This is a genomic window from Rhodococcus sp. USK10 (assembly GCF_019378875.1).
Taxonomy (GTDB): Bacteria; Actinomycetota; Actinomycetes; order Mycobacteriales; family Mycobacteriaceae; genus Rhodococcus_F; species Rhodococcus_F pseudokoreensis.
In genome coordinates this window covers 6552737-6610407 of record NZ_CP076048.1, presented here as the reverse complement: position 1 = coordinate 6610407, position 57671 = coordinate 6552737, and the positions used below count along the sequence as shown (strand labels likewise).

Annotated in this window: 44 protein-coding genes (2 of these 44 running past the window's edge); 26 read left to right on the top strand and 18 right to left on the bottom strand. The window is 66.9% G+C overall.

Translation table 11 applies throughout. The features are described from left to right. From I1A62_RS37340 to I1A62_RS37305, 8 genes are all read left to right on the top strand, one after another. Positions 1 to 1369 carry the 3' portion of a family 43 glycosylhydrolase gene (locus I1A62_RS37340; protein ID WP_219457284.1) on the top strand. Its footprint begins 71 nt before the window's first position, so the window shows 1369 of its 1440 coding nt (coding positions 72–1440); its start codon lies beyond the left edge, outside the window; it ends in the stop codon at positions 1367 to 1369. A gap of 173 nt (positions 1370 to 1542) precedes the next feature. After that, entirely contained in the window at positions 1543 to 2967 is a 1425-nt protein-coding gene (locus tag I1A62_RS37335; RefSeq protein ID WP_219457282.1) for an FAD-binding oxidoreductase, read from the top strand. Further along, the gene (locus I1A62_RS37330) at positions 2964 to 3338 is read left to right on the top strand and encodes a cupin domain-containing protein (protein ID WP_219457280.1); all 375 of its coding nucleotides are present in this window, start codon (positions 2964 to 2966) and stop codon (positions 3336 to 3338) included. The genes I1A62_RS37335 and I1A62_RS37330 overlap by 4 nt, the downstream gene beginning before the upstream one ends. Positions 3339 to 3414: 76 nt before the next feature. Next, positions 3415 to 4938 (top strand): APC family permease, encoded by a 1524-nt coding sequence (locus I1A62_RS37325; protein ID WP_219457278.1) that lies wholly within the window; start codon positions 3415 to 3417, stop codon positions 4936 to 4938. A 114-nt stretch (positions 4939 to 5052) separates the two neighbouring features. After that, positions 5053 to 5514 (top strand): Lrp/AsnC family transcriptional regulator, encoded by a 462-nt coding sequence (locus I1A62_RS37320; protein WP_124391986.1) that lies wholly within the window; start codon positions 5053 to 5055, stop codon positions 5512 to 5514. Then, complete coding sequence (locus I1A62_RS37315) at positions 5511 to 6896, top strand: aspartate aminotransferase family protein (RefSeq protein WP_219457277.1); 1386 nt, start codon at positions 5511 to 5513, stop codon at positions 6894 to 6896. The genes I1A62_RS37320 and I1A62_RS37315 overlap by 4 nt, the downstream gene beginning before the upstream one ends. After that, on the top strand, positions 6893 to 8386 hold the full coding sequence (locus I1A62_RS37310; protein ID WP_219457274.1) for a gamma-aminobutyraldehyde dehydrogenase: 1494 nt from the start codon (positions 6893 to 6895) through the stop codon (positions 8384 to 8386). Before I1A62_RS37315 ends, I1A62_RS37310 begins: the two co-directional genes overlap by 4 nt. A 124-nt stretch (positions 8387 to 8510) precedes the next feature. Further along, positions 8511 to 9701 (top strand): TerC family protein, encoded by a 1191-nt coding sequence (locus I1A62_RS37305; protein ID WP_219461639.1) that lies wholly within the window; start codon positions 8511 to 8513, stop codon positions 9699 to 9701. A gap of 97 nt (positions 9702 to 9798) precedes the next feature. On the opposite strand, the gene I1A62_RS37300 is transcribed toward I1A62_RS37305, so the two are convergent. Beyond that, the gene (locus tag I1A62_RS37300; protein WP_025432050.1) at positions 9799 to 10242 is read right to left on the bottom strand and encodes an SPW repeat protein; all 444 of its coding nucleotides are present in this window, start codon (positions 10240 to 10242) and stop codon (positions 9799 to 9801) included. A gap of 176 nt (positions 10243 to 10418) precedes the next feature. Here I1A62_RS37300 and I1A62_RS37295 point away from each other — a divergent pair, with 176 nt between their 5' ends. Beyond that, positions 10419 to 10577, top strand: coding sequence for a hypothetical protein (locus I1A62_RS37295; protein WP_219457273.1), 159 nt, complete (start codon positions 10419 to 10421; stop codon positions 10575 to 10577). A gap of 43 nt (positions 10578 to 10620) precedes the next feature. Then, positions 10621 to 10932, top strand: coding sequence for a hypothetical protein (locus I1A62_RS37290; RefSeq protein WP_219457271.1), 312 nt, complete (start codon positions 10621 to 10623; stop codon positions 10930 to 10932). 23 nt (positions 10933 to 10955) lie between these two features. On the opposite strand, the gene I1A62_RS37285 is transcribed toward I1A62_RS37290, so the two are convergent. Then, positions 10956 to 21758, bottom strand: coding sequence for an amino acid adenylation domain-containing protein (locus tag I1A62_RS37285; RefSeq protein WP_219457270.1), 10803 nt, complete (start codon positions 21756 to 21758; stop codon positions 10956 to 10958). 406 nt (positions 21759 to 22164) lie between these two features. Between I1A62_RS37285 and I1A62_RS37280 the strand changes: the two genes are divergently transcribed. Further along, the gene (locus I1A62_RS37280; RefSeq protein WP_219457268.1) at positions 22165 to 23997 is read left to right on the top strand and encodes a DUF4012 domain-containing protein; all 1833 of its coding nucleotides are present in this window, start codon (positions 22165 to 22167) and stop codon (positions 23995 to 23997) included. Positions 23998 to 24006: 9 nt separating this feature from the next. On the opposite strand, the gene I1A62_RS37275 is transcribed toward I1A62_RS37280, so the two are convergent. The 8 genes from I1A62_RS37275 to I1A62_RS37240 form a co-directional block, all read right to left on the bottom strand. Next, on the bottom strand, positions 24007 to 25272 hold the full coding sequence (locus tag I1A62_RS37275; RefSeq protein WP_219457266.1) for a lipopolysaccharide biosynthesis protein: 1266 nt from the start codon (positions 25270 to 25272) through the stop codon (positions 24007 to 24009). Between the two features lies 1 nt (position 25273). After that, positions 25274 to 26431 (bottom strand): polysaccharide pyruvyl transferase family protein, encoded by a 1158-nt coding sequence (locus I1A62_RS37270; RefSeq protein ID WP_219457264.1) that lies wholly within the window; start codon positions 26429 to 26431, stop codon positions 25274 to 25276. Positions 26432 to 26503: 72 nt separating this feature from the next. Further along, positions 26504 to 27598 (bottom strand): DUF1972 domain-containing protein, encoded by a 1095-nt coding sequence (locus tag I1A62_RS37265; RefSeq protein ID WP_219457263.1) that lies wholly within the window; start codon positions 27596 to 27598, stop codon positions 26504 to 26506. Continuing rightward, the gene (locus I1A62_RS37260; protein WP_219457261.1) at positions 27595 to 29004 is read right to left on the bottom strand and encodes an O-antigen ligase; all 1410 of its coding nucleotides are present in this window, start codon (positions 29002 to 29004) and stop codon (positions 27595 to 27597) included. Before I1A62_RS37260 ends, I1A62_RS37265 begins: the two co-directional genes overlap by 4 nt. After that, complete coding sequence (locus I1A62_RS37255) at positions 29001 to 30014, bottom strand: glycosyltransferase family 2 protein (protein ID WP_257890629.1); 1014 nt, start codon at positions 30012 to 30014, stop codon at positions 29001 to 29003. Before I1A62_RS37255 ends, I1A62_RS37260 begins: the two co-directional genes overlap by 4 nt. Continuing rightward, entirely contained in the window at positions 30011 to 31096 is a 1086-nt protein-coding gene (locus tag I1A62_RS37250; protein ID WP_257890628.1) for a glycosyltransferase family 4 protein, read from the bottom strand. Before I1A62_RS37250 ends, I1A62_RS37255 begins: the two co-directional genes overlap by 4 nt. Positions 31097 to 31118: 22 nt before the next feature. Beyond that, positions 31119 to 32633, bottom strand: coding sequence for a sugar transferase (locus tag I1A62_RS37245; RefSeq protein WP_219457257.1), 1515 nt, complete (start codon positions 32631 to 32633; stop codon positions 31119 to 31121). A 565-nt stretch (positions 32634 to 33198) separates the two neighbouring features. After that, positions 33199 to 33543 (bottom strand): hypothetical protein, encoded by a 345-nt coding sequence (locus I1A62_RS37240; RefSeq protein ID WP_072937505.1) that lies wholly within the window; start codon positions 33541 to 33543, stop codon positions 33199 to 33201. 190 nt (positions 33544 to 33733) lie between these two features. Here I1A62_RS37240 and I1A62_RS37235 point away from each other — a divergent pair, with 190 nt between their 5' ends. Further along, on the top strand, positions 33734 to 34480 hold the full coding sequence (locus tag I1A62_RS37235) for an alpha/beta fold hydrolase (protein WP_219457255.1): 747 nt from the start codon (positions 33734 to 33736) through the stop codon (positions 34478 to 34480). Positions 34481 to 34502: 22 nt separating this feature from the next. On the opposite strand, the gene I1A62_RS37230 is transcribed toward I1A62_RS37235, so the two are convergent. Together I1A62_RS37230 and I1A62_RS37225 are read right to left on the bottom strand one after the other, a co-directional pair. Continuing rightward, on the bottom strand, positions 34503 to 35636 hold the full coding sequence (locus I1A62_RS37230) for a glycosyltransferase (RefSeq protein WP_219457253.1): 1134 nt from the start codon (positions 35634 to 35636) through the stop codon (positions 34503 to 34505). A 61-nt stretch (positions 35637 to 35697) separates the two neighbouring features. Next, positions 35698 to 36234 (bottom strand): ester cyclase, encoded by a 537-nt coding sequence (locus tag I1A62_RS37225; RefSeq protein ID WP_257890627.1) that lies wholly within the window; start codon positions 36232 to 36234, stop codon positions 35698 to 35700. Positions 36235 to 36379: 145 nt separating this feature from the next. Between I1A62_RS37225 and I1A62_RS37220 the strand changes: the two genes are divergently transcribed. The 6 genes from I1A62_RS37220 (at position 36380) to I1A62_RS37195 (ending at position 46161) form a co-directional block, all read left to right on the top strand. Then, the gene (locus tag I1A62_RS37220) at positions 36380 to 37105 is read left to right on the top strand and encodes an HAD family phosphatase (protein WP_124391964.1); all 726 of its coding nucleotides are present in this window, start codon (positions 36380 to 36382) and stop codon (positions 37103 to 37105) included. Positions 37106 to 37107: 2 nt separating this feature from the next. Then, entirely contained in the window at positions 37108 to 39447 is a 2340-nt protein-coding gene (locus I1A62_RS37215; protein ID WP_219457251.1) for a glycoside hydrolase family 65 protein, read from the top strand. 119 nt (positions 39448 to 39566) lie between these two features. Continuing rightward, complete coding sequence (locus I1A62_RS37210; RefSeq protein ID WP_219457250.1) at positions 39567 to 41561, top strand: hypothetical protein; 1995 nt, start codon at positions 39567 to 39569, stop codon at positions 41559 to 41561. A 9-nt stretch (positions 41562 to 41570) separates the two neighbouring features. Next, the gene (locus tag I1A62_RS37205) at positions 41571 to 43031 is read left to right on the top strand and encodes a hypothetical protein (RefSeq protein WP_219457249.1); all 1461 of its coding nucleotides are present in this window, start codon (positions 41571 to 41573) and stop codon (positions 43029 to 43031) included. After that, positions 43028 to 44527 carry a glycosyltransferase gene (locus I1A62_RS37200; protein ID WP_219461633.1) on the top strand — a complete coding sequence of 500 codons (1500 nt, stop codon included), beginning with the start codon at positions 43028 to 43030 and terminating at the stop codon, positions 44525 to 44527. The genes I1A62_RS37205 and I1A62_RS37200 overlap by 4 nt, the downstream gene beginning before the upstream one ends. Next, a complete protein-coding gene (locus tag I1A62_RS37195) occupies positions 44524 to 46161 on the top strand; it encodes a glycosyltransferase family 39 protein (protein WP_124391959.1) in 1638 nt (545 codons plus the stop codon). The genes I1A62_RS37200 and I1A62_RS37195 overlap by 4 nt, the downstream gene beginning before the upstream one ends. Before the next feature lie 3 nt (positions 46162 to 46164). On the opposite strand, the gene I1A62_RS37190 is transcribed toward I1A62_RS37195, so the two are convergent. Then, positions 46165 to 47250: a beta-mannosidase gene (locus I1A62_RS37190; RefSeq protein ID WP_219457247.1), complete on the bottom strand. Its 1086-nt coding sequence runs from the start codon at positions 47248 to 47250 to the stop codon at positions 46165 to 46167. A gap of 109 nt (positions 47251 to 47359) precedes the next feature. On the opposite strand from I1A62_RS37190, the gene I1A62_RS37185 reads away from it, so the two are divergent. Further along, entirely contained in the window at positions 47360 to 48193 is an 834-nt protein-coding gene (locus I1A62_RS37185; RefSeq protein ID WP_219461630.1) for a sulfurtransferase, read from the top strand. Between the two features lie 7 nt (positions 48194 to 48200). Here I1A62_RS37185 and I1A62_RS37180 read toward each other — a convergent pair whose 3' ends face one another. Next, on the bottom strand, positions 48201 to 49202 hold the full coding sequence (locus tag I1A62_RS37180; RefSeq protein WP_219457245.1) for a cation diffusion facilitator family transporter: 1002 nt from the start codon (positions 49200 to 49202) through the stop codon (positions 48201 to 48203). Next, entirely contained in the window at positions 49199 to 49606 is a 408-nt protein-coding gene (locus I1A62_RS37175; RefSeq protein WP_124391956.1) for a metalloregulator ArsR/SmtB family transcription factor, read from the bottom strand. The genes I1A62_RS37180 and I1A62_RS37175 overlap by 4 nt, the downstream gene beginning before the upstream one ends. 117 nt (positions 49607 to 49723) lie before the next feature. Here I1A62_RS37175 and I1A62_RS37170 point away from each other — a divergent pair, with 117 nt between their 5' ends. From I1A62_RS37170 to I1A62_RS37160, 3 genes are read left to right on the top strand one after another with little or no spacing between them, the layout of a single operon-like run. Then, positions 49724 to 50224, top strand: coding sequence for a MarR family winged helix-turn-helix transcriptional regulator (locus I1A62_RS37170; protein ID WP_218271925.1), 501 nt, complete (start codon positions 49724 to 49726; stop codon positions 50222 to 50224). Next, entirely contained in the window at positions 50221 to 52164 is a 1944-nt protein-coding gene (locus tag I1A62_RS37165) for an MFS transporter (RefSeq protein ID WP_219457243.1), read from the top strand. The genes I1A62_RS37170 and I1A62_RS37165 overlap by 4 nt, the downstream gene beginning before the upstream one ends. Before the next feature lie 5 nt (positions 52165 to 52169). Next, positions 52170 to 52625: a GtrA family protein gene (locus tag I1A62_RS37160; protein WP_219457242.1), complete on the top strand. Its 456-nt coding sequence runs from the start codon at positions 52170 to 52172 to the stop codon at positions 52623 to 52625. Between the two features lie 45 nt (positions 52626 to 52670). On the opposite strand, the gene I1A62_RS37155 is transcribed toward I1A62_RS37160, so the two are convergent. Next, positions 52671 to 54098, bottom strand: coding sequence for an alkaline phosphatase PhoX (locus I1A62_RS37155; protein WP_219457240.1), 1428 nt, complete (start codon positions 54096 to 54098; stop codon positions 52671 to 52673). Between the two features lie 209 nt (positions 54099 to 54307). On the opposite strand from I1A62_RS37155, the gene I1A62_RS37150 reads away from it, so the two are divergent. From I1A62_RS37150 to I1A62_RS37140, 3 genes are all read left to right on the top strand, one after another. After that, positions 54308 to 54625: a helix-turn-helix transcriptional regulator gene (locus tag I1A62_RS37150; protein WP_087559690.1), complete on the top strand. Its 318-nt coding sequence runs from the start codon at positions 54308 to 54310 to the stop codon at positions 54623 to 54625. Then, entirely contained in the window at positions 54622 to 55122 is a 501-nt protein-coding gene (locus tag I1A62_RS37145) for an SRPBCC family protein (RefSeq protein ID WP_124390441.1), read from the top strand. Before I1A62_RS37150 ends, I1A62_RS37145 begins: the two co-directional genes overlap by 4 nt. Positions 55123 to 55183: 61 nt before the next feature. Next, positions 55184 to 56167 (top strand): sigma-70 family RNA polymerase sigma factor, encoded by a 984-nt coding sequence (locus tag I1A62_RS37140; RefSeq protein ID WP_219457238.1) that lies wholly within the window; start codon positions 55184 to 55186, stop codon positions 56165 to 56167. Positions 56168 to 56170: 3 nt separating this feature from the next. On the opposite strand, the gene I1A62_RS37135 is transcribed toward I1A62_RS37140, so the two are convergent. Both I1A62_RS37135 and I1A62_RS46695 read right to left on the bottom strand, forming a co-directional pair. After that, entirely contained in the window at positions 56171 to 56575 is a 405-nt protein-coding gene (locus I1A62_RS37135) for a VOC family protein (RefSeq protein ID WP_124390439.1), read from the bottom strand. A gap of 36 nt (positions 56576 to 56611) precedes the next feature. Further along, positions 56612 to 56866 (bottom strand): gamma-glutamyl-gamma-aminobutyrate hydrolase family protein, encoded by a 255-nt coding sequence (locus tag I1A62_RS46695; protein ID WP_257890988.1) that lies wholly within the window; start codon positions 56864 to 56866, stop codon positions 56612 to 56614. Positions 56867 to 57370: 504 nt separating this feature from the next. Between I1A62_RS46695 and I1A62_RS37125 the strand changes: the two genes are divergently transcribed. Next, positions 57371 to 57671: the start of a wax ester/triacylglycerol synthase family O-acyltransferase gene (locus I1A62_RS37125; protein WP_219457237.1), read on the top strand. The gene runs 1091 nt beyond the window's last position; the window shows 301 of its 1392 coding nt (coding positions 1–301); the start codon lies at positions 57371 to 57373; its stop codon lies beyond the right edge, outside the window.

The following is a 57671-nucleotide window of genomic DNA, read 5'->3' as shown; positions in this document are numbered from 1 at the left end:
GGCCCTGACGCTGCTCGTCCTCACGCTTGCGCCTGCCCCTTCGGCAACGGCCGAAGCGATCGTGCAACCTGTGGCCGCCGACCCGAGCGTCGTCCGCGCCTCCGACGGCATGTTCTACATGTACACAACCGCCGACGACTGGGGCGACGGCCAGGGCATGCACAACATGTCGATCTTCAAGTCCGCCGACCTCATGGACTGGATGTACCTCGGCGACGTCTTCCCCGACCGGCCTGCGTGGCATCCGGACGGCAAGCTGGCCTGGGCACCGAACGTCCTCGAATCCGACGGCCGCTACAGCCTCTACTACTCGCTCTACGACGACGCGAATCCCTGCATCGGTCTCGCCACCGCGGATCGGCCCACCGGACCGTGGAACGACCTCGGCCGGCCCGTCTTCTGCGCCCACGACGTCGGCGTCGGCGGCACCATCGACCCGTTCGTGTGGGACGACGGAACGACGAAGACGATGTTCGTCGGCAATTTCCAGGGCGTCCACGCGATCCCGCTCAGCGCGGACGGGACCGCGGCGGCCGGCGAACCGGTGCGCGTCGCCGACGAACGCTTCGAAGGCCCCTACGTCGAATTCCACGATGGCTACTACTACCTGTTCCTCTCGGCAGGCAACTGCTGCAACGGCGCCGACACCGCCTACCGCGTCCTCGTCGGCCGGTCCGAATCGCTCACCGGACCGTACCTCGACCGGAAGGGGCAGGACCTCGACGACGGTGGCGGCGCCCTCATCCTCGCCGGCAGCGAACCGTGGGCCGGGCCGGGCCACAACACGGTGGTCTCCGACGACGCGGGCGCGGATTGGATCGTGTACCACGCCATTCCGCGCGACAACCGGGATCTGCCCAGCGGGGCCCGGCGTCGCGAGGGGATGATCGACCGGATCGTGTGGGCGAACGGCTGGCCCGAGGTCGGTGACGGTTCACCCGCGTCGACCGGGCCCGCGAACCCCGACACGGATCTGCCGGTGCGGGTCACGTTGCGCGCCGACTCCGACACGACGCTGCCCGGGGACGGCGGGACCGTCGACGCCACCATGCTCGTCGAGGCACCCGAGGATCGCCCCTACGCGGGCCAGGTGTGGGTGAGCGCCGTATCGCCCGACAACCGGACCAGCGATCCGTTCTTCGGGCCGATCGACGTCGACCTGCAACCCGGCGAGGTCCTCGAGGAGGCCGTCACGTACACGGTCCCTAGTGATGCTGTCGCGGGAACGTACTACGCCTACGCCTTCGCGGGCAGCTACCCCGACGAGACCGTCGAATTCGGCACGATCCACGCAGTCAAGACCGGCGACGAGGCGAGGATCAGCCCGGTCCGCTCGGTGTCGCTGCACCTCGGCAAGCTCGCGCGCTGACAGGTTCCAGCCGATCCGAACAACCGATTCGGTTCCCAAAACTGACATACACAACGAAATCGGTAACAAATTTCGTCGCTGGCTATTGAAATAGTGGCGCCACCGAGTCAGGATGGGGCACGGTGACGTGCCTCACACGTCACCTTCGGTCAGTCCATCGACAAAGGTGCTACATGCAGCAGACAGTGTTCGAGAAGCAACAACCGAACGCCACGGTCGTCGACCATGCGCTCCGGCGCACCCGGTTGGCACCGTTCTGGATCGAGGACGTCGCCGACACCCCCACCTACCCGTCCGCCACGGCCGACGCCGCATACGACCTGGTGGTCGTCGGCGGCGGCTACACCGGACTGTGGAGCGCCCTCCTCGCCAAGCAACGCCACCCCGAGTTGTCCGTCGCCCTCGTGGAGGGCGAGACGATCGGGTGGGCCGCATCCGGCCGCAACGGCGGATTCGTCGAGGCCAGCCTCACCCACGGCAGCGAGAACGGCCGCCGACGCTGGCCGGAGGAGATCGACACCCTCGAATCGCTCGGCCTCGAGAACCTCGACGCCATCGAGAAGACGGTCCACACCCTCGGCCTGGACTGCGATTTCGAACGGAACGGCGCCATCTCGGTCGCCATCGCCGACCACCAGGCCGAGGAAGCGCTCGGCACCCCGCCGAGCGCCACGACCGTGGTGCTGGACGGGCCCGCGATGCGCGCTCAGGTGAACTCGCCGACGTATCTGGCCGGGGTGTGGGACAAGACGTCCACCGCGCTGGTGCATCCGGCCAAGCTCGCCACCGAACTCGGCCGGGTCTGCGCGGAGCACGGCGTCGAAATCCACGAACACACCAAGGTTCTCGACCTCGTCCGCTCCCGCTCGTCGTCCAAGGTCGGCGTCCGGACGGCCCGCGCGACCCTGTCGGCGGACCGAGTGATCCTGGCAACCAACGCCTTTCCGTCGCTGCTGAAGCGGTACCGACTGCACACGGTTCCGGTGTACGACTACGTCCTCATGACCGAACCGCTGTCCGACGCCCAGCTCGCGGACGTGGGATGGTCTGCCCGGCAGGGCATCTCCGACATGTCCAACCAGTTCCACTACTACCGGCTCACCCGGGACAACAGGATCCTCTGGGGCGGCTACGACGCCATCTACCACTTCGGGCGCGGCCTGAACCACGATCTCGAAGACCGCCCCGAGTCCCACATGAGGCTCGCGCGGCACTTCTTCACCACGTTCCCCCAGCTCGAGGGCCTCGAGTTCACGCACCGGTGGGGCGGCGTCATCGACACGTCGACGCGCTTCTGCTCGTTCTTCGGGTCCGCGGCCAAGGGGCGGATCGCCTACGCGGCCGGGTTCACCGGTCTCGGCGTCGGCGCCTCCCGCTTCGCGGCGAACGTCATGCTCGACAAGGTCGCCGGCGAGAAGACGGCCCTGACCGAATTGGCCCTGGTGAAGGACATGCCGCTCCCCTTCCCGCCGGAGCCGCTGGCGGCCGCGGGCATCAACGCCACCCGCTGGTCGCTCGATCGCGCCGACCACAACGAAGGCCGACGGAACGTCTTCCTCAAGGCCCTCGACGCCGTCGGCCTGGGATTCGATTCGTGACCGCCGTCCACACCGACGAGTCCTGGCATTCCGGACCCCACACGGAGGCCCGGACCGCCGATCTCACGTACCACCGCCTGCCCGCCGACCAGGTCGTCCGCGAGGGAGCGCCGATGGTCGGCGAACGAGTGCTCGGCGACTTCGCCGGCGTCACCGTCGGCATCTGGGAAATCGAGCCCAGCGTCTCGTGCGACGTCGAAATCGACGAGGTGTTCGTGGTGCTCAGCGGCGACGCGACCGTGCAGTTCGAGGACGCCACCCCCGATCTCGACCTCGGTCCCGGAAGTGTCGTTCACGTGCGGGCCGGTCAGAAGACCCGGTGGATCGTGCGCGACACACTGCGGAAAGTATTCCTCGCGCCGGCCACGTAGCCACGAAAACTGCTGCACCCCTTCATCACACCTGCCCGGGCACTACGCCCCACAGCCACACCTCGAGGGAGTTTGAATGAGCATTGCCGAACCTCCACCCTTGAAGACCCAGACCCCCGATCCGCTCGGCCCCGCGAAGGGGCTCAACAGCGGGGCACTGGGATTGATCGGCAACACGGTGATCGGGCTGTCCTCCGTCGCACCGGCCTACAGCCTCGCCGCGACGCTGGGATATGTCGTGCTCGCGGTCGGCGAGAAGGCGCCGTCGATGTTCCTCGTCGCCTTCATTCCGATGCTGCTCACGGCGTTCGCCTACCGCGAGCTGAACCGGGACACCCCGGACTGCGGGACCTCGTTCACCTGGGGCACCAAGGCGTTCGGTCCGTGGGTCGGCTGGATGGCGGGGTGGGGGCTCGCCGTGTCCGCGATCATCGTCCTCGCCAACACCGCGGAGATCGCGGCGATCTACCTGTTCGAGGTGCTCGGGTTGCACGCGGCGGCCGAGTCGCTCGCCGCGAAGGTGCTGTTGGGATGCTTCTTCATCGCGGCCATGACGTACGTCAGTTTCCGCGGCATCCTCATCAGCGAACGGCTGCAGAACGTCCTGATCGCCGTCCAGTTCGCCGTCCTCATCGGCGTCAGCGTCCTCGCGCTGTCGAAGGTGTTCGGCGGCACCGCAGGCCCGCAGGCGGTCACCCCGCAACTCGACTGGATCATCCCGACCGGTGTCTCGATGTCGAGTGCCGCGCAGGCGATCATCCTGTGCATCTTCATCTACTGGGGGTGGGACGCCTGCCTCGCCGTGGGTGAGGAGACGAAGGATTCCGAGCGGACACCGGGCCGGGCCGCGGTGCTGACGACGGTGATTCTCGTGGCCACGTATGTGCTGGTCGGATACGCCGTCCAGTCGTTCGCCGGGTTCGGCGACACCGGGATCGGACTGAACAACCCCGAGAACGTCGACGACGTACTGACCACCCTGGGCGGGCCGGTCGCGGGACCGGTGGCCGCGTCGTTGCTGCTGCTGACGGTGTCGATCTCCGCGCTCTCCTCCACCCAGACCACCATCCTGCCGACGGCGCGCGGAACGCTGTCGATGGCGGTCTACGAGGCGCTGCCGAAACGGTTCGCGTCCGTGCACCCCCGATACATGACGCCCGGCTTCGGAACCCTCGTCATGGGGGCGGCGGCGCTGCTGTTCTACCTGGTGCTGTCGTTCGCCAGTTCCAACGCGCTGCAGGATTCGGTGGCCTCGCTCGGGCTCGCGGTGGCCTTCTACTACGGCATCACCGCGTACGCCTGCGTCTGGTACTTCCGGCGGACCCTGTTCGACTCGACCCGGAATCTGTTCATGCGCGGCATCTTCCCGCTGCTCGGCGCCCTCTGCATGACGTGGGCCTTCGTGCAGAGCGCCGTCGACATGCTGCGTCCCGACTACGGATTCACCGCGTTCGGCCCGTTCGGTGGCGTGTTCGTTCTCGGCGTCGGCATGCTGGTAGTCGGAATCCCTCTGATGTTGCTGTGTTTCGCCACCGGCTCCAAGAACTTCTTCCGCGGACGCACCCTCACCGCCGACACGGAAGTGAAGGTGCCCGAGTGACGAGCACCGACGCCACCGGGAAGAGGCGATAGTTCCGACAATGTCCGAGCCAAGTGTTTTCGACACAGTGACCATCGATTGTCTTCGACACAGTGAGCAAGGGAGGATTCGACCATGTCTGAGCAGCCCGCGTCTCTCGATCCCGTGTCCAAGCAGATCATCGAGCAACTTCAAGAGGATGGACGACGGTCGTACGCGGCCATCGGCAAGGTCGTCGGATTGTCGGAAGCGGCTGTACGCCAACGCGTGCAGAAGCTGATCGACACCGGCGTCACCCAGATCGTCGCGGTCACCGACCCCGTGCAGGTGGGATTCTCCCGCCAGGCCATGGTCGGGATCCGCTGCTCGGGTGACGTCACCGAGATCGCCGCCCGGCTCGCCGACGTCGACGCCATCGACTACGTCGTGCTGACTGCTGGCGCCTACGACATTCTGGCCGAGATCGTGTGCGAGAACGACGACCACCTCCTGACCGTGCTCAACAAAGAGATTCGCACCATTCCCGGCGTGCTCGGCACCGAGACGATGGTGTACCTGAAACTTGTCAAACAGCAATATGATTGGGGAACCCGATGACTACGGAAACCACCTCTTCGCGCACGTCAGCGCAGCTCGAAGCGTCCGCTCGCCGCCATCTGTGGGGGCATTTCTCCCGGCACGGGGAGAACGTCACCCCGCCGATCATCACCCGCGGCGACGGCGCCCGGATCTTCGACTCCACCGGGAAGAGTTACCTCGACGGGCTGTCCGGGCTGTTCGTCGTCCAGGCCGGGCACGGCCGGGCCGAGCTCGCCGAGGCCGCCGCCAAACAGGCCGAACAACTCGCGTTCTTCCCGCTCTGGTCCTACGCCACCGAACCCGCCATCGAACTCGCCGAACGCCTCGCCGGCTACGCCCCGGGCGATCTGAACCGGGTGTTCTTCACCACCGGCGGCGGCGAGGCCGTCGAAAGCGCCTGGAAACTGGCCAAACAGTACTTCAAGAAGGTCGGCAAACCCGGCAAACACAAGGTCATCTCCCGCTCCATCGCCTACCACGGCACCCCCCAAGGGGCCCTGGCGATCACCGGCATCCCCGCGCTGAAGGCCCCGTTCGAACCGCTCACCCCCGGCGCGTTCCGGGTCCCCAACACCAACATCTACCGCGCCCCCGACCCCCTCGGCTCCGACCCGAAGGCGTTCGGGATCTGGGCCGCCGACCGGATCGCCGAGGCCATCGAATTCGAGGGCCCCGACACCGTCGCCGCCGTCTTCCTCGAACCGGTGCAAAACGCCGGCGGCTGCTTCCCGCCGCCACCCGGCTACTTCGAACGGGTCCGGCAGATCTGCGACGACTACGACGTGCTGCTCGTCTCGGACGAGGTGATCTGCGCGTTCGGGAGGATCGGGTCGATGTTCGCGTGCGAGGACTTCGGGTACGTCCCCGACATCATCACCTGCGCCAAGGGCCTGACGTCGGGGTACTCGCCGATCGGGGCGATGATCGCCTCCGACCGGTTGTTTGCACCGTTCGCGGACGGGACGTCGATGTTCGCGCACGGCTACACCTTCGGCGGGCACCCGGTCTCCGCGGCGGTGGCGCTGGCGAACCTGGACCTCTTCGAACGCGAAGGCCTCAACGCGCACGTCGCCGAGCAGGCCCCGGCGTTTAGGGCCACCCTCGACAAACTCACCGATCTGCCGATGGTCGGGGACGTGCGCGGCGAGGGCTTCTTCTACGGCATCGAACTGGTCAAGGACAAGACCACGAAGGAATCCTTCAGCGACGAGGAGGCCGAACGGATCCTGCACGGATTCCTCTCCACCGCCCTGTTCGACGCCGGCCTGTACTGCCGCGCCGACGACCGCGGAGACCCGGTCATCCAACTCGCACCCCCGTTGATCTGCGGACAAACCGAATTCGACGAGATCGAAAACATCCTCCGCGGCGTCCTCACCGAAGCTTGGAATCTGCTGTGAGCCACCAGGACCTTCCCGGGCTGTACGTCGGCGGCCGCTACCGGGACGGCGCAGCGTCCGAACGGTACGAGGTGCTCGATCCGGCCACCGGTGAGGTGGTTTCGTCGCGCACCGAGGCGTCGGTGGACGACGTCGACGACGCGGTCGCCACCGCGAAGGCTGCCTACCAGGAGTGGTCGACGACGAGTCCGGGCGAGCGTTCCGCCGTCCTGACGCGGTGGGCCGCCGAACTCACGGACATGTCCGACGATCTCGCGTCCACCGAAACCCGGCAGACGGGCAAGCCGATCAAGTTGTCGACCGAGTTCGACGTCCCCGGGTCGATCGACAACGTGTCGTTCTTCGCCGGCGCGGCCCGCAATCTGGAGGGAAAGGCGTCGGGTGAGTACTCGCCCGACCACACGTCCAGCATCCGCCGGGAACCGGTCGGGGTGATCGGGTCGATCTCGCCGTGGAACTATCCGCTGCAGATGGCGGCGTGGAAGATCCTGCCCGCCGTCGCCGCCGGCAACACCATCGTGCTCAAGCCGGCGGAGATCACTCCCCTGACGTCGCTGCTGTTCGCCGAGGCGGCGACCCGCGCCGGGATGCCGGACGGCGTCGTCAACGTGATCACCGGCCGCGGCGCGACCACCGGTGCGGCGCTGGTGTCGCACCGGGACGTGAGCATGGTCAGTTTCACCGGATCGACGCCCGTGGGACGGCAGATCGCGGCCGCCGCTGCCGGCAAGCGTCTGCACCTGGAACTGGGCGGGAAGGCCCCGTTCGTCGTGTTCGACGACGCCGACCTCGACGCCGCGATCAACGGCGCTGTCGCCGGTGCGCTCATCAACTCGGGCCAGGACTGCACCGCGGCCACCCGCGCCTACGTGCAGCGTCCGCTGTTCGACGACTTCGTCGCCGGCGTCGCCTCACTCATGGACACCGTCCGCCTCGGCGACCCGTCCGATCCCGGCACCGACATGGGTCCGTTGGTGTCGCGGAAACAGCAGCAGCACGTCGCCGGTTTCGTCGACCGCGCCCGCGACACCGGGGCGAAGATCGTTCGCGGCGGTGCCGTCCCCGGCGGCGACCTCGCGTCCGGCTTCTACTACGAGCCGACGCTCGTCGTGGGCGCCGACCAGTCGAGTGAGATCGTGCAGCGCGAGATCTTCGGCCCCGTGCTCGTCGTCCTGCCGTTCGACAACGATGCGGACGGCATCGCGCTGGCCAACGACACCGACTTCGGGCTGGCGGCGTCGGCGTGGACGCGGGACCTGTACCGGGCGCAAACCGCCTCCCGTGACATCGCGGCGGGCTGCGTGTGGATCAACGACCACATCCCGATCATCAGCGAAATGCCCCACGGCGGGTACAAGGCGTCCGGTTACGGCAAGGACATGTCGACGTACTCGCTCGACGAATACACGAACGTCAAGCACGTCATGTTCGACATCACCGGAACCGCCAGGAAGGACTGGCACCGGACGGTGTTCGGCGACCGACACTGAGCCCGGTCACCGGGGCGGCAGCCTGTCTGCCGTCCCGGCGACCGCGCCGGTTCTGCCAAGTCGCGCCGTGCGCGGGACTACGCTGACGAACAGAGCGTTCCGCTTCGACGGAGAGGCAGACATGGTGCATGTAACTCCCTTCGCCTGGATTCTGACGATCGTGGTGATCGTCGCGCTGCTGGCGTTCGACTACTTCTTCCACGTCCGCCACGCGCACATCCCGACGCTGAAGGAAGCGGCGATCTGGTCGTCGATCTACGTCGGACTCGCGCTCCTCTTCGGTGTCGCCGTCCTGATCTTCGGCGGCGTCGACATGGGCACGGAATACTTCGCCGGTTACGTCACGGAGAAGGCACTGTCCGTCGACAACCTCTTCGTCTTCCTCATCATCATCTCCAGCTTCCGGGTGCCGCGCGAAGACCAGCAGAAGGTGCTGCTGTTCGGCATCGTGTTCTCGATCTTCGCCCGGACGGGGTTCATCTTCCTCGGCGCCGCGCTCATCAACTCGTTCGCGTGGGTGTTCTACTTCTTCGGCCTCATCCTGCTGATCACCGCAGGCAACCTGCTGCGGCCCGAGACCGAGGAGTCGCACTCGGCCGACAACTTCATCATCCGCATAGCGAAGAAATTCATCCACACCACCGAGCAGTACGACGGCGACAAGCTGTTCACCGTCGAGAACGGCAAGCGGATGATGACGCCGATGCTGCTGGTGATGGTGGCGATCGGCGGCACCGACCTCCTGTTCGCCCTCGACTCCATCCCCGCGATCTTCGGCCTCACCCAGAACGTCTTCGTCGTCTTCACCGCCACCGTGTTCTCGCTGATGGGCCTGCGGCAGCTGTACTTCCTGCTCGACGGTCTGCTCGACCGCCTCATCTACCTGTCGTACGGACTCGCCGCGATCCTCGCGTTCATCGGCGTCAAGCTGATCCTGCACGCACTGCACGAGAACAACCTGCCGTTCGTCAACAGCGGCGAACCGGTCGACGTCATCGAGATCAGCACGTTCGTGTCCCTGGGCGTCATCATCGGCATCCTCGTCATCACCGTCATCGCGTCGCTCGCCAGTAAGAAGGGCAGGGCGCAGTCCACCATCGCCGGCGCCCGGCGGCACGCCGTCAACTACCTCGACCTCGACTACACCGCCGACCTCGCCGAGCGCGAACGCATGTACGACAGATTGATCAACGAGGAAGAACAACTCAAGAAGCTCGACCCGAAATTCAAGAAGATGGTCCGCGAGGAAACCGCACTCCTGGACCTCATCAAACGCGCCCACGGAGAGCACGACGCGTTCCTCAAACAGAACTAGCTGAACCCGGAAACAGCCGAACGCAGTCGAAGCGCCCACCGGATCCGGCGGGCGCTTCTTCGGCTCGTGCCCCATCCCCATGCGGGCACGTGCGTGTCTACCTCCTCCTCATCCTCATGCCGCCGTCCGCCATACCCATGGCGGTGATACCGAGACCCAGCAGACACACGACGATGCCGCAGACCACGTTCGACCAGATCATTCCCGCCGTGGTGGTTACTCCGACGACCAGCCACGGGCTGACGATCATCCACAGTCCGAGCAACGGCGCGACGAATGCCATGCCGTGCGTGCGTGAGTAGGCCGACGTGAAACCGACGGCGAGCAGTGCCACCGCAACACCCGACAGCAGGTTGCACATCGCCAGGCCAGACTGGCTTGCGAACCCGACAATCCACGGCGACGCCGCCATGTAGAGGCCTGCCATGAACATCAGGCCCTCGGTGACCTGTGTCATCGGCTGTTCCGAGACTCGGTCGTAGCGAGCCCGCAACTCGGCGATATCAGGGTGTCTCTCGATCGACATACCTGGTGTCGTCATCACCCACCTCCTTGAAAAAGAGAACCAATCCCTACCCAGGGGGTGCCCCGAACTCGCTACGGCAAACCGGCGATGACCAGGTAATTTTTGCGAATTTCCGCTACCGACCAGTCCCCACGGACGGCGGCGCATCCGACGCCCTTGGGCACGCGTCCAGGGGCAGGCATACTCGAAGTGTGTGGTGGATTGCCTGGGTCCTGCTCGCGTGGATAGCACTGTCGGTGCCGCTCGCGATCCTCGTCGGGAAAGCGATACGGCAGAAAGAGCTGCACGAACTGCCCGCCAAAGAGGACGCGACAAGCAAAAACGACCCTCCCGACCGCACGGTTGCGTGACCGCGCCGGGCGCACACCCGGCGCAGCTTGGAAGAATAGCGGGATGGCGCTGCCCTTCTATCCACTCGTGTTCATGAACTTCCTCTTCGCGGCGACCACCCTGTGCCTTGCACGCCCCTCCCACCTGACCGCCGGCGCCACCGTCGTCGCCGCCGTGGTCTGGATCTTCGGCAACGGTCCCCTCGAGGGCCAGGTGCTGTGGGAATTCGACGCCACCCACGGCCTCACGGTGTCCGACCTGCTGTCCGTGGCGGCGCTCGCGATCGCGGTATGGACGTTTGCCACCACCGGCGACCGACAGTGGGCTCGGCGAACAATGCGGCGCCGCCGGAAGCTACTTCGTTCCCGGTACTGAGCGGCTGCCTGCGCCGGGCGAAGCTATCTGCGCCTCAGCGACGATCCGACCACCCGCAACACGCGAGGTGATGTCATGTGCCAGTGCGCGCTGTCGACGACACGGTTCCGGACGGCGCCCGTCACGTGGGGTGCCCAACTCGTGGCCGCCACCGATCCCGTCGGGTCGTCGCGACCCGCGGTGAAGAACGCGACGTCGCCGCGAAAGACTCCCGGGGTGTGGTGGTCCAGCAACGCGCAGGTGTGCGCCGCACTCTCGATAAGCACCTCGATCTGGTCGCGGCCGAGAACGGCCATGGACCCACCCGCGGTGGCCAGCAGGTCCAGCGCCGATTCGGGTGCCATCTCCGCGACGGACGCCGGCACGTCACCGCCCGACCCGATCGCCGCCAGCAGGTCGCCCACGCTCACGGGAGCCTGGGTGTGCGTCGCGTGCGGTTGCTGCGCGTAGCTGTCGAGCATCACGAGGGTCGCCACCTCGTCTCCCGCCGCCTGGAGTTGCACCGCGACTGCATGCGCGAGGACGCCGCCGAGCGACCAGCCCAGCAGTTCGTACGGACCGTCGGTCTGGATCCGGCGGATCTCCTGCACGTACCTCGCGGCGAGGTCGTCGATCGACGTCGGCGGCGTGTCCTCGCCCGCGATCGCCGGTGACTGCAGGCCGTAGATCGGCCGATCGTGATCGATCCTGGACGTCAGACCGGTGTAGCACCAGGCGAGTCCCACGATCGGGTGGATGCAGAACAGAGGGCGTCCCTCCCCCGCAGTCCTGATGGGGAAGACGACGTCGAGCGCCCCGTCCCGTTCCGGGTCGGCTGAACTCATGCGGGCCGCGATCGAACTCGGCGTCGGATCCGTCATCACCGTCTGCAGCGACACCGCAACACCGGTGGACGCCTCGAGGGCACGCACCACCCGCACCGCCGTCAGGGAGTTACCGCCCAGCTCGAAGAAGTTGTCGTCCGCACCCACCCGCTCGACGCCGAGCAACTCACCGAAAGCGGTGGCCACCGCGATCTCGGTATCCGTGCTCGGGGCGCGGAAGGCGCGCGGTTCGAACCGTGGCTTCGGGAGCGCACGCCGGTCGAGTTTGCCGGCCGACGCCAACGGCAGCTCGTCCAGCATCATGATCTGCGACGGCACCATGTACGACGGGAGCCGTTCTCGCGCAGAGGCCGTCACGTCGTGGGTATCGATCTGCCGGCCCGGCTCGGCGACGATGTAACCGACGAGGTGGTCACCTCCCCGTTCGTCGGAGACCAGTGCCACGACTGCCCGGGACACACCGGCGGCCGACTCCAGCACCGCCTCGACCTCCCGCAGTTCGATTCGCAGTCCCCGCAGCTTGACCTGGAGATCCGTACGGCCCAGATACACCAGCTGACCCTCTCGGGCCCATTTCACGCGATCCCCGGTGCGGTAGAGGCGTGATCCCCGCCGCCCGAAGGGGTCTGCCACGAAGCGTTCCGCGGTGAGCGCGCTCCGCCCCACATAACCCCGGGCCACCTGCTCGCCACCGAGGTAGAGCTCACCGGCGACCCCCACCGGGACCGGACGCAGCCGCGCGTCCAGCACGTACGCCCGGGTGTTCCGCACCGGCGCACCGATCGGCACCCGCGCATCCACGGATTCGCGTATCTCGAACGCGGTCGTGGTGATCGCCGCCTCGGTGGGACCATACGTATTGTGGAATGCGCCCGGCCGCAGAGCGATCACGTCCTCCGCGAGTTCGGCCGGCATCTCCTCGCCGCCCACATACAGGTGCCGCAGCGAGGACAGTGTCTCCCCCATGCCCGTCGCGAGGAACGCGGCCAGCACCGACGGCACGAAATGCATCATCGTGATCCGGTGTTCGCGGATCATGGCAGCCAGATAGTCGAGTTCACGATGCCCGCCGGGGCGCGTCACCACCAGCTGAGCACCCACGACCAGAGGCAGGAAGACCTCCCACACGGAGACGTCGAAGGTGTACGGCGCCTTGGCCATTCCGCGATCGTCCGCGGTGACCGCGTACTCGTCGGTCAGCCAGCGCAGCTGATTCACGATCGCGGCGTGGCTGACCGTCACCCCCTTGGGCCGGCCCGTCGATCCCGACGTGAACAGGACGTAGGCCGTGTTCTGCGGCCGCAGCGGACGGACCCGGTCGGTATCGCGGATCGGGTGCGCGTCGAACCCGGACAGGTCGACGGTGTCGATGTCGACGTACGCGACGCCGGGCGGCAGGGCGGTGCGGGTCCATGACGCGGTGAGCACCAGATCGGGTGCCGCGGAGTCCAGCACGTCCGCGATGCGCTCGGCCGGGTGTTCAGGGTTGATCGGCACATAGCCGCCGCCGGCGCGGAGGACGGCACACATTCCGACGATCATCTCCGTCGACCGTTCGAACACGAGCGCGACGAGGGCATCCGGGCCCGTGCCCCGCTCCACGAGCATTCTCGCGAGGCGGTTGACCCGCGCGTCGAGTTCGCCGTATGTCAGCACTTCGTCCTCGAACGCGACGGCGACCGCACCGGGGGTGCGAGCCACCTGAGCATCGAGGAGATCCACCAGCGTCGCCGCACCCGACTCCACGTCCGTCGCGTTCCATGTCGTCAGCATCCGGGCGGTCTCGTCGACCGTCAGCAGCGGCACGTCGCAGACCTGTTGCCCCGGTTGCGTTGCGAACGCCTCGACGACGCGCACCAAACCCCGCGCGAACCGTTCCGCCGTCGCGGCGTCGAACAGTTCGGTGGAGTACGTGAGGCTTCCGGCGATGCCGGCAGGGGCACCGTTCGCGTCGTAGTTGTCCGTGAGCGAGAAGTCGAGGTCGAACTTGGTGACGTGCGCGTCGATTTCGAGCGGAGCGAGGGTCAGCCCCGGTAGTTCCAGTACCGCCGGCGCCTGGTTCTGGAACGCGAGCATTACTTGGAACATGGACGAATACGATTGCGAACGAGCCGGATTCAGAATTTCGACCAACCGCTCGAACGGCACGTCCGCGTGGGCCATCGCATCCAGATCGGTCGCGCGCACCTGTTCCAGCACGTCGAGGAGGGACGCGGCGGGATCGATGTCCGTCCGCAGCACCAGCGTGTTCACGAACATGCCGACCACGTCGTCGAGCACCCGCTCGCCGCGGCCCGCGACCGGTGTGCCGATCACGATGTCCGAGGTTCCCGTCACCCGCGCCAGCAACACCGACAGGGCGGCGTGGACCACCATGAACAGAGTCGTATTATGCTGCTGCGCAATCTCACCGAGACGGCGATGGGTGTCGGCAGCGATGGCCACGGGCACAGCGGCGCCCCGGTTGGTGCGCGCCGCGGGGCGGGGGCGGCTTGTCGGTAGTTCGAGGACTTCGGGTATCCCCGCGAGCGTGCGCGTCCAATAGTCGAACTGGTTCGCCGCCAGAGACTCCGGGTCACGCTCATCGCCCAGCACCTCCCGCTGCCACAGCGCGAAGTCGGCGTACTGAACCTCGAGCGGCGCCCACCGGGGGCTTTCCCCCCGCGACCGCGCCAGGTACGCCGTCGCCACGTCCCGAGCCAGCGGTGCCATCGAGACGCCATCCGCACTGATGTGGTGCACCACGACGACCACGATCAGTTCCTGTTCGCTGACCTGCAGAAGTCGCGATCGGATCGGGACCGAGGCCGAGACGTCGAATCCCCGGGCGAGGACGGAAAGCACGTGAGCGTCCACGACGTCCGCCGTGACGGTCATCGGGGAGAGGTCCAGATCGACGCGTTCTGCGGGCAACACGACCTGCACCGGTTCGCCGTCGTGTTCCGGGAACACCGTCCGCAGCGATTCGTGTCGTTCCAACACGTCGCGCAGCGCCTGCTGCAGGGCGGGCACGTTCAGGTCTCCGGTCACCCGAACGGCCAGCGGGATGTTGTATGCCGGGGACGCCGGGTCGAAGCGGCTCAGGAACCACATCCGCTGCTGCGCAGGCGACAGCGGAACGCGTTCCGGACGGGGCCGCCGCGACAGGACTGGACGGTTGCCCGTGCCGAGCAGCGTAGACACCTGCTCGGCCAGCGCTTCCACCGTCGGTGCCTCGAACAGCATCCGGACCGGCACGTGCGCGTTCAACGCCTCACCCAACCGGGCGGCCGCCTGCGTCGCGATCAGCGAGTTGCCGCCCAGCGCGAAGAATTCGTCGTCGAGCCCGACCTGCTGCACGGCGAGGACCTCGGCGAACACGGCGACGACGGTCTCCTGCACCGCCGACTCGGGTGCCCGGAAGACCCGCGACTCGAGTACCGGCGCCGGCAGCGCCTTCACGTCGATCTTGCCCGACGGGTTCAGGGGGAACGCGTCGAGCACCACGATCGCGGACGGCACCAGGTATGATGGCAGCACGTCTTCGAGTCTCTTGCGCAGCAACTCCACATCGAGGCAACCGCGGGGCACGACGTACGACACCAACGCGTCGGCGCCTGCCGCGTTGGGCCGTGCCACCGTGATCGCACCGTCGACGTCGGCGACCCGGCTGATCACCGCGTCCACCTCCCCCGGTTCGATGCGGACACCACGAATCTTCACCTGGCGATCCACTCGCGCGATGAACTGCAGATTGCCGTCGGCGCGGCGATGCACCAGGTCGCCGGTGCGGTACATGCGGGCACCGCCTGCCGCAGCGACGAATCGCACCGCGGACCGACCGGTGTCGCCGACATAGCCGCGAGCCAGCCCGGCACCGGACAGATACAGTTCGCCGATCGCACCGACGGGAACCGGGCGTAGCCGGTCGTCGAGGACTTGTCCGGTGGTGCCGGAAATCGGCCCACCGATGGTCACGTGGTCGTCGACCGCAGCAAGGGTGGCCACGACGGTCGACTCCGTCGGCCCGTAGGCGTTGAGCATCCGCCGGCCGTCGCTCCACGCCGCAGCGAGATCCGGATGCAGCGCCTCACCGCCGACCGCGACGACTTCGATGTGCTCGAGCCCGTCCACGCTCAGCGAAGACAGCACCGCCGGCGTCGAAAGGTAATGGCTCACGCGGTGTTCCACGAGCACCCGCTGCAGATCCGGTCCCGCATACACCTCGGCGGGGGCGACCACCAGGCAGGCACCGGATCCGAACGCGAGCAGCGCCTCCAGGAGCGCTGCGTCGAACGTGGGGTTGTAGGCGTGGAGTACCCGTGAGTCCGGCGTGACCCGGTACCGGCGCACCGCCTCCTCGGTCAGCGAGGACACGCCACGGTGCGGCACCATCACACCCTTGGGCGTGCCGGTCGAACCCGACGTGTAGATGATGTACGCAACCTCGTCCGGGTGCACCGGAACACGCACCGGCGGCGCCTCGTTCAGATAGTCGCCCGCCGTGACCGGCAGCCACGTGATCCGGGCACCGCCCACCGGCATCGCCCCGACGCCGATGCACACGTCGGCCTCGGTGAGCACCCGTTCGAGACGTTCTGCCGGGTGCGTCGGATCCACCGGGACGAACGCGGCACCGGTCTTGGTGATGGCCCACAGCGCGATCATGAAGTCCACCGACCGCGGCAGGGCGAGCGCGATCACGCGGCCCGGGCGGGCACCCGCGTCGATCAGGACGCGCGCGAGCGAATCGGAGCATGCGTCGAGGTCACGGTAGGTGAGGGTCACGGTGCCGTCGGACAGCGCGTGCGCGTCCGGGAAGTCGCGGGCGGTGCCGGTGAGAATGTCGGAAAGAGTTCTCGGCCTAGAAGGCTCGCCGCCATCGAGGACGGCGCCGGCAGCGAGGCCGATGCTGCCCACTTCGATCTCGGGACGGTCGGTGCCCGCGGCCAGGACGTCCACGAACAACTCGGCCAGCGATCGGACCGTGGCCGCGTCGAACAGCGACGGCGTGTAGGTGACCACACCGTCCACTCCGGCGGGATCGTGATCCGACCAGCGCTCCGAGTACGTGAACGCCAGATCGAACGGCGTCGGAACGGTGCCGTTCTCGGACGTCGGCGTGAGCGCGAGCGACACCTGCGGTCGCTCGCCACCGAGCAGGTCGGCGAGTGCCTCGAACGGCACGTCCGCGTGCTGGAACGCCGCAACGTCGAAGCTCCGGACCTGCTCGAGCACCTCGAGAAACGACATGGCGGGGGTGACGCGGGTACGCAACGCCACCGTGTTCGCCCGGTCTCCCGTCAGCCCCGCCTCGCCCCCGATCACGATGTCGCGGTGCACACCGATGCGGGCGAGAAGGATTGCGAGACTTGCTCGCAACACCGTGAACAGCGTGACGCCCTGGTCGCGCGCCAGCCGTGCGGCGGCCGCGTGGCGATCGGAGCCGATCGAGAATTCGTGCACGCAGTCCGACGGAGACGCGATTCCCCCGACCATCCGGTCCGTCGGCACCGGCGACGACGAACCGACGCCGCGCAGCGCCCGCTGCCACCGTGCGAGGCTGCTGTCTCCGGACGACCGTGGCAGCCGCTCCAGTCGCCCGTCGACGTACCGCCCGCGGTCTCCGGTGCGGTACATCCGCACTCCCCCGGCGTCCCCCGCACCCGTCGGCACGAACGGGTCTGCCACGAACCGTCCGACGGTACTCGGGGGCCGACGGTGAAATCCGCGGGCGACCTGCTGCCCTCCCACATACAGTTCCCCGACCGTCCCGGGCGGGACGGGTCGCAACGCCCTGTCCAGCACGTAGACGCGCGACCCGGCATCGAGGTAGGTGGGTTGCCGCTCTCCGTGGTGGCGGTGGCCGACCGTGCGGCCGTCGAGGAGTGGCGCCCACAGATCGGAAACGATGCCGTCGCCGTCACTGCCCGACCGCGCACGCGCCAGGACGTTCGCATGGGTCACCGCGACCGGCTCCGAGCCCACGGGGCAGAGCACGTACGCGACCCGGTCCGGGTGGATCGGTCCCGGTCCCGGTGCCGTGACATCGGGTGCGCCGTCTTCGCCGAACTCGACGTCGTCCAGCAGGACGGTCGGGTATCCGCCGTGCGGAATCGCGTCGGCGTCGGCGCGACTGATCAGCACCAGGGTGGGCACCACGTCGGCCAGCAGGTACCGAATGCGTTCGGTCGGGTGGTCGGGACTCAGCGGCAGGCAGGTCGCACCCGACCGCAGCACGGCAATGTGGGCGACCACGCTGTCGACCGGATTCGACAGTCCGACAGCGACGATGCTCGAATCGCCGATCCCGGAGCGGTTCAGTGCCCGCGCCAGCACAGCTGACCGGCGGTCGACCTCGGCATAGGAGACCGCCTCCTCACCGCACGTGGCGGCGACGGCCTCCGGGATGTCGGCAACTTGCCGGCGGAAGACCTCGGACAGCGACGCGACATCATGCGCAAAATCCTGCGTTCCGCCGACGGCCAGGGCCCGCTCTTCTGGTGTCAGCAGGTCGATCGCGCTGAGCGCGACACCCGGGTTCTCGGCGACCACGACGAAAAGTCGGTGTAGCCGCCAAGCCCACTGCTCCACCGTCCGCTGCTCGAAACGGTTCGCCGCGTAGCGCAACAGCCCCTCGAACCGGTCGCCGTCTTCGTCGAGTCGGCCACGCAACGCCACCACCAGATCGAGGCCGTCGAACTCCCGTTCCGTCTCCGCGTCCACCGACAGCATTACCTGAAAGAGCGGGTGACGGCCGGGCGAAAGCTTCTGCCCGGCAGCGTCGACCACATTCGCGAACGGCACCTCGCCGTGCGCGCGGGCGGCATGCTCGACGCGGTGCGTCTCCACCAGGAACTGGGCGAACGTCAGGTGCGGATCGACCCTGCTGCGCAGCACCAGCGGCTCGGAGTCGTCGCCGGTGTGGCCGTCCGGGAGGATCGCTCCGATGGCGAGGTCGTCGGTACCGCTCACGACGGACAGCAACACCGCGACGGCGGCGTGGACGACCGTGAACGGTGAGACGGCCTGCGCGACCGCCAGTTCGTGCACCCGCCGGTACAGGGCGGAATCCACGGACAACGGAACCGCGCCGGCGTCGCCACCCGAGACTTCACGGTCTGTCGGCAACGACAACGGGGGCAGATCCTCGAGTTGCCTCTTCCAGTAACGCAACTCGCGGTCATACGGCGCGGGGATCGGCAGCGCGGATCGATCGACCTTGCCGCTCGGTGTGAGCGGCACGGCATCGAGGACGGTGACCGTCGAGGGCACCATGTACCCCGGCAGTCGCTCGGCCACCGCGGCGAGCACGTCGTCGGGATCGAGGCCGGTGCCGTGAACGTAACCGTCCACTGCCAACTCGCCGTTCCGGTCGTGGGCCACGGCGATCGCCGTGTCAACTCCCGGATGCTGCCCGAGAACCGCGGTGATTTCACCCAATTCGACCCGGAATCCACGGATCTTCACCTGATCGTCGGCGCGGTCGACGAATTCCAACTCGTGGTTCTTCGACCACCGCACGAGATCGCCGGTCCGATACATGCGGTGCAGGTCGGTCGTGAACGGGTTCGCGACGAAGCGTGTCGCGCTCGCACCCGGACGCTCCAGGTATCCGCGACCCACGCCGGGACCGGACAGATACAGCTCGCCCACCACCCCTGCCGGCACGGGTTGCAGGAAGCGGTCCAGCACGACTGCCGACACTCCCTCGATCGGTCGCCCGATCGTGAGGCGGGAACCGGAGTGCAGCGCGTCGGTGGTCGTGGCCCACACGGTGACCTCCGTCGGCCCGTACAGGTTCAGGACGGTGCGGCCGGGGCCCCACCGCGTCACCAGTTCCGGCGGGCAGACCTCACCTGCGACGGCGAGTACCTGGAGGTCGGGCAATCCGGTCGGGTCCATCTGCGCCGGGACGGCCGGTGTCGTGGTCCAGTGGGTGATTCGCTCACGGCGCAGCAGGTCGGCCATGGCCCTTCCGCCGCGCATCGGCGCCGGCGCGATCACCAGCGTGGCGCCCGCGGTGACCGCGACCAGCAGTTCGTGAATCGAGGCGTCGTAGGAGGGCGACGCGCACATCAGCACCCGCGAACGGGAATCCGCCGCGTAGAGACGTCGCAATGCAGCTGCGTGATTCGCAAGTCCCCGGTGCGGCATCGTGATTCCGCGCGGCGCCCCCACCGAGCCGGACGTGTAGATGACATACGCGGCGTTGTCCAGCCTGATGGGATGTGCCAATTCCGTATCGGCGACCGGTGTGCCGTCCCCCGCGGCGTCGGCGACGTCCACCCAGCGGACACCCGTGGGCACCACACCGGGATCGACGGCGATGGCGATGGTGACACCGGATTCCTCGATCATGTGCGCGATACGTTCGGCAGGGTAATCCGGGTCCAGCGGAACGAACGCGGCACCGCACCGCGCGACGGCCCACACCGCCACCACCTGTTCGATCGAGCGCGGCAGCATCAACGCAACCCGATTGCCGACGCCGACCCCTCGAGCAAGCAGTCTGCGCGCGAGCCGATTCGATCGCTCGTGTAGAGCGCGGTAGGTCATCTCGACGTCGCCGCAGCGGACCGCGACCGTGTCGGAATCCGCTGTCAGATCCAACAAGTCCGGAAGGGTGAGCGGGGCCACCGACGCCGGGCCGTGGAGCGGGACCAGCGCGTCGAGTTCGTCCTGGACGAGCAGCGGCAGGCTACCCACGGACGCCTCGGCGTCCGCTCCCACGAATCCACCCAGATAGTTCAGAAATCGCGCGTGGTAGCCGTCGAGTTCGTCTCGCCCGTAGACGGCCGGGTTGCCCTCGAAATCCACGCGGACGTTCCGCCCGGCAGCACCGGGATAGATCGCCACCGCGAGATCGTCGACCGGACCGGCTGTGAGAACGTTCAATTCACCGAGTACGTCACCCCACCACGTCTCGGTGTGGAACATCATGATGTTGACCATCGGCCCGAATCCGCGGCCGACGCGCGACGTCGACCGCATGTCGTGGAGTATGTCTTCGTACCGGAAACGTTGGTGCCGCAGCGCACCGGTCAGTTCCAGTTGGACACGACGCACCAAATCTTGTGTGGTTCCCTGCGGATCCACCTCGATCCGCAGCGGAACGATGTTGGCCACGCTGCCACCGGAACGGCGCGCACCCGCGGTAGTGCGGGCCGACACCGGAAGACTCAGCACGACATCCGAATTGCCCGTCATCCGCGCCAGGAAGGCCGCGAACGCCGCGACCACGATCGGCACCTCGAACGAATTCCACTCCTGCGCCAGCGCTTTCATCGAATCGACGACGACCGGGTCCATCACCTCGCCGGCGAGCAACGACACCGCCGACGGGGCGCTCTCCCGGTCGGTCAACCGGGACGGCTCGGGCAGGTCCGATGTTCGTTCGGACCAGTACTTTCGGTCGATTTCGAACCGGCGGGACCGCGGGTACGCATCCTCGGATTCGTACAGTTCCCGCAGCGGCACGGCCTTCGACGCGGGAGCCTCCGTGCGGTCCACCGCGTGCGTGTACAGCTCGGCCACCCGGTTCATCAGCACCATGGCGCCGTAGCCGTCGAGGATCAGATGGTGCGCGAACGTGGTAAGGAAGTAGTGGTCGCCGCCGACGTGGAGCAGGGTTGCGGAGATCAGGCGATCCCGGTACACCGACATGGGCCTGCGGCGGCGCTCGTCCATCCACCGGTGCGCCTCGGCCACCGGATCTTCGTGGGACCGCAGGTCGATGTACGCGAGTTCGTCGTCGATCGTCTCGTCCGCCAACTGGTACGGCTCACCCGCGTGGTCGACGAGCCGCACCCCGGGTGACTCGATGTCGAACGAACCCTGCTCGGATGCCCACTTCAACGCGCCGACGTCCACACGCCCACGGAGCTCGACATACTGTGCGACGAGAATGGGAACACTCGGGTCCAACTGCTGCGCAAACCACAGCCCCTTCTGGGCATGCGAGAGCGGGAAGGCACGTGAATCGAGTTCACCTGCAGTCTTACGCGGGAACCCCGAGCCCACTATCCGTCCCCCCGATCTACCACTTGCCGAACCGCCCGAACGCGGGCCGTATACGTATAGGTGTTGCAGCGGAAATCGTTACAGTGACCTTACTCGCAGACCCAGCACGTTCGCAGCGCTCACGTAGCGGATACCGGCAGCACTTCCGCACGTACTCGCAATACTGCATCCAACCACCTCCGAGCAGGAACGTGAAAGCACATACCCTTACCCTTCTATCGGAACAGACACGGACAGAGGAGAATACGGCGTGCCGCAGGTTCACGATCTTCGCCGGAAACGAGACGGCGGCAGCGGAAACTGTCGTTATGACACGATCAGCAGCCGTCCCGGGCCGCCCTCCCGCGACCGAGAGTTCAGCTACGCGACCAGAAACCTCATCCTCGATAGCTAGGAGCAGACCCGAATGGACGCGAAGTCGCCCAACAACTCCCACAGCGACGGTTCGACACCCGCTGAGGCACCGACGGAACCGCGCCGGTCGAGCGTTCGACGGCGAGTACTGATCGGTGTCGGTGTTGCCGCCGTCGCTGTCGTCGCATGGTTCGGGTTCTCGGCCTGGCAGGTCCAGCACAACCTCACCGGCGCGAGGGACAACGCGCAGCTCGCCAAGAATTCATTGCTCGACGGCAACACCGAGGGTGCCCAACGGGCGGCGGCCGAAGCCCGGGAACGGGCCGAAGACGCCCAGGACAACCTGCACTCGGCCCCCTGGAGTTCCCTCGCAGCCATTCCCGGGCTCGGAGCACCGTTCGAGTCGGCGCAGCAGATGTCCGATGTCGTGGTCGGGCTCACTCGTGACGTCCTCACGCCGGCGGTCGACGTCGGTGTCGCGCTCTCGCCCCGGGATCTGATCGGCGACGGCGGCAGCGTGCAACTCCAACCGCTGCGCGACGCCGCCCCGGCGTTGCAGGAAACGTCGATCGCAGCACGGAATCTGGCTACCCAGGCGCAGGGCATTCGCGGCGCCGGATACGTCGGCCTGGTGGACGATGCGCGAACCGAACTGCAGAATCAGACCGACGACGTGGCGAAACTCCTGGAGAACACGACGATCGGCGCCAAGGTACTTCCGGCGATGCTCGGCCTCGACGGACCTCGCAGCTACTTCCTCGCCTTTCAGACCAATGCGGAGGCACGCGGCACCGGCGGACTCGTCGGCGGCTACAGCGTCATCCGGGCCAGCCACGGAAAACTGGGCATCGAGAAGCTCGGCAAGAACACCGAAGTGACCTACGACAAGCGTCCGCTCGACCTCGGTCCCGACTACAAGAGCATGTACGGCAGCTACAACCCCTCGGTCGACATCCGCAACAGCAACCTGAGTTCCCACTTTCCGTACGCGGGCCAGATCTGGCAGTCCATGTGGGCGCAGGAGTCGGGCGAACGAGTCGACGGAGCGATCGCGACCGACCCGGTAGCCCTGAGCTACGTACTGTCCGCCGTCGGCCCGGTCACCCTGCCCGACGGCGAGGTCGTCGACGCAAGCAACGTCGTCGAACTCACCGAATCGACCGCCTACACGCGGTTCATCACCAACGAGGCCAACTACACCGAGGACAACGCCGAACGCAAGGAATACCTGCAGACCATCGCCGGCAAGGTCGTCGAGAAGATGACCGGCAAGATCGAATCACCTCAGCGACTGCTCGACGCGGTCGGTCGAGCCGCCGGGGAGCGCCGCATCGCGGTGTGGAGTTCGCATCCCGAAGAGCAGGCAATTCTCGCCGGTACCACACTGGGATACACGGTGCCCGAAGATCCCGCCCCGTACGCCGGCGTCGTGGTCAACAACAACGGCGGAAACAAGCTGGACTACTACCTCGACCGCGAGATCGACTACACCGCCGCCGACTGCACGGGCGACACCCGCTTGTCGGCAGTCACCGTGCGACTGACCAACAACACCCCGGATTCCAATTTTCCGCGCATCGTCGCGGGTACGTTCAAGGACAAGCCCCTGCCGTACGGCACCAACCTCGCCATGGTCTCGCTGCTGTCGACCAACGGCGCGACCCTGACGAAGGCAAGCATCGACGGCAAGCAGTCGTTCGCCATTCAGGGAAACGAACTGGGCCACCCCGTCTTCACGGTTCCCGTCACCATCCCGAAGGGCGCAACGGTCGAACTGCGATACGAACTGAACGAGCCCACGGCTCCGGGTGAGGCACGTGTTCCGGTCCAACCGCTCGTCGACGACCCGAGGGTGACCACAGACGTGCCGAACTGCGGGAATTGACGTGCGGTGTCATCCCCGTTCGGCGCTCTGAGGCGCCGGCGCGACGGGTTCTCCTTCGCCCTGTTCGAACGACGCTCTGTTGCCGGCACCGGGGAAGCTGCGCTGCCGTACCAGCAGAGACAGGGTGTAGTAGACGGCGGAGGCCAGGACGGCGACGACGGCCATCGTCGTCGCCGTCCTGGAGCTTCCCAGGAAGACGACGGCAACGACCTCCAGACACACTGCGACGAGGCCGATGACGCTGATCAGATGCGCACGCCCCAGTGACACCGCAGCCTGGACGTTGACCGTCGCCGAGGAGAAGAGAACGACCCCGAAGGTGAGTATCGCCGCCAGAGGAACCGATTCGGCATAGTCTCCGCCGAACAGCAGGGGCACCACCCAGACGGCGGCCCCGCTCCAGACCACGCCGAAGCACAGCGCCCCCGCCAAGACCGTCAGGGGAACCCGAACAGAGTTCTTCAGCAGTTCGTCGCGCCGCTTTCCCCCACTGATTCGCAGGCCGACGGAATGCACCAATGGAAACGCCACGAACGCGTAGCTGAACGCCACCACGTACACGCCGGTGGCGTGCGCGCCGAGGAACAGTGAGCACAGCAGCTGGTCCACACGGATGAGCAGGACATCCGAGATCTGCCCCGGAAGGGACTTCAGCGCGTAGGCCCAATCGATTCCCCGGTCTCGGCGATGATGGCCTCTCCCATACCGGAATATGGCTGCGAGCTGGGCGAGCTGACTCACGATGTACACGGCGCAGACGGTGACGATGTCGATCCGGTCGACAGCTGCAAGGCTGCAGATGCCGATTCCGGACAGGCACGCGCCGACGATCTGATATCGGGCGATGATGTTCGTACTGCCCTCGCTCACGGCCAGGGAGAGGATCGTCATTCGCACTGCGCCGAAATACGACAGCGCAAGCAGAACGAAGATCGCAAGTAATTCGGTGGGAGAGAGCCCGCTGAACCAGACGTAGACAGCAACCACGCTCATGAGCAATGTCACGACCAAGATCACCGGGTTGAATCGCGCGGCCGCGAACCTCGCGGTCGCCACGTCGGATCCTTCCGCGACAAGCCTTCTCGCAGCGGCCGGTGTTCCGATCGACGCGAATACCGGGATGACCGCAACCAGAATCAGGGCCACACCGAGGTAGCCGCGGTCGGCAGGGCCGAGGGCACGCGCCAGTATCGGCCCGGTGACCAACTGGACGAGTAGCGGCGAGTACTGGCCGGCCACGAGAACGGCAAGGCGTCTGTCGGCGAGCAACTTCACGTCAACCGACCTCGAGGAGCGTGCCGAGCATCCTGTCGGTCGCCGCTGCACTGACCCGACTGAGACGTGCGCCCACCTCGGCCAACTCGCGGGAATCGTACAGCTCCGTCGTGTCGACACTCGCCACGATCGATGACGCGGGCACGTCGCGCAGTGCCGAATCGGGAGCCCACGTCGCGAGGTACTCGGACAACTTGGGAATGCGGTCGAGACCGACGACGGCTGTTCCGTAGGCCATCGCCGTGATGCTTCCGTGAAGGCTCGTGCCCACATAGCAGTCCGCCGAGGCGATCTCCGCTGCCACCTCCCGAACGTTGCCCGGTGTGACCAGCCGCACCCGGTTCGTCGTCTTCGACAACTGCCGGAACAGCCGCCGCAGGGCGGTCAGATCCGAATGTCCCCCCGCCAGGCCGATCGCCAGCAGCGTGATCTCGTAGCGCTCCGACAGCGCACGGAGCTGCGACACGACCTCGTCCTCGTGCCCCCGCAGCCAATGTCGCGAGCACTGGAAGACCAGCGTCCGCGGTCGCTTCGGCGTCGCGGGGAAGAGCCTGTCGATGACGGCAGCCGAGTCGGGAACGAGATCTGCGTCGACTCCGTGCGAGCGCAGAATCTCGACGCTGGCGTTGTCCCGCACGCTGAGGTATTTGCCGGCGCGGAGCGAATCGAGAACCCGGACACGATCATCGTCGGACATCGTGTCGACGCTCGTGGCACCGACCGCGTTGTACACCACGGGCACCTGCCGGCTCGTCGTCACGTCCGGCACCAGGGGCAGGTCCCACATCCCTCCCGCGAGGGTGCGGCAGATCCTCGACAGTCGCCGACGCGGAACGGATCGATGGAGAGCGGCCACCGCGAGGTCGAATCCGCTGGGGATCGAGTGCCGGGTCAGGTCGTACCACGTCGCGCTCAGGACCTCCCCACCCGCGACGACACACCCTGTCGGGAGTTGGTCCGCGAAGGACCTTCGCAGATCCCTCGCACTTCCGGAACGAGCCGTACCCCACCCCTGCCCACGTGCGCCCCAGAGCGCATAGTGCGACAGCGTGCTGTCGCTCAACGCCGCCCAGCGACTCTCCAGCACCAACGGGAACAGGAGGTCACCGTAATTGAATCGGTCGAATGCGCCGACGCTGACCACGTTCGGTGGTGTCACTGATCTCCCCGCACCTTCTCGGACCCGTGGCGAGGTCTGCCTGGGCGTCACTCGTCCACGCGGGCGTTCGCGTCACAGAGCACCGTACAACACCTTGGAATAGCTCTGGCATACCTGATCCCACGTGTAGTGGGTTCGCTGACGACGTTCGGCGGCGACACTCAACTCGTCCATCAGGGCGTGGTCCGAGAGCACTCGATCCATCTCGTAGGCGATCGCGCGGGAGTCCGGGGCGACGAAGGTCGCGGAATCCTGCAGTACTTCACGGTTGTACACCGTGTCCCGCGCGACGATCGGCGATCCGCATGCCATCGCCTGAACCAGGGCCGGATTGGTGCCGCCGACGCTGTGCCCGTGAAAATACGCGCCGGCGTGTTGCCACAGCGCGAAGAGCTTGTCGTCGTCGCTGACATGACCCAGCCAATGGATTCGCTCGTTGGTGGCGGCCAAACTCTCGGCCCTGAGGTCGAAGTCGCCGCCGTAGCCGGAGGACCCGACGATCACGACATCCCAGCGTTCGCTCAACTCTCGCGCCGCGTCGAAGAACTCACCCACCGTGTTCTCCGGCACGAAGCGAGCCACCATCAACGCGTAGGAGCGGTGCGGGAATCCCTCGACCGGATCCAGGTCCTCGGGCAACGTACCGCCGTAGGGGATGAATTCGCCCGTCCGGCCGAACCCGTCATGCCAGCGCCGCTCGATTTCGTGGGAGTCGTACACGAGTTGATCACCGAACCGGGCAGTGAGCCGCGCACCGGTCTGGAAGGCGGCTTTTGCTGCCTTTCCCCACTTCTCGCGCTCCCACTCGATTCCGTCGACGTTCACCACCGTCGGAATCCCACGTGCCTTCAGAATCGGCAGCCAGTACCCGTTCGCCACGTTCATCACCAAGGCGACGTCGGGACGCCGCCGGGATGCGTCGAGGCACGACGTCAGACCGTAGGACAGAGTGCTCAGCGACTTGGACTCGACGCCCTTCGTCGTGACGCACTCGACTCGGTAGTCCCTGAACGGATCGTCCGGCTCGGTGCTCCCCGCTCGTCCGTAGACGGAGACGTCCCAGCCTTCGTCGGCCAGGTGCGGCGCCAATCTCCGTACCAGGGTTTCGAACCCTCCGTAGTAGCTGGGATAACCCCGGGTTCCGATGATTGCGACCGAATTTGTCATGCTCTTTCCTCGATTCCTGTCGTCTCGAGCGCGGACGGGTGTTCCTCGACCTCGTTCTGCTCGGCTCCACTTCCTGTTTCGCACTCGTCCCGAGACAGTGGACGAAGCAGTGACGCCACCACGATCCAGACGACGCTGAACCAGAACATGCTCGTGAGAGTCGCCGCCGCGACGAACGTGGCAGCGACGGCGGCCGCGATCGGCCGACGGCGCCACGGCACGTGACGCCACACCACCACCCCGAATGCACCCAGTAGCACCAGGCCGACGATTCCTGCGTCGTACAAGATTTGGACAGGCAGCATGATGATGTGCCCGGAGACGCCGGGTGATCCCGGCTGTTCGTGGCGAAGGCCGAAGGTGTTGGTGCCGTTGCCCAGCCAAAGGTGAATTCCCCGGAGGTCCTCCGCGGCCTCTCTCGCGACGGCCATGCGAAATCCGACCGTTCCACCGGTGAAGTCGATATCGCCCAGCTTGTCCTGAGCGGGGCGCGCCGTGTCGCTTTGCACCTCGGGCGTGGTCTCGTGGCGGCTTTGCGGCGCCGACTGCTGCACACCGACATCCGGGAGCGCGGTCGCGGCACCGTAGGCAACCAGAACACCCACGACTACAACAGCCGGCCCGAAGGTGAATGCCCTCAGTGGAGTCGGGTTCCGGCGGCGGCGAACAAGTTCGTATCCGACGTAGACGGCCAGCCCCATCACCATGCAGAAGACCGCCGTGCGGGTTTGGGATGCAATCAGGCCCAGCGGGACGGCCACCGCCACCGCGATCATCCATCGCTGGTCGCTGCCCTTCCGGGCGACCAGCAACAGCGTCCAGAAGACGAGGATCGACGCGTAGATGTTCGCTTCCGTGGCAGACAACCGGGTGACGTAGACGTCGTAAAGTGAATCGAGGTTGGTTCCCCAGGAAAGGTCACCGGCTGTGCGGTTGGCGACGAGATACATCGCGAAACCCGCCAGAGCCCAGGGAACGACGAAGCGGATCCCGATGTTCTCGGCCCACACCGCGCGGGCGCCGAGCGACATCAAACCTGCCAGCAACAGCAGATCGATGGCAAGCCAGCCCAGGATCGCCACGCTCTTGCCCAGACTGGGCGAAAACAGCACTGTCGCCACCGCGTTCCAAGCGATGAACGCGAGGAACGTCAGCACAACAGGATGTCGCAGCGTCCGGAGGAGGTCGAGTCTGGAGCCCGGCTGAACGAGCAACCAGCCGACGAACACCACGGGCGCCACCTGTTCCCAGCGGACGGTGAAACTCGCGAGATCGAACGAGTAGCGACCGAGAAACGATCCGGCGACGACCGCGAACACCAGCAGAAGTGTCACCCGGTCGTTGCGGCTGTGCGGTGTTCTGACCCGGTCCTGCGCCAGCACCTTCTGGTCCGGCCCACTCGTCACAGTGAAGCCTTGTTCTCGGTCTCTGGGGTGATCCGAGCGGACGAGACCGCGAGAAGGTCCTGAGCGAACACACGAAACTTCACCGATTCGGCATCCCAGTCGTTCGCCTGATCGGAGTCCGGCCGTGCTCGCAATCTGTAGGCGGCGGAACGCGCGAAGAGACCACCTGCGACTGCCCATTTCCAGCCGAGGTTCTGCAACCGCGTCCGGGACAGGCGCCACTTGTACAGGTCGTACATGTTGATCACCCAGGCCGAATTGGGCACCCGTGACGCCATCGGCGCCGTCGAACTCTCGCCGATCAGGTGAATCCCCGTCACGGAGGGCGCCGTGACAACCCGCTCGCCCGATTCTTTGACCCGCAGACAGAACTCGATGTCTTCCGCGTACATGAACCACCGGCGGCTCAATCCGCCCGTTCGCGTCCAGGTGTCACGTCGGACCAGCATGCACGCGCCGGACACCCAGTCCACGTCCCTCGTCTCTTCCGACGAGTGCCGTTTGAGGAGATACAACCCTTCGACGAGGGACGAGTGTCCGGCCAGGCGTGAAAGGCCGGAATAGTGGCAGAGGACGCGCCACAGGTTCGGCTGCCTGCCGCACTCGCGGATCGCAAGGCGTTCCCCCGGCTTGTCGAGCAATGGGGCGACGACGCCGATACTGCTGTCCGAATCCAGGATTCGACTCAACGCGACGATGCTCTCCGCGTCGACCACGGCGTCGGGGTTCAGCAACAGCACGTGTTCGCCGCGCGCCTCCGACACTCCCCGGTTGACACCGCCGGCGAAACCGAGGTTCTCGTCGCTCCGGATCACCCGTGCGCTCGGTGACACCTCGGACACTCGGGCGATCGTATCGTCGATCGAATTGTTGTCGACGACAATGATGTCCAGATCGGCGTCTGATGCCAGGACCGACATGCACTGCTCGATGACCGCCGCGCTGTTGTACGTCACGATCACGACCGAGATCTTGCACTCGTCCCCGCGCGCCTCTTCTGGTGCGCTCATGTCCAAATCTCCTTGCCGATCTCGTCACGGAAGCGACGCACACCGAATTGCGCATCGAACCTCCGCCGCGCCTGGTTCGCGCGTTCGGTTGCGTCCTCGATGGAGAACTCCTCGAGAGCGTGCCGCCACGCCGCCACGTCACCCGTGGGTACGAGGCGTCCCACGTCGTCGCCGATGATCTCCGGCAGTCCGCCACTGTCGCTAGCCATCACAGCGCGTCCGGCCGCCATGGCCTCGATGGCGATGGTCGGCAACGGGTCCGGTTTGATGCTCGGCACCAGCACCAGATGGGCCGCATCGAGGTACTTGCGGACGTTACCGGTCTGCCCGACGATCGACACGCTGTCGGGCCGTCCGAGTCTTTCCACGCGATCGACCACGTCGACGGACTCGCCGTTCAGGGGCGGTGCCCCCAGGACGATGAGCTCGATGTCCGTGCGGTCGAGACCGTCCCACGCGTCGAGGAGTACATCGTGGCCCTTCCACGTGTTCCACCTGCTGGCCACCACGCACACCAGTCGCTCGTCGGCGACGAGCGGTGTCGGTTCCGGAAGCTCGAATCCGTTGTAGACCACCACCGATCGGCGCTCGAGCCTCTCGGTCAGCGGACGTCGGACGGCGTTGCTCACGCACACGATCCGTTGTGCAAACCACAGGAACGGGTTCACGAACAGCGCTGTCTTGCGATCCAGGAACTCGTGGAGATGGAGCACCGTCGCTGCCCCGGTCAGTCGCGCCAACGGCAGCATCAAGACCAGTGCCGACGTGTTGACGTACATCTTCGAGGGCCGCGCACGCACCAGGGCGCCCGCCGTCCGGAGGAATCGTCCGGCCAGACCGGGGAGCGCGCCGACCCGAAGATACGAGCGTCGGATGACAGGAAGTGGGATCCTGCGCACAGTATGTCCCAACTCGACCAGCGCAGTGGACAGCTCGTTGCCGGGATAGTCGACGTCGGTCGGGAGCCACACCTCCACGTCCCAATCGCTCGGGATTTCGGTCAGCGTCTCCAGGAACACCTTGTCGGCCCCGTACATCTCGTCGGACGGATGCACGGCGACAAGCTTCTTCCGGCGTCTCACGGTGCAGTCCGGACTCCTGCCTTCAGTACGCACCGTCACCCCCCACCACTGCCTTCAGGGTCTTGGCGATGATCAGCATGTCGCCGACCATCGACCAGTTCTCGACGTAGGACAGGTCGAGGCGCACCGAGTCCTCCCACGAGAGGTCCGAGCGCCCGCTGACCTGCCACAGGCCGGTGACACCCGGCCGCACCAGGAGCCGACGATGCACCTCGTTCTCGTACGACTCGACCTCGACGCGCAGCGGAGGCCTCGGACCCACCACACTCATCTCTCTTCGCAGCACGTTGATGAACTGTGGCAATTCGTCGATGCTGAACTTGCGCATGACGCGGCCCACCCGGGTGACACGCGGGTCGTCTCGCAGTTTGAACAGCACGCCAGCGCCCTCGTTGGGGCCGCTCAAGGTGGCACTGTGCCGGTCTGCCTCGTCCACCATCGACCGAAACTTCAGCATCGGGAACGGTGTGCCGTCCAATCCCATTCGCTCCGACTTGTAGAACACGGGACCCCGGCTCGTCAGCTTGACGGCGGCGGCCGCGAACAGCATCAGGGGACTGACCAGCATGAGCGCGACGATCGCAAAGATCAGATCGAACGACGTCTTCCCGAATCGCTTGGCGCCGTGATAGCGCGGCTTCTCCACGTGGATCAGGGGCAGCCCCGCGACGGGCCGCATCTCGAGGCGTGGCCCGGAAACATCCATCATTCCGGGAGCGACCACCATGTCGACGTTCAACTGCTCGAGATCCCACACCATTTCGCGAAGCCCGTGATGGCCGAGATGCTCGGTCGCCGTGACCGCGACGGTGTCGGCGCCGGATCGCTCGATCGCGTCGACGACGTCGTGCTCGTCGCCGAGAATGGGTATCCGCCGTCCGTCCACGGTGATCGTGTCCTCGGTCGCGCGGTGGTGCGCTGGGATGCAGACCCCGACCACGTTGTACCCGTCCGCTGTGCCACGGTCGAACGTCCGAGCGAGGTTGCGCACGGAGTGTTCGGCTCCGACGACCAGGACGGACGTCTGGCACAAACCGCGGGCACGCTTGCGGGCGAGGACGCGGCGCCACATCCACCGGGTCAGCAGGAGACCGAGCAGGCCCGTGGGGAATGCGATCGCCAGGTACAACCGTGCCAACTCCACGTGCAGAAGGAGTGCCGCGATCGCGATGAGCCCGAACAGTCGTAGTGTCGCGGTGGCGATGCGCCGATACTCCTCTGGGCCGCTCCCGACCACTCGCGGGGATCGCACGTGGAAGACGGCGAGCATGCCGAGCCACGAGGTCACGAGGGCGATGGAGATCAGCCCGTAACTCACATTGCTCAGCGTGCGCGAGTCGACGAGGGTCCCGTAGCCGCCGAAGCGCACCCATTGGGCCAGAGCGACCGCTGCCACGACGACGAGCGTGTCGGTGAGGAGGATTCGCCTCAGGTACACGGCGAGCCAGCGTCGCCGTGCGACACCGCGCTGCGCAGGAACTGCCGCAACGCCGTGTACAACCGACGCCCGCTCCACAGTCGAGTTGAACGTCGCCATGCATCCCCTCCACTGTCGAACCGATCGCCGGCAGAGTGATGGTCGAGTCGGCCGTATCGCGACAGCGGATTTCAGGACGTACAACAGTGCCGCCGCCACCCATGGCGCAACGCCTTGCGTGCCGTGCGGCCTTTACACGAAGGCGACTAATGTCCTACGAGTAACGATCCAACTTGCCCCGAGCACCGCCATGTGGCTGGACGACATCGAACATTCACAACGAGTGTCGAACCTAGCAGCGCAATTCGGTTCTGTCGCATCTTCACAGCCGGCATCAGACCGTGCGGTCTGCAATAAACCCCCACTGAGCAGCGGTTATCCACTCGCATAATTGGTTTGGACACAGGCGATTTCGACAAACTGACCACAAGTGCTGAGGCGGAACGATTTTCGACCGATCGAGTCTGCGCCGGGACTCCTGGACGCAGCCGTGGTGCGGACAAAGGCCCCCAATGCGTACTCGAAGTCGGCTGCCTTCAGACATATTCGATCCCGGCGCCGCGAATGGGTGCAACATTCCGAGCCGGTGACGTATTCACGTGACAGTTCCGAGGATCAGGCGCCGTTATCGAGCCACCGGCGTCCGGGCGATCCGCGACCGCACGCGGGCGGTGACCTGCCAGATCCGGGTGGTGTCGTGGACGCTGATGCACGGCACTCCGAGTGCGCGGGCGCGCTGGACGGTATCCGATTCCTTCGCGGAGCAGCGTCCGTCCAGGATGTCCTCGGTGACGATGACGCAGAGCACGTCCCCCTCGAATTCACGGATCGGTTCCAGACCGTGGAGTGCAACCCATTGCCGGACCATCGCCCACTGTGACACGTCGTTGTAGCGGGTGGGATTGCCGATGAACAGCACGCGGCGAGACCGACGGGCTCGGGCGACATCGATGCTGGAGATGGGTGACATGACGAAGATTCCTGTCCATGTGAACGGCTGATCCCGGTACGGGACAACTCTCCCGCGCCCAGCCATCTCCGTCTGTCCTCCGATCAGGTCGCGCATCGGATGAATCCCGATTCCCCTGATCGGAGGACACCCCCGCAGGTGAGTGGGAAGGTGTGCTCGGACGCGCAGCGACACTCACCTGGGAGGTTGGATGATCACCGTTTTGTGCTGCCGCGGCATCGGTGAGGATCTCGACGTCAACATGCTCACCAACACCACGTCACTCCTGGATCCCACACGGTTCGTCGTCAAGCAGGTCCCGTGGGAGGCAAGTTACGGACCGGTGCCCGATCCGGGTGGATCAGCGTTCGACAAGGCGCTGTCCGAAGGACGGACACTCCTGTTGCGGATGATCGCCGACGACCCGAATCCCGTTGTTCTGCTCGGCTACTCGGGAGGCGCTGCGCTCGCCGGCAACGTAGCGGCCGAGGTGGGACGTGGGCAGCACCCCACCCTGGACGTGCGTGGGGTCGGACTGATCGCCGATCCGCTGCGACCTGCATCTCCGGACCTGCCGGGCTGGGGCATTGCGGGGCAACGCCCGATCACGGGGATGCCCGTGTGGCAGATCGCCGACCCTCTGGACGCCATCTGCTGCTGTCCGGGCAACTCGCCGCTGCGGACGTTCGCGGACCAGTCGGCGGCCTTCTCGCTCGCCGATCCGAGGGCGTGGGTGGCGGACCTCCTCGACCGGCTCCGCACCAGAAGGTGGCAGGCGGTGATCCTGAACTGGTGGCGACCGTGGACGGTGTGGCAGCAATACTCCGAGGCCATCGACGACGTCAACGGGTACCTGAACCGGGGCGACCACACCAGTTACTGGGTGCGCATCGCGCCGGGCACCGACCGCACCTACTGTGAGCTGCTCGCCGATCGCGTCGGCAGCATTTCGGACTGATCCCCCGCTCGAAGCCCGCCAGTCATCGCACTCCCCGCCGTCGTTCTCCGATCGGCAGGTGATCGATGAGATCCGCGGCATGAACGGCACCGTCGTGGGCGCGGATCCGCGCTCCCAGAGTCGCTGCGGTCGTCCTGTGTGGTCCGGCCACGAGCAGCTCGCCGACCGCCGACCGGATGCGCTCGGGCGCCGCCGTCTTGCGGAGGCAACGGGCGACGCCGCGCTGCTCCAGACTGCGGCCGATCATCTTCTGATCGAGCGCCGGGTGGATCGGCAGAACGACCAGGGGAAGGTCGTGCGCGAGGGCGCGCATGGTGGTGTCGTGGCCGCCGTGTCCGATGACAAGGGTGGCGGTCGGCAGGATCTGTTCGTGTGGAACGTAGCCGTGTACTTCGATGTTCGGTCCCGCCGTGAAGATTGCCGGGTCGACGGACGGTCCGGTCGTGACCACGGTATGGGCGGGCAGTCCACCGACAGCCTCGAGGATGTTCCGCAGGGCCCGCTGCTGCCCGTCGAAGTTGAGGCTGCTGAGGCTGACCAGGATCAGCGGATCGCGTTCGGACACGGGCGTCAACGTGGACGGCATCGGATGTCGCACCACCCCGGTGTAGTGGACGGAGTCCGGCAGGCTTCGGCGGGAGGCCGGATCGAGGTCCTTGTCGGTCGTCACCAGCGCCAGGTCCGACGACGTCCACAGCCTCAATGGCCGCTGACCTTTCAGACGGGCCATCACGGGCGTCACACCACGTGTCACGCCTCGATACATGAATTCGTAGTAGGTGTGGACCAGCGTCACACGCGTCAGGTGCGCGTCGGCGGCGGCCTGCAGGGCCCCATACAGCAGGCAATCGACCACGACCACGTCCGTCGGCTCGCGCGCGACGGTGTCGAGCAGATCGATTCCGGGCCCGGCGTCGGTGAAGACAGCAAGCGATTGGTACAAGCCCGTGATACCGGGATGATTGGTGGTCGACTGCCAGGGTCGTGCGTGGGTGTAGGGCGTGAACGGGAAACCGTGACTTTCGATCCGCCGGCGTTGCTGGGCGTGTCCGAGAAATCGGACCTGGTGACCGCGGTTGCGCGCCTCCGTCGCGATGCCGAGAGCGGGTGGCACGTTGCCGCCGCCGTCCCAGGTCACGAACAGGATGCGTGCCATGCGGTGCCTCCAGGCCAGTGGGAACGTGAGCGGGAAAGCGTGCTCGGACACGCATCGGCACTCACGTGCCCGCGGCCTTCCGCGCTGCCCGCTTGGCCCAGGCGTTGCGCACCAGCGACAGCGGGGTCGGCGGCACCCAGCCCAGTTGGACTGCCTGACCGAGGTCGTCCCGCGTTGCCCAGTGCTCGACGACGCGGCCGTCCGCGACGCGCAACCAGTGCGACTGGTTGACCGCGAGCACTCGCCCCGTCGGCGCGAACACCTGGTCGATCGATCCGCGCTCGTCGTACACGACGAAGGGGCCGGAGTGCCTGCCCTTCATGATCGTGTAGACGACGGCGAGGTCGCCCTCGACCACGACGTCCTCGATGTCGAACCGCAGCTCGGAGAAGGCGGAGCGCAGCCATACGGCGGTGGCGTAGAACGCGTCGGGTCCGCGTCCTCGCGTCCGCGGGGGTTCGGTCGCACTCTCCCGGTTGAATGCGTCCGGGTGGACGACGGCGTCGAAATCGGCGCGGCTTCCGTTCGCCATGAGCTCGATCGACCGAACAGCGAGGGATTTCACTTGGTCCGACGGGACCGGTTCCTCCACGTTCACGGTGCACTCCGCAACAGTCGGTTGGAACTCTCAGTATTCGACCGTTGCCGACTCGAAGTCAACGACCCCGTGCCGGTCGATCGGGTGCGGGATTTGCGCGCGCCTCAGCACAACGGCGGTCGACGGCGGTACCGTCGGGGAGGTGATGGGACTGCCTGATGCGATCTCGGCCTGCTTGTTCGATCTCGACGGTGTGCTCACGGCAACGGCGGTACTGCACCGGAAGGCGTGGAAACGCACATTCGACGAGTTCCTGAAGCACCGGGAGGGCGCGAACTTCCAGCCCTTCACCGACCAGGACTACTACGACTACGTCGACGGACGCCCCCGCGCCGACGGGGTCCGGACCTTCCTCACCTCCCGCAACATCACGTTGCCGGAGGGAACGCCGGACGATCCCCCCGGCGCCGAGACCGTGAACGGCGTCGGGAACACCAAGAACCGGCTGCTGCTGAAGGTCATCGACGAGGAGGGGCCCAGCCCCTACCCCGGCTCGGTCCGCTACATCAGCGCGGCCTACGACGCCGGCCTGAAGATCGCCGTGGTCACGTCGTCCGCGAACGGGAAGGCCGTACTCGACGCCGCCGACCTCAGCCGCTACGTCCACGTCCGCATCGACGGCGTGGTGATCCGAGAACAGGGTCTCCGCGGAAAACCGGCGCCGGACTCGTATCTCGCGGCCGCCCGCGCACTCAACGTGCACCCCGACCAGGCCGCCGTGTTCGAAGACGCCCTGTCCGGAGTGGAATCGGGGCGCGCAGGCGAATTCGGTTACGTCGTCGGGGTGAATCGCAACGATCAGGCCGACGCGCTTCGCGAGCACGGCGCCGACGTGGTGGTGAACGACCTGGCCGAACTTCTGGAGAGGTGAGCATGGACGACAAGGGCTACGAGATCTCGCCGTGGCAGCTCAAATGGCGCGGACTGGATCTGGAGGCACTGCACGCCACCGAATCCACCTTCGCACTGTCCAACGGGCACATCGGGATTCGTGGCACGTTCGAGGAGGGTGAACCGCGCGGTCTCCCCGGCACCTACCTCAACGGGTTCTACGAGCAACGGCCCCTGCCGTATGCGGAGGCCGGCTACGGCTACCCCGAGGACGGGCAGACCGTCGTCAACGTGACCGACGGCAGCATCATCCGCCTGCTCGTGGAAGACGAGCCCATGGACATGCGGTACGGCAGCGCACCCGCGCACGAGCGGGTCCTCGACTTCCGTTCGGGCACCCTGCGCCGCACCACCGAATGGACGTCACCGACCGGACGCCGGGTCCGGATCCATTCGGAACGGCTCGTCTCCTTCACCTCGCGCGCGGTCGCCGCCATCCACTACGAGGTCGAGCCACTCGACGGCGACATCGAACTCGTCCTGCAGTCGGATCTGCTCGCCAACGAACAGATCCCCACCCGCACGGACGATCCGAGAGTGGCGGCCGCCCTGGACCGTCCGCTGGTGCCCGATTTCGCCGCCGCCCACGACTTCCGCGCGGTGCTCGCCCACCACACGAGAGCCTCCGGACTGCGGATGGCCGCCGGAATGGACCACGAGATCGAGTACCCCGCCAACGGGCGGTGCAGCATCGAGACGGAAGAGGATCTGGCCCGGCTCACCGTAGCCGTCGACGTTCCGCAGGGTGAACGCCTGAAGGTGACTAAGTACCTGGCCTACGGGTGGTCGGCGAGGCGGTCGACGCCTGCGCTGCGCGGCCAGGTCGAGGGTGCGCTCGCCGGGGCGCTCGAAACCGGCTGGGAGACCCTGCTGAAACGGCAGCGGGAGTACCTCGACATCTTCTGGGCGACGGCGGACGTCGAGATCGACGGCGACGCGGAACTTCAGCAGGCGGTGCGGTTCGCACTGTTCCACGTGCTGCAGGCGGGTGCTCGCGGTGAGTCACGCGCGATCCCTGCGAAGGGCCTGACCGGTCCCGGCTACGACGGGCACGCGTTCTGGGACACCGAGACGTTCGTGCTCCCCCTGCTCACGTACACGGTGCCGGATTCGGCCCGCGACGCACTCCGTTGGCGGCATTCCACGCTGGACAAGGCGAAGAACCGTGCGGTGCAACTGGGGCAGGCCGGCGCCGTGTTCCCGTGGCGCTCGATCAACGGCGAAGAGTGCTCCGGCTATTGGCCCGCGGGCACTGCGGCGTTCCACGTGGGAGCCGACGTCGCTGCCGCGACGTCCCGGTATCTGGCCGCGACCGGGGACGAGGAATTCGAGGCCGAATGCGGCGTCGAACTGCTCGTGGAAACCGCCCGGCTGTGGACGTCGCTCGGCCACCACAATGCGCAGGGCGAGTTCCGGATCGACGGCGTCACCGGGCCGGACGAGTACACCGCCGTCGCCGACAACAACGTGTTCACCAACCTCATGGCGCAGAAGAATCTGCACGACGCGGCGGCCGCCTGCGAGAGACGCCCCGGGCTGGCGCGCGAACTCGGCGTCGACGACGAGGAATCGGCGCTGTGGCGCGATGCCGCCGAGCACATGCGCATCCCGTTCGATGACGCGCTCGGTGTGCACCAGCAATCCGATGCCTTCACCCATCACGCCGAATGGGACTTCGAAGGCACCCCGCCCGAGCACTATCCGCTGCTGCTCAACTACCCGTACTTCGACCTGTACCGCAAGCAGGTGGTGAAGCAGGCAGACCTGGTGCTGGCGATGTATCTTCGCGGCGACGCCTTCACCGACGAGCAGAAGATCGCCAATTTCGCATATTACGAGGCTCTGACGGTGCGGGACTCGTCGCTGTCGGCGTGTGTGCAGTCCGTGATGGCAGCCGAGGTCGGTCAACTCCAACTCGCCTACGACTACCTCGCCGAGGCCGCGCTGACCGATCTCCACGACCTCCACTCCAACGTGGAGAACGGTTTACACATCGCGTCACTCGCCGGGACGTGGATGGCGTGTGTCGCAGGATTCGGCGGGATGCGCGACCACGACGGCGACATCTCCTTCGCACCCCGGATACCACCCCAGCTGGTCAACCTGTCGTTCCGGATGACGGTGCGGGGCAGCCAGATCCACGTGGACATCCGGGCGAAGACCGCAACCTACCGGCTGCTGTCGGGCGAACCGGTCGAACTCGCCCACCACGGGAACCCTTTCACTCTCGACACCTTCCCGGTGACACGACCGATCCCGGATCCGCCGAATACCACCCCCGTACGGCAACCGTATGGCCGGGCGCCCGTCCGTCGGGGCTGATATCCGACCTGGCGTGGGAGAGCGGTTCGACAGACGAAACCGACCGGTTCGCTGTAGCGTCAGGCACGAACGTCCCATTTGTGCCTATTCATCGACACGCCGCACCGAAAGATTCGCCGATGCCCGTTGCCGTACCTGTCCGCTCACACACTTCCCGACTGCTCGCCGTGTTCGCCGCGTGTGGGCTGACGTTGTTGTCGCTGCCGGTGGCGCATGCGCAGGATCCGGTGTCCACGGAGATCGAACCGCAGCCCAGTGGGGCTGTGTCGCTGGATTCGCGGACGCTCGGGTTCGGTGAGGCGGTGCCGTTCCGCGGCAATCACGACGAGGTGACCATCACGGTGCCGGTCCCGCAGGGACTGACACCGACGTCGCTCGACGGGGTGGTCGATCTTCCCGGCAATGTGGGGCGGGCGTGGATCGATGTCGAGTCCGCGGGTCGTTCGCTCGGCCGGGTGGATCTGCCGGGGGCACCTGCCCAGAGTGCGCCGGTGTCGATTTTCCTCGCGGGCGCGGAGTTGACCGATCAGGCGGTCGCGGTGACCCTCCGGACGACGCTGGTGCCGCTGGACGGCGTCTGCCCGCAGGACTGGACGGGACGCAGCCTGACCTTCCGCGACGTCCGCGCCGCGTACAGCGGGACGCCCGCGAACCCGACGGTGGTCGCGGACTTCCTGCCGCCGGTCCTGCAGCAGTTGCACCTCTACATTCCCGGCGATCCCAGTTCGGCGGAGAGTGCGGCCGCAGTCGACCTCGGCGCGGCCGTCGTCGCCTATTACGGCGCGCAACCAGTGCGGGTCGACGTGCGGCGCCTTCCCGACGGACAGTTGACGCCGACGGCCGCCGATAGCCCGTTCGAGCGTTCCGTGGTGATCCGCGAGAGCGGCACCGCCGGGACCGAGTTGATCCCGGCCCCCACAGGTCCCCCGGCTCTGCGGCTGACCGGCGACGAACGCACGCTGCCGAACCAGAGCCGGCTGATCACCAGCCAGGTGGCGAGCATCGCGGTGGAGGCCCGCGCGACGGCCGGCTCGATGGACAACCCGCCGATCCTCGCCCCCACGTCGACCACGCTGCGTGGTCTCGGCCAGACCAACCTCAGCTCCACCGCGCACGGCCGCGTCGAGGTCGCCCTCGGACTCGACCAGACCCGGCTCGGCCGGGCCTCGGACACCGTGCGCGTCAACCTGCAGGGCACGTACACGCCGCTGCCGAGCAATCAGAACGGCCTGATCTCCGTCTCCGCCGGCGACCGGCAGGTGGCCAGCTGGGCCGCCGAACCCAGTGGTGCGATCGACCGGTGGATCGACGTGCCGAACGACGCGCTGCGCCGGGTCACCACGCTCACCGTCGCCCTGCAGACCACGGGCGCCACCAACCAGTGCGGACTCGAACAACCCGTCACCCTGTCGATCGACCCCGACAGCGAGGTCACCAGCGAACCGTCGAGTACCCCGCATCCGGGTGGCTTCGAGTCGCTGCCGCAGTCGTTGCTGCCGAGCGTCGACGTCGCGGGCACCGTCGGCGGATTCGACGACACCGCACGCGCCGTGGCCGTGGTGACGGGACTGCAGTCGCTGACCACTGTCGAACTCGACCCGCATTGGGTCTCGATCGACGAGGCCGTCGGTTCGGAGTCGCCCGCCATCCTCATCGCGGCCGACGGGAATCTGCCGGACGGCGTCCCGTTGCCCCTGTCGAGCACCGAGGACTCCACGTTCGAACTGACCGATCCGGGGACCGACGGCTCCACCACCGTCACGTTCGGCGCACCGATCGACTTCGCGTCACTGCAGACCGCGTTCGACGGCACCCGGCAGGTGGTGGTCGCCGGATCCACCGGTGTGCCCGGCGAACTCGACCGAACACTCGAATGGCTGCGCGCCACACCGGATCGCTGGGCGAGCCTGAACGGCGACATCCTCTTCACCGCCGCGAACCGCGACCCCGTCGAACTGTCGATACCCGACACCGCGGGGAGTGCGGGCTCGTCCGGCGTCTCCACGACGGTCGGGTGGGTGCTCGGCATCGCCGGCATCCTGCTGCTGGTGGGCATCATGATCGCGGCGGCGGTCGTGATGCGTCATCGCCGGACCCGTCCGCTGCCTCGCTGAGCGGCTCCCATGATCATCGGCAACGTCGCCATCGACGCCGCGATCCGGCTCACCGCCCGGTGGATCCTCATCGTGGCGGCCACGGTCTTCGCGTTCTGGAAGACGTGGCAGGACGTGTGGCGCAGTACCACCGAGGGCACCGCCATCGGCTACGTCTTCGTCGTCCCGGCACTGTGCGTCTGCGCGGCGATCGGCATCTCGCTGCGACGGGAGGGCGAACTGCCCATCCACGACCGCCAGACCGACAAGATCGTGGGCGGCATCGGCCTGCTCGTCACCCTGGCGGTCCAGGTGCTGCTTCTGCCGCGGTTCGCCGAGGACTACCAGTTGATGCACATCGACGTCGTCGCGGCGTGGGTGTTCGTGTTCAGTTCCGCCGTCCTCGTCTTCGGGCTCCGCCCGGTGTGCCGGTTCTGGCCGGTGTGGGTGCTCGCGCTGGGGCTCGGTCCGCTGACGTACCGTTCGCTGGCGATCCTGCTCGGCGGCCAGCGTTTCCACTACGGCCTGATCATGGTCGTCCTGGCCTCCGGCGCCACCGCCATCGCCGTGAGTCGGAGCAACCGCCGCGCCGCCGTCGGTTTCGCCTGCTCGGTGGCACTGGGCAGCGTCGCGTTGTACGTGACGATCAGGATGTTCCCGACGGCGCCCACGTTCGCCACCCAGCTCGGTCCCGCCCTGGCCACCTCGATCATCGTCGGAGCCTGCTTCTACGTGCACAAGCGTCGCGGCGGCAGCCTGGCGCCGTTCGAGCGGCCTGTCCGCCGCCCCACCACCATCAACAGCGGATTCACCTTCGTCGCGGTGTTCGCGGTGGCCGCGGCGCTGTTCGTGACGCCGCTGCCCGATCAGAACCTGACCCCCGTCTCGCCCGGACCCTCCCCCGCCGCTCACGCGGGGATCGTCGTGCCGGGCGGCTGGCAGGAACTGGACTTCACCGAGTACAGCTGGCCGCGCAAGTACTTCGGTTCCACGTCGCGGCTCACCCGGCAGACCATCCGCACCACTGAACCCAACCCTGCGTGGGACGTGCAGAACCGCCCCCGCACGGTGCAGGTGGACACGCTGTCGGTGCGCAGGCCCACGACCCTCGAGGTCTACCCCAGCCACACTCAATACCGACTGCAGAACGCCCGCGTCAGCTCGAAGATCTTCGTCGACGTCGGCCGCGGGGTCACCGCGGAGATGTACACCGTCGTCGACGACGATCTCCTGCTCACCTGGAGCAACCTCAACTTCGTGTGGGTGCGGGGACCGGGTCTCACGCAGCGGGTCAGCCTCATCACCGTCGACAATCACGACCCCGACGCGCTGTTCCCGGAACCGGCGCCGTCGATGGCGTCGAACGGCGCCAACTCGCTGGCCGTCCTGCTGCGGGGCAAGACCGCGGTCTCCGACACGGAACCGGAATACAAAGACCGGGACATGCTCGAAACCCTGGCACGCGAGATCGTGGAGGCGCAGCAGTGGTGACCCGCGAAGACGACACGTACGACACCGAATTCAAGGCCGCCGCCCTCCACGACGCCGTCAACGGCCTGCGTGAGAAGCACCCGATGTCGTCCGCCTCGGTCGCGTTCTATCCGTGGCAGCGCAACCTGCTGCTCGCCCTTCTGGCCGTGGGGATCGTGTGTGCGTACTTCTTCCCGATCCCGACGCTGGTGGCGGTCACTCTCTTCTGCACCATCGCGTACGTCTGGACGCTGGCCGACCGGCTGATCCTGTTCTTCCGCGGCCTCGACGGCAGCACCATCGTGAACATCTCGGACGAGGACGCCCTCGCACTGACCGACGACAGCTTGCCGCCGTACACAATTCTGGTTCCCGCCTACAACGAACCGGAAGTGGTGGCCGATCTCATCGCTGCGATGCGGGCGCTGAGCTACCCCGAGGAGAAACTGCAGGTGCTGCTGCTCCTCGAGGAGGACGACGACGTCACCATCGACGCCGCGAACGCCGCCGGAGTCGGCGACGTCGTCACCATCCTCCTCGTGCCGCCCGCCGATCCGCGGACCAAGCCGAAGGCCTGCAACTACGGACTGCACTTCTCCACCGGCGAGATCGTCACCATCTACGACGCCGAGGATCACCCGGATCCGCTGCAACTGCGGCGGGTCGTCGCGGCCTTCGACCGGCTCCCCGACAACACCGCGTGCGTGCAGGCGAAGTTGGCGTTCCACAACGGGACCCAGAACCTGCTCACCGCATGGTTCACCGCCGACTACGCGTTGTGGTTCGGGTTCATCCTGCCCGGACTGATGCGCAGCGACTCACCCATCCCGCTCGGTGGCACGTCGAATCATCTGCGGCGCAGCGTGCTCGACGAGATCGGATCGTGGGATCCGTTCAACGTCACCGAGGACGCCGACCTGGGTGTGCGCATCGCCGAATCGGGGTACCGCACCGCCGTCCTCGACTCCACGACGCTGGAGGAAGCGAACAGCGACGCCATCAACTGGATCCGGCAGCGCTCCCGCTGGTACAAGGGGTACCTGCAGACGTGGCTGGTGCACATGCGCCGACCCGTCGGCCTGTGGCGGGGTCTCGGCGCCGTCGGGTTCTTCCGGTTCACGGCCCTCATGGCGGGGACCCCACTGATCGCGTGCCTCAACATGGTGTTCTGGCTGATCAGCCTGGCCTGGATCCTCGGTCAGCCACACGTGATCCAGGAGGAGTTCCCGGCGTACGTGTACTTCCCGGCGCTCGTCTCGCTGCTGTTCGGCAACGTCGCGGTCCTCTACATGAATCTGATCGCGTGCCGGGAGACCCGGAACTCGGCGCTGCTGATCGCAGGACTGACGACCCCGCTGTACTGGGTGATGATGAGCATCGCGGCGATCAAGGGCACGTACCAGCTGATCCGGAACCCGTCGTACTGGGAGAAGACGTTCCACGGCCTGAGCGGAGCGAGCACCCCAGCCACGACCGAAACAGATGCGGCGGAATCCAATTCGGGGGCGGCGCCGTGAGGCCGGCGCGCTGGCTGTTCTGGGGCTGCACCGCACTGTACGTGGTGATCGGCCTGTATCTGACTGTCGGGCACGGATTTCTGATGGGCGACGCGCTCAGCCGCATTTCCGCCGCACGTAGCGTCCTGTTCAGCCGGGACCCCCACCTCGCCGCGATCGGCTTCGTGTTCACGCCCCTGACGGCGGTGGTGCAGTTGCCGACGGTGCTGCTCAGCCACTGGTGGCCCGGCCTCACCGCCTGGGGTGTGACGGGGGTGGTGATGTCCGCGCCGTTCATGGCGGGCGCGGTGGTGCAGATCTTCAAGATCGGCACCGATCGCGGCTGCCCGCCGTGGCTGATCTGGGCGGTCACCGCCCTGTTCGCACTGAACCCGATGATCGTGTTCTACGGCGGCAACGGCATGAGCGAGGCGCCGTTCCTGCTGCTGATGTGCTGGGCCACCCGCCGGCTGATCCGGTGGTGCACCACCGACGACATTCACGACCTCGTCGCCGTCGCGGTCGCCCTCGGACTCGCGTACCTCACCCGGTACGACGCGCTGGCCGCCGGGCTGGCCGTGACCGTGTTCGTCTTCGCGACGACCCTGCTACGGCAGGGCTGGAAGAACAAGCGGGAACTGCTGTTTCCCGCTTCGCTCGACGCCGTGCTGGTGGCACTGCCCACCGGGGTGGCCTTCCTGGCGTGGGCGGCCACCAGCTGGCTCATCACGGGTGAGGCCCTGCAGCAGTTCTCGTCCACCTACGGAAACGCCAACATCCTCGCGCAGAGCGGCGGCGGATCCACCGACGCCGGGTACGCCCTGATCTTCTCCGTCGCGGAGACCGTCGTGCTCGGGCCCGTGCTGCCGCTGCTGGTCCCGATCGTCGCGGTGCTGGCCTGGCGTCGCCGCGACCTCGAGGTGGTGGCAGCCGTGGTCGTGCTGGCCTCGGTGATCGCGTTCGCCACGCTCAGCTACATGCGCGGACTGACGTTCCCGTTCCTGCGGTTCTACATCTGCGCGCTTCCGCTGATGGCGGTGCTCGCGTTCCAGCTCGTCCCGCCGGGCGGGGCGCTGGTGGAGCGCCGGCACGGCCCGCACGGGTTCACCCGCCGCCTCGTCGTCGGCTCCCGGTCCGTCCCGGCCGCCCTCGCCGTGGCCCTGGTCGTCTTCACTCCCGTCGCCACCGGCGCGCTGATGGTGTCCCCCACCCTGTCGGATCAGCAGTACGCCCTGGAATCGGTCGTGTTCCCCGCGCCGCACGACACCTCCGACAAGCGGCGCACCGAGCGCCGGATCATCGCCTCGTTCAGCACCGAACGGGAACTGGCCCGCCACATCGACGGGATGAGACTGCCCGAGGGATCGGTGCTCATGGACACCGTCTACGGGTTCGCCGTGTACACCGCGACCGACAACCCGCGCACGTTCGTCATCCCCTCCGACCAGGACTTCACGTCGATCGTCAACCGGCCCGCCGAGCACGGCATCCAGTACGTCCTCGCCGTCCCCAACACCGGTCGCGGAGAGTCGGACGCCGTCAACCGGCGGTACCCGACGCTGTACGAGACCGGCGCGGACATCGCGACACTGGAACTCGAGATACCGAACGACGGCCAGGACCAGCCCACCTGGCGGCTGTACCGGGTGCTGTGACCGTCAGCGGGTGCCGTTGCGTTCGCGGAGCACTCCCCGCACCGGGTCGTCCGGACCGATGTCGTACGTGCACTCGCCGTGACGCGGGTCGGGCACGAACGCCCACAGCAGCGCACCCGCGGTCCCGGCTGCACGCTGGCCGTCGATCTTCACGGCCACTTCCCGGGCCCGCTCGACGACGGAGATGCATCCCGCCCCCGAATACTGTCCGATCTCCGCGACGAGGATCGGTTTGCGGAGGTGTTCGGCCTGCTCGATGTGCAGGGCGAGACCGTTGTACTGGTCGCCGGGCAGGGGAACGCCGTCGGCGCCGTAGTCGTGGTACTGCAGGACGTCGAGTGCGGGCGATGCTCCCACGAACTCGTAATCCGTTCCCGCCGTGCCGCACTGACCGCCACCGATCATCCCGAGTGTGATCGGGTGGCGGTCGTCGAGGCTCCGGACGAGACCACCGGCCTGATCGACGAACGTCCGCAGCGTCTTGCCCGCGGTGTCCGTGCAGCTGTGGAACGGGGTCAGCGGTTCGGGTTCACCGATCAACTCCCACATCGCCAGCGACGGGGAGCCCTGCCACCGTTTCACCGCCGTCGCGACCCAGTCCTCGTAGCTGAGCAACGCACCGGGGGCGACACTGCGCCAACCGCCGTCGTACCATTCGCTCGACTTGAAGATCTCGTTGCCGCACGATCCGTCCTGCGCGGCGAGGACCGGGATCACCAGCTGACGGTGCGCCTCGGCCGCCCGGAAGACGTTGTCGATGCCGGTGAAGTCCAGCGCGCCGGTCGCCTTGTCGATCGCCAGCCACTGGAACGCATTGAACCGGGTGAGTGACCCCTCCGGCAGGCCGCCGAAGAAGCCGTCCAGGTCCACCTCCGCACCGCACCCGCGGTTGACGGACCAGTCGGTGGCCAGCTGATAGGCGTTCAGCCCGGCGGGCCACCACGGCCGGCCGTCGAGCGTCAGCCCGGACGCGGACGCCTGCACCCGCGGCACCGGCGGCTGCGACTTCGCCGGTTCGGCCGTTCCGCACCCGGCCAGCGCGAACAGCGCGGCCGCAAGCAGCAGCGCCGTCGTGCGACGTCCCGTCATGCGTGCCAGGGTGCCAGGTTCTCGTCTCCGCGGCACACCGAACTCCCGGTGTGCGAGAGTGGTCGGGTTCCGAATCCGGTGTGGGAAGGACACGTGTGCGATGAGCCCTGTGGTGACGATCGACGAGTTGGCGGCCCTGTTGCGCAGCGACGCTCCCCCGGTTCTGCTGGACGTGCGGTGGGCCCTCGGCGACACCGCGGGCAGGCAGCATTACCTCGACGCGCACCTTCCCGGGGCCGTGTTCGTGGACCTCGACACCGAACTCGCCGCCCCGGGACGCCCGGAACTCGGCCGGCATCCGCTGCCGGAGGTGGCGGACCTCCAGGACGCCGCGCGCCGGTGGGGAATCCGGGCGGGGAGCACCGTCGTGGTCTACGACGCGACGGGGAACCTCGCCGCCGCGCGGGCATGGTGGCTGCTGCGCTGGGCGGGTGTCGCCGACGTCAGCATGCTCGACGGCGGCCTCGGCGCGTGGACGTCGGCGGGCCGGCCCGTCCGATCCGGCGACGAGCAGGCACGAGTCCCCGGCGACGTCGTGCTCACCGCGGGCCACCTGGCGACGCTGACCGCGGACGAGGCCGCCGAATTCGCCGACCGCGGTCACCTTCTCGATGCCCGTGCCGCCGAACGGTATTCGGGGGTGACCGAACCGGTCGACCCCCGCGCCGGCCACATTCCCGGCGCCCACAGTGCCCCGACGTCCGAGAACCTCGGGCCCGACGGCCGGTTCGTACCGGTCGAGGCGCTGCGCGCACGATTCGCCGCGGTCGGCGCCGAGCCCGGACGTCCGGTCGGCGTCTACTGCGGATCGGGTGTGACGGCGGCCCATCAGGTTGCCGCGCTCGCGCTCGCCGGCATCGACGCCGCCCTGTACCCGGGGTCGTGGTCGCAGTGGTCGTCGGATCCCGGACGTCCGGTCGCCACCGGCCCCGACCCGCAGTAGCGGCGGGTCACCCCGCCCGTCCTGCCGCCTCCACGTCGTGCGCCGGGTAGGCGTGGATGAGGGCGGTGCTCAGCTTCGGCACCGCGTGGGTCAGCGTGTGTTCCGCGGTGTGCGCGACGCGATGTGCGTCGCTGAGGCTGGTCGAGGGGTCGACGTCGAGTTCGGCGTCCGCGTGCAGGCGGTGCCCGATCCAGCGCATCTTCACGCTCCGCACCCCGACCACTCCCGGTTCGGCGGCGAGGGCCTGTTCGGCGGCGTCGACCAGTCCGGGGTCGACACCGTCCATCAGTCGCCGGAACACGTCGCGGGCGGCGGTCCGCAATACGAGCAGGATCGCGGCCGTGATCACCAGACCCACCACGGGATCGGCGAGGGGAATCCCGGCCGCGACGCCGCCGGCGCCCAATACCACGGCGAGAGAGGTGAATCCGTCGGTCCGCGCGTGCAGTCCGTCGGCCACGAGGGCCGCGGAGCCGATCCGCCGGCCGATCCGGATGCGGTACAGCGCCACCCACTCGTTGCCGGCGAAACCGATGATTCCGGCGACCGCCACCCACCCGAGATGCTGGATGGGCACGGGATCGAGCAGGCGCCGGGTGGCCTCCACGCCCGCGACGACCGCGGACAACGCGATCATCACCACGACGAACAACCCGGCGAGGTCTTCGGCCCGGCCGTATCCATACGTGAACCGCCGCGTGGCGGCCCGCCGTCCGAGGGCGAACGCGATCCACAGCGGAACCGCCGTCAGCGCGTCCGAGAAATTGTGGATCGTGTCGGCGGCGAGCGCGACCGAACCCGACAGCACCACCACGATCACCTGGGCCAACGCGGTGACACCGAGCACCACCAGGCTGATCTTCACCGCCCGGATGCCGATCTCGCTGGCCTCGAGAGCGTCGTCGACGCTGTCCGCGGAGTCGTGACTGTGGGGGGCGAAGATCTCGCGGATCGCCCCGCGGACGCCGCCCGAATGCCCGTGTCCGTGTCCGTGGCCGTGGCCGTTCATGAGGCACCTTCCTCTGCGGCGAGATCCGCACCGTCGTGGAGGACCTGCAGGTCGCCCGACGCGCGATGGTGCCCGGGGATGCCGGGGCCTGCGTGCTCGGCGTTGAACACGGCGTCGGTGACCAGCTGCTGCACGTGCTCGTTGGCGACGCTGTAATAGATGGACGTGCCCTCCCGCCGGGTGTGCACGAGGCGGGCCATCCGGAGCTTCGCGAGGTGCTGCGAGACCGACGGCGCCGGCTTCCCGACCCGTTCGGCCAGCTCGTTCACCGACAGTTCGCCGCCGACCAGCTGCCAGAGCACCTGCACGCGGGTGGCATCGGCCAGCATCCGGAAGACCTCGACCACCAGCCCGACCTGGTCGTCGTCGAGTCTGCGCCGGCAAACACGCTTATCTGCATTCATACGCAGATAATAGGTCACTTCGGGTTGTGATGCACCAGACACCGAAAGGACTTACTTGCTTGCACTAACGATGTATATAGTTGCTTGCATCAAGTAAGTCGTCCTTCAGGGGTTGCCATGTCCGTCACGTCCGTGCCGTCCGTATCGCTGGGCACCACCGAAGCGCTCATCGACGAGGTCTTCCTCTTCGGCCGAGTACTGAAGGAGGCCCTGATGTCGGAGGCCGACGGCCACATGCCACGCGCACTGACGGGGGTCCTCCTCGTCCTCGCGGCTCGCGGGGAATGCCGGCAGAACGAACTCGCCACCGAGATGTGCGTCGGCCAGTCGTCACTCAGTCGCCAGATCACCGATCTGGTGGAGTTCGGCTACGTCACGCGCCATCCCGATCCCGCCGACGGGCGCGCATTTCGAATACGCGTCTCGGAAGACGGAATGGCGTACGTCAAACAATTCAGAACCCAGCGCGCCGCACGAATGCAGAAATTGCTGACGGGGTGGAACGAGACCGAGGCAGCAACTGCCCTCGACTCGATCAGGCACCTGAAGGAAACACTCGTCGACCCAGAACACCGGATCGTCACGAGCTCGAACCCGATTGGAACACAAAGCGTATGACCGAAACACAGACTCGGCCGCCGGTTGAAGAAACGACGGCCATGACGCACCGCCAAATCCTCGAAGCCCTCACCGGTCTGCTCGCAGCGCTGTTCACCGCACTGCTGAGCAGCACGATCGTCGCCACCGCACTCCCGACGATCATCGGCGACCTGAAGGGCACCCAGACCGCGTACGCCTGGGTCATCACCAGTGCACTGCTCGCCAATGCCGCCTCGACCCCCATCTGGGGCAAGCTCTCCGACCTGTTCAACAAGAAGGTCCTGGTCCAGAGCGCGATCGTCATCTTCGTCATCGGTTCGGTGGTCGCAGGATTCGCGCACAACGTGCCGATCCTGCTGACCGCGCGTGTCATCCAGGGCATCGGCATGGGTGGCCTGACGGCACTCGTCGTCGCCATCATCGGCACCATCGTCTCGCCCCGTGAACGCGGCCGCTACTCCGGCTACATGGGTGCCGTCATGGCCGTGTCCATGTCGGGTGGTCCGATCCTCGGCGGCGTCATCGTCGACAGCCCCCTCGGCTGGCGCTGGTGCTTCTTCGTGTGCGTACCGCTCGCCGTCATCGCACTGTTCCTGCTGCAGCGCACGCTGCACCTCGCGACCGAGAAGAAGGACGACGTTTCCATCGACTGGCTCGGCGCCCTCCTGCTGACCGCCGGTGTGTCCATCCTGCTGATCTGGGTCTCGTTCGCCGGCAAGGCGGGCTACTACGAGTGGTTCTCCCGTGAGACGGCACTGTACGTCGGATCCGGTGTGCTGCTGCTGGCCGCGACGATCCTCGTCGAAGCGCGGGCCAAGTCGCCGATCATCCCGCTCAAGATCGTCACGGAGAAGACCACCGGGCTCGCCATCATCGCGTCCATCGCCGTCGGTGTCGGAATGTTCGGCTCCACCACGTTCCTCGGCCAGTACTTCCAGACCTCACGTGGCTACACCCCCACCATGGCCGGAGTGCTCACCATCCCGATGGTCGCCGGCATGCTCATCGGCACGGTCGGATCCGGACAGCTCATCACCCGCTTCGGCAAGTGGAAGCCGTTCGTCGTCGGCGGCGCCGTCCTGATGATCGTCGGCTTCGGACTGCTCGGCACCATCGATCACGAAACCAACCTGACCCTGGTCGGCACGTACATCGCGATCATCGGTCTCGGCATGGGCATGCTCATGCAGAACCTGGTCCTCGCGGTGCAGAACACCGTCAGCGTCCAGAACATCGGTGCGGCATCCAGCTCGGTCGCCTTCTTCCGGACCTTCGGTGGCGCGATCGGCGTCTCGGTTCTCGGTTCGGTGCTGGCCACCCGCGTCGCCGACCTGTCGGCCGAAGGTTTCGCGAAGCTCGGCATCCCGACCGGATCGAGCAGCGGCGGCGGAAGCCTGGACCTGAAGTCCATGCCCGCTCCCGTGCAGGGCGTCATCCGCGCCGCATACGGAGACGCAACGGGCCGGATCTTCCTGATCGCCGCCGTCGTCGCCGTCATCACCCTGATCGCCGTCATCCTGATCCCCAACCGCCCGCTGCGTCGCACCATCGACCTGTCGAGCGAGCAGGAGCCCGTCCAGGAACCCGAGTACGCCCCCGTCCCGGACTACGCACTCGAATCCGACACGGCACCGATCCCGTCGTCCGACGTCCGCAGCGGCAGGCACGAGGCACCCGCCGATCAGCACCAGCCCTTCGCCGGGCTGAGCGCCGACGCCCGGGACCGCCTCCTGTCCATGCTTCTGCCCCAGCCGGAGCGGACGCTGGAGGCGATCGACGAAGCGGAGAAGATCCGCGACGAGGTCAACCGCCTGCGTAACGATCTCAACGCCAAGCTCGTCGAATTCGACGAGGTCTGGGATCGCCTGCGCGAGCTGGGACTGAGTGAAGACCAAGTGGCCGGCGTCCTCGGTGGCGGCCACGTGACGGACACCGGCAACGGTGCCCTCATCCGCTGAATGAGATGATCGTTCAGTTCCACGACGCCGTCGGCTCGCCCACGTATCCCCCTCTACGTGGGCGGGCCGGCGGCGTGTTCGCTCAGTTGACCCGGTTCACGCTGGTGGGCAGCGCGAGCAATGTGCTCTACGCTCTCGCGTTCTTCACCCTCGACGTGTACGGGTCGTTCGTCGCCAACCTGGTCGGCGTGGTGACCAGTTCGATGTTGGCCAACGAACTCCACCGGCGGCTCACCTTCCGGGCCGCCGACCGCGTCCGCTGGTTCGTCGCGCAGTGGGAGGGCGGGACCCTCGCCCTGATCGGGCTGGGCGTCAGCTCCCTCGCGCTCGCCCTCCTGCACACGCTCTTCCCCGGCGCCGACGGCCTCGCGCAGGTCGCGCTCGTCATCGCCGTCAGCGCCGTCGTCGGCGGGCTGAGATTCCTCGCCCTCCGCGGCTGGGTTTTTGCCTCCGGCCTGTGAGTACTTGTTAACCGCCCGTGGTTAATAAGTACTCACGGCTGGGGGTCAGGACCCGAAGATCGAGGTCGTGGGTCGGTGCCACGGACCGGTGATCGCCAGCGTCAGCCCCGGCGACTGGATGTTCGCGAACAGGATCCTGCCGTCGGCGCTGAATGCCGGACCGCAGAATTCGCTGTCGTTCAACTCGTTCCGGGCCATCGCGAACGGCTCTCCCTCCGCCGTGACGCCGACGAGGTGGCTGATACCTTCGCCGTCCTCCGCGAGAATCACGCCGCCGTACGGCGAGACCGTGATGTTGTCGGGCCCGTCGTAGTTGCCGGTGTCCACGGCGGGATCGGGGTTGACACCGAACAGGGTCTTCAGCGTGACCGTCTGCTTGGCCGGGTCGAAGAACCACACCTGGCCGTCGTGCTCGGCGACGCTGCCGTCGCTGGTCCGTGCGTAGCTCGCGACGAAGTAGGCGCCGCCGTCGCCCCACCACTGCCCCTCCAGCTTGCGACTCCGGGTTACGGCGTCGTTCCCGAACTGCTTGCGCACCGACGTGCTCGTGGCGTCACGGTCCGGCACCCCGACCCACTGCACGGAGTACACGGTGCCCGGCTCGGTGGCCTGCGACAGGTCGGGGACGTGGGTTCCGCCCTGGAAGCAGGCCATCGCCTGGAGTGCGCCCGCGGTGTCGCCGCCCGGAGATTCGGCGAGTTCGCGCAACGCGTTCGGTCCGCCGCGGAATCCTTGCGGCGGCGTCCACCGGTAGTACAGCCCGTTCGGCCCGGACGCATCCTCTGTGAGGTAGATGGTGCTCGACGCCGGATCCACCGCCACCGCCTCGTGCGCGTAGCGCCCCAGGAACTTCAGCGGCACAGGACTTTTGCCCCTGTTCGCGTCCTGGCTCGCCGGGTCCACCTCGAAGACGTAGCCGTGGTCGAGCAGGAACCCGCCCTCCCCCGCGCGCGCCTCCGTCTCCTCGCAGGTCAACCACGTCCCCCAGGGCGTGATGCCGCCGGCGCAGTTGTTCACGGTGCCCGCGACGCTGACGTACTGGCCCTGCCGTGCGCCGTCGGCACCGACCGCAGTCGTGGTGGTACCGCCGCGCGCCCCCGTGTCGTACGTCAGTCCGTCGAGAGCCGGCACGCCGAACGGTTCGTCGCTGCCGATCTCGTGGTTGGTGACGAGCGTGGAACCGCCGGGTCGCGCGAACACCCCGATCGCGTCGGGGTCGCTCGGCACCGGTACGCCACCGTCCAGCTGCGTCTCACCCGAGCGGGAGACGACGGTGTACGAAAAGCCCACCGGGAGAGAGAGAATGCGGTTCGGGTCCGGCACGAGCGGTCCGTAGCCGATCGCCTGTCCCGGTGCCGCGGACGCGAACGCCGGGCGGACGAGGGCGTCGACGCTTCCGGCGAGTGCCACACCGAGGCCGGTGAGCGCGGTGCGACCGAGGAATCCGCGGCGGTTGAGTGGTGCAGTGGACACTGTGTGAAACCTCCATGGTGACGAACCGGATCCTCAGGACGGTAGGTACCGCGGTGCCCGCCTTCGTGGACGCATCGTGACGGGCGGATGAACCAAGTGCGAACTTCGCCCGTGAGTACTTCTTAACCGCCCGCGGTTAACAAGTACTCACGGGCGGCGAAGCCGCACAACCGTTGACATGTGACTAAATGGTCACCTATTCTCGATGCATGGACGACGATCACGTCTTCAAGGCGCTGGCCGATCCGACCCGCCGCCTGATACTCGACCGATTGTTCGCCCAGGACGGTCAGACGCTCACCGAGCTCGAGTCGCAGGTCGAGATGACGCGATTCGGGGTCATGAAGCATCTGCGTGTGCTCGAAGACGCGGGACTCGTCGTCACGCGCCGCTCCGGCCGGGAGAAACTTCACTACCTCAATCCTGTGCCGATACAGCTGATCCACAACCGGTGGATCGACAAGTACACCGAGCGTCACACCTCGGCGCTCGCTCAGCTGAAATCCGAACTGGAGGAAGAGAAATGACTACCGCCGACGCAATCCAGATCTACGCCGTCTACATCAAGGCGACCCCGGAGGCCATCTGGGAGGCCATCACGAAGCCCGAGTGGTCGCAGCAGTACGGGTACGGCGGCCTCGTCGACTACGACCTCCGCGCGGGCGGGACGTTCCGCACGCGTGCGGACGACGCGATGAAGGAATACCCCGGCGTTCCGGACGTGATCGTCGACGGCGAGGTGATCGAATCCGATCCGCCGAAGAAACTGGTCCAGACGTGGCGGATGCTGATGGACGCCGACAACGTGGAGGGGTTCACCACGCTGACCTACGAGATCGTGCAGTCGAGCAGGCCCGGAGTCGCGAAACTGACTGTCACACACGACCTCACCAATGCGCCGGGCCTGGCGGAGATGGTCGCGGGCAGGCACGAACCCGAGGGCGCGGGCGGCGGCTGGAACGAGGTGCTGAGCGGAATGAAGACACTGCTCGAGACGGGTCAGCCGATGGTGAACTGGGGCTGAACACCGGGTCGGCGGGCGCGAGGGCCCGACATCTGTCGGACGGCCGCAGTAAGCTCCAACCATGACGGCTGCGCAGTCGCTCGACGGGGAATTCCTCGCACTCGCCGACCCTTACCGGCGCGAGTTGCTCGCCCATTGTTATCGCATGATGGGCTCACTTCACGATGCCGAAGACCAGATGCAGGAGACGTTCATCCGGGCCTGGCGCGGCTACGAGGGCTACCAGCAGCAGGCGTCGCTGCGGACGTGGCTGTACAAGATCGCCACCAACACCTGCCTGACGGCGTTGCAGAACAGATCGAAGCGTCCGCTGCCGAGCGGTCTGGGCGCTCCCGACTCCGACCCGACCGCCGAACTCGTCGAACGGCACGAGGTGCCGTGGCTCGGGCCGCTCCCCAACCGTCTCATCGACGACGACGCGAGCGATCCCGCCACCGTCGTGACGTCGCGCGAGTCGGTGCGGTTGGCGTTCATCGCCGCCCTTCAGCATCTTCCTGCACGTCAGCGCGCTGTTCTCGTCCTCCGCGACGTGTTGCAGTGGAAGGCGTCGGAGGTCGCGACGGCCCTTGGCACCACCACGACGGCGGTCAACAGCCTGCTGCAGCGTGCCCGGACGCAACTCGAACTGGCCACACCGTCGGCGGACACGCTCGTCGAACCGGAGTCTCCCGAGGAACGCGAACTGCTCGACCGGTACGTGGCCGCGTTCGAGAACTACGACATCGACGGGATCGTCGAACTGTTCACCAAGGACGCCGTCTGGGAGATGCCGCCGTTCGAGGGGTGGTACCGCGGCGGGACCGCGATCGGCACCCTGGTCAGCGAGAAGTGCCCGGCCAAGGCTCGAGGCGACATGCGACTGGTGCCGACGGTGGCCAACGGACAGCCGGCGCTCGGCCTGTACATGCGCGGGGAGGACGGGGTCCATCGTCCGTTTCAGCTGCACGTCCTCGACGTGACGGCCGACGGGGTCTCCCACGTCGTCTGCTTCTTCGACATCGATCTGTTCGAGAAGTTCGGACTGCCGGAGACCCCGCCCGCCTGATCCCTACGCCGGCACGGCGGCCGGATCCATCCACATGACCTCCCAGACGTGGCCGTCCAGGTCACGGAACGCGCGACCGTACATGAAGCCTTCGTCCTGGAGCTTGCCCCACGCCGACCCACCTGAGGCAATGGCCTTGTCGACCAGGCTGTCGACCTCCTCGCGGCTGTCGGCCGAGATACACAGCAGCGCCTCGACGGCCTTCGAGGTGTCGCAGATGCCGCCTTCGATGAAGTCCTTGAACCGAGACTCTACGAGGAGCATCACGGACGTGGACTCGTTGATCACCATGGCGGTGCAGGAATCGTCGCTGAACGTGGCGTTGAACTCGAATCCGAGTCCGCCGAAGAACTGCTTGGTCGCGTCGAGGTTCTTGATCGGCAGGTTCACGAAGAGCATCCGGGACATGTGATTCTCCTTCTCGGGTTCCGCCCAGTGCGGAAGTCATCGATACAGACCACGGCGGTGCGCGAAACTCATCGGCGCCCGCGCGCCCGATTCTGTCAGCTCTCGGCGAGGTCGAGGAACGAACCGATCATGTTCCGTCCGGCCGCCGCGGGTCGGACTACCGAACGAGGCCGCGAGAAGTTGCGCGCCGAGGCAGATCCCGAGCATCGGGAGACCGGCGTCCACAATTTTTTTGATGAAGTTTCGCTCTCGCGGAAGTTGCGGGCGGGTAACGTCGTCGAGCGCGCCCATCGGACCGCCCATCACCACGAGGCCGCCGATGTCGTGGAGGGCCGGGAGTTCCGACGCTCGGTACGTGGGGTACTCGATAAATCGAATTCCCCGCTCTGCCAGCAGAGTTCCGACGAGGGCCGGCCCTTCGAACGGCACATGTTCAACAATTGCCCATGGCTTGGTCATGCCACAATTCTTACCAAGTAGGGACTTTCGGCCCTAGGCAGCTTTGCCACCGACGAATTCCGCACTGAGTGCACAAAATTGGGATGTTCACACGGAGTTCATGTTCGGTGTCGATCACCCGAATGACACCCGCCAAACTGGACGCTTGTCTAGTGGCATGGCTCACCCGAAACCTGTAGAAATACGACGTCACGCTTTCGTGACCCGTCCCATATCAATTAGTTATCCGGTGGTGGTCCCTGACAAACGGAACGTCACCATCTCCCGTTTACCTCAGACCACAGACGAGCCCTCCTGCGATCCGGGAAGTCGTCTACGGGATGGAAAGGGCAATAGATGCCGCTCCCCATGTCCCCCCTCGACTCGATGTTCCTTCTCGGCGAGTCCCGAGAGCACCCGATGCATGTCGGCGGCGTGGAGATCTTCCAGCTCCCCGACGGCGCCGACACGTACGACATGCGCGCGATGCTCGACCGCGCGCTCGCCGAGGGCGACGGAATCGTCACCCCCCGGCTCGCCAAGCGGGCCCGCCGATCCTTCTCCTCGCTCGGCCAGTGGAGCTGGGAGACCGTCGACGACATCGACCTCGGTCACCACATCCGGCACGACGCACTGCCCGCCCCCGGCGGCGAGGCCG

Coding starts and splice junctions, on each gene's coding strand:
- I1A62_RS37335 (WP_219457282.1), top strand. CDS start 1,543: ATGCAGCAGACAGTGTTCGAGAAGCAACAACCGAACGCCACGGTCGTC.
- I1A62_RS37325 (WP_219457278.1), top strand. CDS start 3,415: ATGAGCATTGCCGAACCTCCACCCTTGAAGACCCAGACCCCCGATCCG.
- I1A62_RS37320 (WP_124391986.1), top strand. CDS start 5,053: ATGTCTGAGCAGCCCGCGTCTCTCGATCCCGTGTCCAAGCAGATCATC.
- I1A62_RS37315 (WP_219457277.1), top strand. CDS start 5,511: ATGACTACGGAAACCACCTCTTCGCGCACGTCAGCGCAGCTCGAAGCG.
- I1A62_RS37300 (WP_025432050.1), bottom strand. CDS start 10,242: ATGACGACACCAGGTATGTCGATCGAGAGACACCCTGATATCGCCGAG.
- I1A62_RS37290 (WP_219457271.1), top strand. CDS start 10,621: ATGGCGCTGCCCTTCTATCCACTCGTGTTCATGAACTTCCTCTTCGCG.
- I1A62_RS37280 (WP_219457268.1), top strand. CDS start 22,165: ATGGACGCGAAGTCGCCCAACAACTCCCACAGCGACGGTTCGACACCC.
- I1A62_RS37265 (WP_219457263.1), bottom strand. CDS start 27,598: ATGACAAATTCGGTCGCAATCATCGGAACCCGGGGTTATCCCAGCTAC.
- I1A62_RS37255 (WP_257890629.1), bottom strand. CDS start 30,014: ATGAGCGCACCAGAAGAGGCGCGCGGGGACGAGTGCAAGATCTCGGTC.
- I1A62_RS37245 (WP_219457257.1), bottom strand. CDS start 32,633: ATGGCGACGTTCAACTCGACTGTGGAGCGGGCGTCGGTTGTACACGGC.
- I1A62_RS37240 (WP_072937505.1), bottom strand. CDS start 33,543: ATGTCACCCATCTCCAGCATCGATGTCGCCCGAGCCCGTCGGTCTCGC.
- I1A62_RS37235 (WP_219457255.1), top strand. CDS start 33,734: ATGATCACCGTTTTGTGCTGCCGCGGCATCGGTGAGGATCTCGACGTC.
- I1A62_RS37230 (WP_219457253.1), bottom strand. CDS start 35,636: ATGGCACGCATCCTGTTCGTGACCTGGGACGGCGGCGGCAACGTGCCA.
- I1A62_RS37220 (WP_124391964.1), top strand. CDS start 36,380: ATGGGACTGCCTGATGCGATCTCGGCCTGCTTGTTCGATCTCGACGGT.
- I1A62_RS37215 (WP_219457251.1), top strand. CDS start 37,108: ATGGACGACAAGGGCTACGAGATCTCGCCGTGGCAGCTCAAATGGCGC.
- I1A62_RS37210 (WP_219457250.1), top strand. CDS start 39,567: ATGCCCGTTGCCGTACCTGTCCGCTCACACACTTCCCGACTGCTCGCC.
- I1A62_RS37205 (WP_219457249.1), top strand. CDS start 41,571: ATGATCATCGGCAACGTCGCCATCGACGCCGCGATCCGGCTCACCGCC.
- I1A62_RS37190 (WP_219457247.1), bottom strand. CDS start 47,250: ATGACGGGACGTCGCACGACGGCGCTGCTGCTTGCGGCCGCGCTGTTC.
- I1A62_RS37180 (WP_219457245.1), bottom strand. CDS start 49,202: ATGAACGGCCACGGCCACGGACACGGACACGGGCATTCGGGCGGCGTC.
- I1A62_RS37175 (WP_124391956.1), bottom strand. CDS start 49,606: ATGAATGCAGATAAGCGTGTTTGCCGGCGCAGACTCGACGACGACCAG.
- I1A62_RS37170 (WP_218271925.1), top strand. CDS start 49,724: ATGTCCGTCACGTCCGTGCCGTCCGTATCGCTGGGCACCACCGAAGCG.
- I1A62_RS37165 (WP_219457243.1), top strand. CDS start 50,221: ATGACCGAAACACAGACTCGGCCGCCGGTTGAAGAAACGACGGCCATG.
- I1A62_RS37160 (WP_219457242.1), top strand. CDS start 52,170: ATGATCGTTCAGTTCCACGACGCCGTCGGCTCGCCCACGTATCCCCCT.
- I1A62_RS37150 (WP_087559690.1), top strand. CDS start 54,308: ATGGACGACGATCACGTCTTCAAGGCGCTGGCCGATCCGACCCGCCGC.
- I1A62_RS37145 (WP_124390441.1), top strand. CDS start 54,622: ATGACTACCGCCGACGCAATCCAGATCTACGCCGTCTACATCAAGGCG.
- I1A62_RS37140 (WP_219457238.1), top strand. CDS start 55,184: ATGACGGCTGCGCAGTCGCTCGACGGGGAATTCCTCGCACTCGCCGAC.
- I1A62_RS37135 (WP_124390439.1), bottom strand. CDS start 56,575: ATGTCCCGGATGCTCTTCGTGAACCTGCCGATCAAGAACCTCGACGCG.
- I1A62_RS46695 (WP_257890988.1), bottom strand. CDS start 56,866: ATGGGCGCGCTCGACGACGTTACCCGCCCGCAACTTCCGCGAGAGCGA.